General features: G+C 48.6%; 51 protein-coding genes and 2 pseudogenes. 27 read left to right on the top strand and 26 right to left on the bottom strand.

Annotated elements, in window-relative coordinates; genetic code table 11:
* The first annotated feature begins 420 nt into the window (after nucleotides 1–420).
* Nucleotides 421–552, top strand: coding sequence for a hypothetical protein (locus tag K7397_RS21920; protein WP_273545645.1), 132 nt, complete (start codon nucleotides 421–423; stop codon nucleotides 550–552).
* Nucleotides 553–822: 270 nt separating this feature from the next.
* Nucleotides 823–1,098: a hypothetical protein gene (locus K7397_RS17185; RefSeq protein WP_223069191.1), complete on the top strand. Its 276-nt coding sequence runs from the start codon at nucleotides 823–825 to the stop codon at nucleotides 1,096–1,098.
* Nucleotides 1,099–1,259: 161 nt separating this feature from the next.
* Here K7397_RS17185 and K7397_RS17180 read toward each other — a convergent pair whose 3' ends face one another.
* From K7397_RS17180 to K7397_RS17160, 5 genes are all read right to left on the bottom strand, one after another.
* A complete protein-coding gene (locus K7397_RS17180) occupies nucleotides 1,260–2,252 on the bottom strand; it encodes an aldo/keto reductase (RefSeq protein WP_223069189.1) in 993 nt (330 codons plus the stop codon).
* Nucleotides 2,253–2,405: 153 nt separating this feature from the next.
* Nucleotides 2,406–3,236, bottom strand: coding sequence for an energy-coupling factor transporter transmembrane component T family protein (locus K7397_RS17175; protein ID WP_223069186.1), 831 nt, complete (start codon nucleotides 3,234–3,236; stop codon nucleotides 2,406–2,408).
* A complete protein-coding gene (locus K7397_RS17170) occupies nucleotides 3,233–4,939 on the bottom strand; it encodes an ABC transporter ATP-binding protein (RefSeq protein ID WP_223069185.1) in 1,707 nt (568 codons plus the stop codon). The genes K7397_RS17175 and K7397_RS17170 overlap by 4 nt, the downstream gene beginning before the upstream one ends.
* Before the next feature lie 156 nt (nucleotides 4,940–5,095).
* Nucleotides 5,096–5,656 carry an ECF-type riboflavin transporter substrate-binding protein gene (locus K7397_RS17165; RefSeq protein WP_223069184.1) on the bottom strand — a complete coding sequence of 187 codons (561 nt, stop codon included), beginning with the start codon at nucleotides 5,654–5,656 and terminating at the stop codon, nucleotides 5,096–5,098.
* Between the two features lie 172 nt (nucleotides 5,657–5,828).
* Nucleotides 5,829–6,107 carry a hypothetical protein gene (locus K7397_RS17160; RefSeq protein WP_223069183.1) on the bottom strand — a complete coding sequence of 93 codons (279 nt, stop codon included), beginning with the start codon at nucleotides 6,105–6,107 and terminating at the stop codon, nucleotides 5,829–5,831.
* Between the two features lie 168 nt (nucleotides 6,108–6,275).
* Here K7397_RS17160 and K7397_RS17155 point away from each other — a divergent pair, with 168 nt between their 5' ends.
* The 6 genes from K7397_RS17155 to K7397_RS17130 all read left to right on the top strand — a co-directional run bounded on the left by K7397_RS17155 (nucleotide 6,276) and on the right by K7397_RS17130 (nucleotide 12,279).
* On the top strand, nucleotides 6,276–6,977 hold the full coding sequence (locus tag K7397_RS17155; protein ID WP_223069182.1) for a response regulator transcription factor: 702 nt from the start codon (nucleotides 6,276–6,278) through the stop codon (nucleotides 6,975–6,977).
* A complete protein-coding gene (locus K7397_RS17150; RefSeq protein ID WP_223069181.1) occupies nucleotides 6,974–7,945 on the top strand; it encodes a HAMP domain-containing histidine kinase in 972 nt (323 codons plus the stop codon). Before K7397_RS17155 ends, K7397_RS17150 begins: the two co-directional genes overlap by 4 nt.
* A 114-nt stretch (nucleotides 7,946–8,059) precedes the next feature.
* Nucleotides 8,060–8,830 carry an ABC transporter ATP-binding protein gene (locus K7397_RS17145; protein ID WP_223069180.1) on the top strand — a complete coding sequence of 257 codons (771 nt, stop codon included), beginning with the start codon at nucleotides 8,060–8,062 and terminating at the stop codon, nucleotides 8,828–8,830.
* Entirely contained in the window at nucleotides 8,805–10,754 is a 1,950-nt protein-coding gene (locus K7397_RS17140; RefSeq protein WP_223069179.1) for an FtsX-like permease family protein, read from the top strand. The genes K7397_RS17145 and K7397_RS17140 overlap by 26 nt, the downstream gene beginning before the upstream one ends.
* A 41-nt stretch (nucleotides 10,755–10,795) precedes the next feature.
* The gene (locus K7397_RS17135) at nucleotides 10,796–11,416 is read left to right on the top strand and encodes a DedA family protein (protein ID WP_223069178.1); all 621 of its coding nucleotides are present in this window, start codon (nucleotides 10,796–10,798) and stop codon (nucleotides 11,414–11,416) included.
* A 23-nt stretch (nucleotides 11,417–11,439) separates the two neighbouring features.
* Nucleotides 11,440–12,279, top strand: coding sequence for an undecaprenyl-diphosphate phosphatase (locus K7397_RS17130; protein WP_223069176.1), 840 nt, complete (start codon nucleotides 11,440–11,442; stop codon nucleotides 12,277–12,279).
* A 137-nt stretch (nucleotides 12,280–12,416) separates the two neighbouring features.
* Here K7397_RS17130 and hmpA read toward each other — a convergent pair whose 3' ends face one another.
* The 3 genes from hmpA to K7397_RS17115 all read right to left on the bottom strand — a co-directional run bounded on the left by hmpA (nucleotide 12,417) and on the right by K7397_RS17115 (nucleotide 15,951).
* Nucleotides 12,417–13,649 carry an NO-inducible flavohemoprotein gene (gene hmpA, locus K7397_RS17125; RefSeq protein WP_223069198.1) on the bottom strand — a complete coding sequence of 411 codons (1,233 nt, stop codon included), beginning with the start codon at nucleotides 13,647–13,649 and terminating at the stop codon, nucleotides 12,417–12,419.
* A 228-nt stretch (nucleotides 13,650–13,877) separates the two neighbouring features.
* Nucleotides 13,878–14,342 (bottom strand): methyl-accepting chemotaxis protein, encoded by a 465-nt coding sequence (locus K7397_RS17120; protein WP_223069174.1) that lies wholly within the window; start codon nucleotides 14,340–14,342, stop codon nucleotides 13,878–13,880.
* Nucleotides 14,343–14,538: 196 nt separating this feature from the next.
* Complete coding sequence (locus tag K7397_RS17115; protein WP_223069172.1) at nucleotides 14,539–15,951, bottom strand: alanine/glycine:cation symporter family protein; 1,413 nt, start codon at nucleotides 15,949–15,951, stop codon at nucleotides 14,539–14,541.
* A gap of 309 nt (nucleotides 15,952–16,260) precedes the next feature.
* Between K7397_RS17115 and mraY the strand changes: the two genes are divergently transcribed.
* Entirely contained in the window at nucleotides 16,261–17,214 is a 954-nt protein-coding gene (mraY, locus tag K7397_RS17110) for a phospho-N-acetylmuramoyl-pentapeptide-transferase (RefSeq protein WP_223069170.1), read from the top strand.
* Here mraY and K7397_RS17105 read toward each other — a convergent pair.
* The gene (locus tag K7397_RS17105) at nucleotides 17,204–18,049 is read right to left on the bottom strand and encodes a helix-turn-helix transcriptional regulator (RefSeq protein WP_223069168.1); all 846 of its coding nucleotides are present in this window, start codon (nucleotides 18,047–18,049) and stop codon (nucleotides 17,204–17,206) included. The two genes, mraY and K7397_RS17105, sit on opposite strands and share 11 nt — an antisense overlap.
* 169 nt (nucleotides 18,050–18,218) lie before the next feature.
* On the opposite strand from K7397_RS17105, the gene K7397_RS17100 reads away from it, so the two are divergent.
* Entirely contained in the window at nucleotides 18,219–19,034 is an 816-nt protein-coding gene (locus K7397_RS17100; protein ID WP_223069165.1) for an SDR family oxidoreductase, read from the top strand.
* A 94-nt stretch (nucleotides 19,035–19,128) separates the two neighbouring features.
* On the top strand, nucleotides 19,129–20,004 hold the full coding sequence (locus K7397_RS17095) for an SDR family oxidoreductase (RefSeq protein ID WP_223069163.1): 876 nt from the start codon (nucleotides 19,129–19,131) through the stop codon (nucleotides 20,002–20,004).
* Nucleotides 20,005–20,146: 142 nt separating this feature from the next.
* Here the strand turns inward: K7397_RS17095 and K7397_RS17090 are convergent, their stop codons facing one another.
* The 3 genes from K7397_RS17090 to K7397_RS17080 form a co-directional block, all read right to left on the bottom strand.
* The gene (locus K7397_RS17090; RefSeq protein ID WP_223069160.1) at nucleotides 20,147–22,396 is read right to left on the bottom strand and encodes an MMPL family transporter; all 2,250 of its coding nucleotides are present in this window, start codon (nucleotides 22,394–22,396) and stop codon (nucleotides 20,147–20,149) included.
* A 90-nt stretch (nucleotides 22,397–22,486) separates the two neighbouring features.
* A complete protein-coding gene (locus tag K7397_RS17085) occupies nucleotides 22,487–23,071 on the bottom strand; it encodes a TetR/AcrR family transcriptional regulator (protein ID WP_223069159.1) in 585 nt (194 codons plus the stop codon).
* 379 nt (nucleotides 23,072–23,450) lie between these two features.
* Nucleotides 23,451–24,692 carry a GGDEF domain-containing protein gene (locus K7397_RS17080; protein WP_223069158.1) on the bottom strand — a complete coding sequence of 414 codons (1,242 nt, stop codon included), beginning with the start codon at nucleotides 24,690–24,692 and terminating at the stop codon, nucleotides 23,451–23,453.
* A 450-nt stretch (nucleotides 24,693–25,142) separates the two neighbouring features.
* Between K7397_RS17080 and K7397_RS17075 the strand changes: the two are divergent.
* Together K7397_RS17075 and K7397_RS17070 are read left to right on the top strand one after the other, a co-directional pair.
* A pseudogene (locus K7397_RS17075) lies at nucleotides 25,143–25,287 on the top strand (IS1595 family transposase); the annotation flags it as partial.
* Nucleotides 25,288–25,538: 251 nt separating this feature from the next.
* Entirely contained in the window at nucleotides 25,539–26,024 is a 486-nt protein-coding gene (locus tag K7397_RS17070) for a hypothetical protein (RefSeq protein ID WP_223069157.1), read from the top strand.
* Between the two features lie 260 nt (nucleotides 26,025–26,284).
* On the opposite strand, the gene K7397_RS17065 is transcribed toward K7397_RS17070, so the two are convergent.
* Complete coding sequence (locus tag K7397_RS17065) at nucleotides 26,285–26,626, bottom strand: DUF4181 domain-containing protein (RefSeq protein WP_223069156.1); 342 nt, start codon at nucleotides 26,624–26,626, stop codon at nucleotides 26,285–26,287.
* A gap of 858 nt (nucleotides 26,627–27,484) precedes the next feature.
* Here K7397_RS17065 and K7397_RS17060 point away from each other — a divergent pair.
* Together K7397_RS17060 and K7397_RS17055 are read left to right on the top strand one after the other, a co-directional pair.
* Nucleotides 27,485–27,850 (top strand): hypothetical protein, encoded by a 366-nt coding sequence (locus K7397_RS17060; RefSeq protein ID WP_223069155.1) that lies wholly within the window; start codon nucleotides 27,485–27,487, stop codon nucleotides 27,848–27,850.
* A gap of 12 nt (nucleotides 27,851–27,862) precedes the next feature.
* The gene (locus K7397_RS17055) at nucleotides 27,863–28,033 is read left to right on the top strand and encodes a hypothetical protein (protein WP_223069154.1); all 171 of its coding nucleotides are present in this window, start codon (nucleotides 27,863–27,865) and stop codon (nucleotides 28,031–28,033) included.
* Here the strand turns inward: K7397_RS17055 and K7397_RS17050 are convergent.
* Entirely contained in the window at nucleotides 28,023–28,331 is a 309-nt protein-coding gene (locus K7397_RS17050) for a hypothetical protein (protein ID WP_223069151.1), read from the bottom strand. The genes K7397_RS17055 and K7397_RS17050 overlap by 11 nt on opposite strands.
* A 597-nt stretch (nucleotides 28,332–28,928) precedes the next feature.
* Here K7397_RS17050 and K7397_RS17045 point away from each other — a divergent pair.
* The gene (locus tag K7397_RS17045; RefSeq protein WP_223069148.1) at nucleotides 28,929–29,405 is read left to right on the top strand and encodes a DsrE/DsrF/DrsH-like family protein; all 477 of its coding nucleotides are present in this window, start codon (nucleotides 28,929–28,931) and stop codon (nucleotides 29,403–29,405) included.
* 121 nt (nucleotides 29,406–29,526) lie between these two features.
* Nucleotides 29,527–31,029: an aminotransferase class V-fold PLP-dependent enzyme gene (locus K7397_RS17040; protein ID WP_223069146.1), complete on the top strand. Its 1,503-nt coding sequence runs from the start codon at nucleotides 29,527–29,529 to the stop codon at nucleotides 31,027–31,029.
* A gap of 34 nt (nucleotides 31,030–31,063) precedes the next feature.
* Here K7397_RS17040 and K7397_RS17035 read toward each other — a convergent pair whose 3' ends face one another.
* The 9 genes from K7397_RS17035 to K7397_RS16995 form a co-directional block, all read right to left on the bottom strand.
* Complete coding sequence (locus K7397_RS17035; protein ID WP_223069144.1) at nucleotides 31,064–32,263, bottom strand: MFS transporter; 1,200 nt, start codon at nucleotides 32,261–32,263, stop codon at nucleotides 31,064–31,066.
* Between the two features lie 75 nt (nucleotides 32,264–32,338).
* A complete protein-coding gene (locus K7397_RS17030) occupies nucleotides 32,339–32,917 on the bottom strand; it encodes a TetR/AcrR family transcriptional regulator (protein WP_337926751.1) in 579 nt (192 codons plus the stop codon).
* A 64-nt stretch (nucleotides 32,918–32,981) separates the two neighbouring features.
* Complete coding sequence (locus tag K7397_RS17025; RefSeq protein WP_223069143.1) at nucleotides 32,982–33,203, bottom strand: hypothetical protein; 222 nt, start codon at nucleotides 33,201–33,203, stop codon at nucleotides 32,982–32,984.
* A gap of 124 nt (nucleotides 33,204–33,327) precedes the next feature.
* Complete coding sequence (locus tag K7397_RS17020; protein ID WP_223069140.1) at nucleotides 33,328–33,474, bottom strand: hypothetical protein; 147 nt, start codon at nucleotides 33,472–33,474, stop codon at nucleotides 33,328–33,330.
* A gap of 5 nt (nucleotides 33,475–33,479) precedes the next feature.
* Nucleotides 33,480–34,271, bottom strand: a complete 792-nt coding sequence (locus K7397_RS17015; protein WP_223069138.1) for a response regulator transcription factor — start codon at nucleotides 34,269–34,271, stop codon at nucleotides 33,480–33,482.
* On the bottom strand, nucleotides 34,243–35,961 hold the full coding sequence (locus K7397_RS17010) for a sensor histidine kinase (protein WP_223069137.1): 1,719 nt from the start codon (nucleotides 35,959–35,961) through the stop codon (nucleotides 34,243–34,245). Before K7397_RS17010 ends, K7397_RS17015 begins: the two co-directional genes overlap by 29 nt.
* A 202-nt stretch (nucleotides 35,962–36,163) precedes the next feature.
* The gene (locus tag K7397_RS17005) at nucleotides 36,164–37,819 is read right to left on the bottom strand and encodes an ABC transporter permease (RefSeq protein ID WP_223069136.1); all 1,656 of its coding nucleotides are present in this window, start codon (nucleotides 37,817–37,819) and stop codon (nucleotides 36,164–36,166) included.
* Complete coding sequence (locus tag K7397_RS17000) at nucleotides 37,816–38,916, bottom strand: ABC transporter ATP-binding protein (RefSeq protein WP_223069135.1); 1,101 nt, start codon at nucleotides 38,914–38,916, stop codon at nucleotides 37,816–37,818. Before K7397_RS17000 ends, K7397_RS17005 begins: the two co-directional genes overlap by 4 nt.
* 24 nt (nucleotides 38,917–38,940) lie before the next feature.
* Complete coding sequence (locus K7397_RS16995) at nucleotides 38,941–39,972, bottom strand: ABC transporter substrate-binding protein (RefSeq protein ID WP_223069194.1); 1,032 nt, start codon at nucleotides 39,970–39,972, stop codon at nucleotides 38,941–38,943.
* Between the two features lie 390 nt (nucleotides 39,973–40,362).
* Between K7397_RS16995 and K7397_RS16990 the strand changes: the two genes are divergently transcribed.
* The 3 genes from K7397_RS16990 (at nucleotide 40,363) to K7397_RS16980 (ending at nucleotide 44,691) form a co-directional block, all read left to right on the top strand.
* Nucleotides 40,363–41,949: a PTS transporter subunit EIIC gene (locus K7397_RS16990; protein ID WP_223069134.1), complete on the top strand. Its 1,587-nt coding sequence runs from the start codon at nucleotides 40,363–40,365 to the stop codon at nucleotides 41,947–41,949.
* 36 nt (nucleotides 41,950–41,985) lie between these two features.
* The gene (locus tag K7397_RS16985) at nucleotides 41,986–42,837 is read left to right on the top strand and encodes a PRD domain-containing protein (protein WP_223069133.1); all 852 of its coding nucleotides are present in this window, start codon (nucleotides 41,986–41,988) and stop codon (nucleotides 42,835–42,837) included.
* Between the two features lie 399 nt (nucleotides 42,838–43,236).
* A complete protein-coding gene (locus K7397_RS16980; RefSeq protein ID WP_223069132.1) occupies nucleotides 43,237–44,691 on the top strand; it encodes a glycoside hydrolase family 68 protein in 1,455 nt (484 codons plus the stop codon).
* 115 nt (nucleotides 44,692–44,806) lie between these two features.
* On the opposite strand, the gene K7397_RS16975 is transcribed toward K7397_RS16980, so the two are convergent.
* Both K7397_RS16975 and K7397_RS16970 read right to left on the bottom strand, forming a co-directional pair.
* On the bottom strand, nucleotides 44,807–45,481 hold the full coding sequence (locus K7397_RS16975; protein WP_223069131.1) for a YdeI/OmpD-associated family protein: 675 nt from the start codon (nucleotides 45,479–45,481) through the stop codon (nucleotides 44,807–44,809).
* Between the two features lie 25 nt (nucleotides 45,482–45,506).
* Entirely contained in the window at nucleotides 45,507–46,205 is a 699-nt protein-coding gene (locus tag K7397_RS16970) for a histidine phosphatase family protein (protein WP_223069129.1), read from the bottom strand.
* A gap of 593 nt (nucleotides 46,206–46,798) precedes the next feature.
* Here K7397_RS16970 and dcuS point away from each other — a divergent pair.
* The 6 genes from dcuS (at nucleotide 46,799) to K7397_RS16940 (ending at nucleotide 52,942) form a co-directional block, all read left to right on the top strand.
* Nucleotides 46,799–48,421, top strand: coding sequence for a DcuS/MalK family sensor histidine kinase (gene dcuS, locus K7397_RS16965; protein ID WP_223069127.1), 1,623 nt, complete (start codon nucleotides 46,799–46,801; stop codon nucleotides 48,419–48,421).
* Nucleotides 48,418–49,125, top strand: coding sequence for a response regulator (locus K7397_RS16960; protein ID WP_223069125.1), 708 nt, complete (start codon nucleotides 48,418–48,420; stop codon nucleotides 49,123–49,125). Before dcuS ends, K7397_RS16960 begins: the two co-directional genes overlap by 4 nt.
* A 264-nt stretch (nucleotides 49,126–49,389) precedes the next feature.
* Entirely contained in the window at nucleotides 49,390–50,445 is a 1,056-nt protein-coding gene (locus K7397_RS16955) for an AEC family transporter (RefSeq protein WP_223069123.1), read from the top strand.
* A gap of 43 nt (nucleotides 50,446–50,488) precedes the next feature.
* Nucleotides 50,489–51,508, top strand: a complete 1,020-nt coding sequence (locus K7397_RS16950; protein ID WP_223069121.1) for a 2-hydroxyacid dehydrogenase — start codon at nucleotides 50,489–50,491, stop codon at nucleotides 51,506–51,508.
* A gap of 67 nt (nucleotides 51,509–51,575) precedes the next feature.
* Nucleotides 51,576–52,364 carry an SDR family oxidoreductase gene (locus K7397_RS16945; RefSeq protein ID WP_223069118.1) on the top strand — a complete coding sequence of 263 codons (789 nt, stop codon included), beginning with the start codon at nucleotides 51,576–51,578 and terminating at the stop codon, nucleotides 52,362–52,364.
* Nucleotides 52,365–52,579: 215 nt separating this feature from the next.
* On the top strand, nucleotides 52,580–52,942 hold the full coding sequence (locus tag K7397_RS16940; protein ID WP_223069115.1) for a hypothetical protein: 363 nt from the start codon (nucleotides 52,580–52,582) through the stop codon (nucleotides 52,940–52,942).
* 153 nt (nucleotides 52,943–53,095) lie between these two features.
* On the opposite strand, the pseudogene K7397_RS16935 reads toward K7397_RS16940, so the two are convergent.
* A pseudogene (locus K7397_RS16935) lies at nucleotides 53,096–53,410 on the bottom strand (transposase); the annotation flags it as partial.
* Here K7397_RS16935 and K7397_RS16930 point away from each other — a divergent pair.
* Nucleotides 53,394–53,534 (top strand): hypothetical protein, encoded by a 141-nt coding sequence (locus K7397_RS16930; protein WP_223069112.1) that lies wholly within the window; start codon nucleotides 53,394–53,396, stop codon nucleotides 53,532–53,534. The pseudogene K7397_RS16935 and the gene K7397_RS16930 overlap by 17 nt on opposite strands.
* The last annotated feature ends 596 nt before the right edge of the window (nucleotides 53,535–54,130 follow it).

Genomic DNA, 54,130 nt, shown 5'->3' with positions numbered 1-54,130 from the left:
CATCTGTCTTTTGAATTCTGCTGAAAATGTGCGCCTTGCTTGGGCCATTGTCGTTTTGCTCCTTTTGTTTTGTTGTGTTTTTCTAATAGCCCTAATTTTTTCTGTCCAGCTAAGTGTAGCCGATCCAAAGGCAGACGTATCCTCTAGAAGGATGCTGGCGTGCCTTTCTACTTCCGGTGAAATATAAGCTTCCCACACTTTGCTCCCCAGCTCCAGCTCCCTCTGTCCGATCATGTGCCACGTACCGGATAAAGCAGCCAATTGTTCCGCGGTTAGCTGTCCCAGCCCCCGAAACGGTTCAATTCCCGGATAATCTCCGATAGCATTCCTTCTCCTCCTTCGTTTTTAAAAAAACAGCCTTTTTACAGGGTCAATTATCGAACGTCATACATACTTATAAGTAAAAAGGGGGATAACGACTTGGGTACGCTTGCGGAAAAGAATGCAAAGGATCTCTTTACCATCGTCATTACAACCATCCTGTTTTATCTCATCTTTGTCGCACCCTGTCAAACAGACGATGACTCTGGCTATGATGAAGACGACGATTGACAGAAAGCTCCTGGCGGCCAGACGTAGTGTTGATTCCGTTTCCCTTCATTCGCTTCACCGATGAATTAGAAGAATTGAACTTGTATGGACAATAACAAGGAGGAGAACCTTGTGAAAGATACGAACCGAAGCATTGCCCTGATCGTTTTTATTATCATCAGCTTATCCTTTATTTTCGGGTTTGGGAGGGGGGCTGGACCGAGTACGACCACCACCATTATTCGACCTTAAAAGCAAACCCTACAACTAGCTTTCTGCAGGAGGGGGCGTATGACAAACGGAAAGCAAAAAAAACGTAAGGGTACGAGGGGGTCAAACAAAAATGATCCTTCTCTTTTGTCCAAGCTTACCCCTCAGCAAATTGCCGTAATTGCTGGAATATTGACAAATACGCTATCCGTAGACTCCGTCCTGATTGGGAGAGATCAGCGGTTGGAAATACTCCTTGTAGGCTCGCTGCGCAGAAGAACGAGGATTGATGAGCTAATCAACGAGCTAAGCAATGCGAATTTGGCTGATGTGATCGATTCCATTTTGAATCGCTAATTATAAAATACCCTCACTAAGTGAGGCGTTCACTTCGAGACGGATTCGGGCGCTTTGCTTCAGACCCCGTAAACTTAATTATGGCACAGAAATACCCTTCTGCCGCCTTGGCAGAAGGGTATTGTCATCGAAGGCTTGCCGGTCCGGTTGCTGAAGCCTGCCTAAGGTTTTGCCGGCGGAGCCATAAATTCCGGGCCGACCGGATTTTTCACATGTTTGTTTACAATCTCGTCTATGACCTTGAAATCCTCTTGGGTCAAATGCCATCCTTCCACATCTTTGACCGGGTCCAATTGACTTGGTTTGCGGGCTCCCCACAGCGCAATATTGGAACCTGGCTGATCCAGAATCCAGCGCACGGCTAAATGAATAACGCTTTTGCCGTAGGCTTGCTGTACCCAGGCATTTAGTTCGTCAACGGCTGAAAGATACTGGGAGCGGCGGTCCGGCTGGAATTTGGGATCGGCGTTCCGCAGATCATCCCCGCCAAACTGAGTGTCCATAGTCATTCTCCCGCTTAACATGCCCCGGCACAAGCTTCCGTAAAATAAGGAAGTCAACTCCTGTTCCCGCGCATACGGCAGCACGTCTTGCTCAATCTCCCGCTCAAATAAGTTATAGGGGGGCTGTACCGTATGCAGCGGAGCCACCTTTTGAAATTCCTGCATTTGGCTCGGCGAGAAATTGCTGACGCCTATGGCCCGAATTTTTCCGGACTCGTGCAATTTTCTCATGGCTTCTGCCGTTTCTTCCATCGGGACTTTAGGATCCGGCCAATGGATCTGGTAAATATCGATATAATCGGTCTTCAGCCTTGCAAGAGAGTCATTGATTTCTTGTTCAATCCGCTCTTTGGAAGCATCCCGAAAAGGTTGACCATCCTTCCAGTTCAAAGCAACCTTGGTTGCAATAATGACTTGGTCCCGAGTCCCTTTTTCGGCAATAGCTTTGCCTACAATTTCCTCAGACCGTCCAAAGCCGTAAACAGGCGCCGTATCTACTACGTTTATCCCTAAATCCAAAGCTTCATGGATCGTTCTAATCGCCTCTGCTTCATCGGTTCCACCCCACATCCAGCCACCAATGGCCCAGGTTCCAAGCGCTACCTTGGAGGCGGGCTCGATCTTGGAATTTTTAATCGTCGTGTGTTCCATGATTTACCTCCTTGAGATCGTATTGAAGTAAGAGTATGTTCCGATCCTTCATAGTCTATTGTAGTAATGTTAATATGAGATTAAAAGTAGCTATTTATTTTATAGGAAATGAAACGGCGGGGATGTATCCGCGAGGGGCGGAGCTTTCTCCCACTATTGAAAAATATTATAAAAACGCGACCCGTCGGAAAAGGTAAGGCTGAACGACGCCACGACAATCGCCGAAAGGATGGCCAAGGCGGTGTAATCCATGCCGGTGAAAGGACGGGTTTTATACCAAGTTCGCTTCCCTTTGCGGCCAAAGCCGCGCAGCTCCATGGCGGCGCTTATCCTGTCGATCCGGTCTACACTGGTCAAGATCAGGGGGATCAGAATCGAAACCGCGTTCTTCAGCCGTCTTGAAAGCTTCTCTTTGCGGGACATATCGATCCCGCGGGCCTGCGCGGAGAACGAAATATTGTGATAATCCTGCTGGATGTCGGGGAGATAGCGGAGGGCAATCGATACCGAATACGCCAGCTTGTAGCTGGCGCCGACGCGGTTTAAAGAAGCGGCAAATTCGCTGGGATCGGTGGTCAGAAGAAACAGCAGCGCCATCGGGATGACAACGGCATACTTCAAAGCGATATTGAACTGGTAAAATAGCTGCTCCCACGTTAAGGTATATCTTCCGGCAAGATGGACCAAGTCGTGCCTTGTACCGTACAGCTCGGTTCCCTGCATAGGCGAAAACAGGAAGACGGCGATTTCGTTCAGGAGGAAGAAAACGGCGATAAAGCCGAGCACAAAAGCGTATTGCCGAAACGCTACTCTTGAGATTTTTAGAGCAAGCAGCCCAAGGATCAGCATACCGAGCAGACAGCGTGTGTCGTAGGTAATCATAGCCGTTACGGACCAGACAACGAAAAAGATCAGCTTCGTCACTCCGTTCAGACGGTGAATCGGCGAGTCAAGGTTCGTATAGGTCAGCATCTTGGTACTCATCGATTCCGGACCCTCCTGTCATACGCGATGAACCGGCTTATAAATTCGTCCGGCTCCTGAAATCCCGCTTTATCGGCCAATTCATGAAGCGAAGTTTTCTTTAAATTGGCGGCTTTTAAAAGGTCAAGATTACTGAGTACCCTCGACGGAGTGTCATCGGAAATTTTCAATCCGTCCGCAAAAACGATCGTGCGCTGCGCATACTCCATCATCAAATACATATCGTGGGTAATGATGACGATCGTCATGCCCTGACGGTTCAATTCGTTCAGAAACTCCATCATTTCATTGTAATGCCTGAAATCCTGGCCGGCCGTCGGCTCGTCCAGGATCATCAGCTCCGGCCGAAGCACCAGAATCGACGCGATCGTAACACGCTTCTTCTGACCGTAGCTCAGGGCCGATATAGGCCAGCTGCGGAAAGAATAAAGCCCGCATACCTTAAGCGCTTCATGAACGCGTTCCCTGATTTCAGCCTCAGGTAAGCCCCTCGCCCTAAGCCCCAAGGCGACTTCGTCATACAAGAGAGCCTTTGAAATCATATGATTCGGGTTCTGCATGACATAGCCGATTCGCTGGGCCCGTTCCTTGATCGTATCCGCGCGAATATCCCGGCCGTTCATCAGAAGTGTTCCAGCAGAAGGCCTGTAGAATCCGCAAATGAGCTTGGAGACGGTCGATTTCCCGGCCCCGTTTCGGCCTGCGATACAGACCATCTCCCCTTGCCCGATGATCAGTGAAATGCCGCTCAGCGCCGGGCGGTCTGTCACATAGCTGAATGAAACATCCCGAAGCTCCAGCAGCGGGGGCGCAAGGCCCGATTCGGATGGCGCCGGGTTGGCCCGATACCATGCCGCCAGCTTCTCCGCACAGGCATCCAGTCGCAGCTGGCCGATCTGCTGCGGGTTCATATCCGGCGCAATCTCGCAGCCGGCGTATTTGAGCGCCGTCAAATACAGCGGCTCGCGAAGTCCCGTCTCGGCAAGCAGTCCGGAGCACAGCAGCTCGGGAGCCGGCAAATCGGCGGCTATCCGGCCGTCACGGACCACAAGGATGCGGTCCACGTCCCGGTGCAGCATCTCCTCCAGCCGATGCTCGATGATGATCACAGTCTTGGCCGTTTCCCGGTGAATGCGGTCTATCAGTTCAACGGTTGTCCGGCCGGACTCCGGATCAAGGTTCGCGAGCGGCTCATCAAACAGCAGAATGCCGGCATCGCCCACCAGTACGCCTGCCAACGTCGTTTTTTGCTTTTGCCCGCCTGACAGCTCGTGCGGCGAAGCCTCCAGCAATTCGGAGATCCCCGTTGCCGCAGCCGCGATCTCTACCCGGCTCACCATTTCGGCCCGGGGAACCATGTCGTTCTCCAGTTTGAAGGCGATATCCTCGCCTACGGTCAACCCTACGAACTGCCCGTCCGGATCTTGCAGAACGGTTCCCACCAGATCGGACAGCTCCGCCATGCTGAGATCCAGAAGCTCGCGGCCCCCGACCATCACCGATCCGGTCATTTCCCCCTCGTGAAAGAAAGGAATCAGCCCGTTTATACAATGGGCCAGCGTGCTTTTCCCAGAACCCGACGGTCCGACAATAAGCACCTTCTCTCCTTCGTAGACGCTAAATGTTATATGATGCAGCGTAGGCTCCGACTGAGCCTTGTATCGAAAGCTGAAATCACGGAACTCGATAACCGGTCTTCTCATATCTGTACTTCCTCTTGATTGATTGGTTTGAACTTTGGCAAAATCGTCCTTCTTCGGGCGTGAGCTCATTGCTTGCGGGAACTCATCTTTCCTGCCGTTTCAAAAGGCCGGCGAACTCTCACCGGCCATCCTGCTGAACTTGCATATTTTGCATATTTAAGCTTCACGGGTCAAGCTTCCTTGCTTCGTTCTTGTTTTCGAATAGGCGGCCGCCAGCAGCGTTCCGATAACTGCCACCGTCACGATGTTCGCGATCCCCGCTACAAGTCCCTGGGTAAATACTTTGTTTGCCGGTTCGGCATAAATCAGAATATCCAGTACCGGGGCGACGACAAACCAGGCCAGGGCGTTGGCGACAACCTGCGCGACATTGAAACGGATGATCCCCCGGCTGCCGAACTCACCGTCGTGAATACGGATTTTTCCGGCGATAATCCCGAGGACCAAGCCGACGATTCCCGAGGCGATGACCCAACTGAACCAAGGCTGTCCGTAAAAGATAGCATCCTTCAGCGTATGCCCGATCAGGCCGATCAGAAGCCCCGCGTAAGGCCCATAGAGCAGCGCGAACAAGGCCAACAGGGCGTAAGTCGTTTCAATGTTCGTATTCGGAATACCGGACGGAATGGAACCGAACCTTCCAAGAATCGCAAACAAAGCCGAACCAATGCCGATCGCGACTATTGTCTTTACGGAAAGACCTTTTGATTTTGCCATAAGAATCAACCTCTCTTTCAATTTTAAGATTTGGACTTTATGTATGTATTGGTATGTACTGGTATTCCTATTGGATAGATTATACAATCGACTGCAGCGATTTTCTATAGTTTTCAAAAAAAAACAGCCCGCAAAGCTTAAAGCTTCGCGGGACTGCGGGCAGGAACATCATCTAGCGGCCTGAATGTCTCTCATGCGATTTCAGCTTGGCAAGTCTGCTCTTCTCCTCGGCCAGCATGTCCTCTGCGAGCTCCGCGCCCGGGCCGCCAAGCAACTGCTTGGCCTGCCGGACTGCCTGTTCCGTACGCGCCAGCGTACTGCCGGCCTGCTCAACCATCTGCCGGGTCGGATGGCTCATCGCCTGAGATACGGAGTGATGCAGCTTGTTCACTGAATTCTGCGCCTGAGCTACAGTGCTGTCTGCTTGCAGACTGGTATCGTAACGTTTCATAAGTAGATACTCTCCCTTCTGAATGCTCCTGTCATCCTTAGCATGGTTCGAGCGAGGAAATGTTATACGCTAAAGCGGACTCATTCTATCATGAATATGGAGATCATTCGTCCCGGTTTGGTACAATACCAGTGAACTATATTTTCCCTGCCAAAGGAGATTTACCGGATGTTTAAAATATTCATCGTCGAAGATGACAAGAGACTGGTCAGCCTGCTTAAAGAGCATTTGCATAAATTCGGCTATGCTGCGCGGGATGTCGACGATTTTGAATCCGTTCGGAGCGAGTTCGAATCGTATGATCCCCATCTGGTGCTGCTCGACATTAATTTGCCGAAATATGACGGGTTTTACTGGTGCCGGCAAATTCGCAGCCTGTCAACATGTCCGGTTCTGTTCATCTCAGCCCGGGACAGCAAAATGGATCAGGTGATGGCTCTCGAAAACGGTGCCGATGATTATTTGACCAAGCCGTTTGACTATGAAATAGCGGTTGCCAAAATCAACAGCCAGCTTCGGCGCGCTTACGGCTCCTATGCGGCCACCCAGCAGCAGCGGATCGTCACGGTCGCGGGGTTGACCCTGGAGTTAGACCGTCTTTACCTTACTTTAAAGGAACATAAAGTGGAGCTCAGCCATACGGAAGCCAAAATTTTGGATGAGCTGATGGCAAGACCGGAGCAAATCGTCAGCCGGGACCGGCTGCTCGATAAAATTTGGGACGATCAGGCCTTTGTCGATGACAACACCTTGAATGTCTACGTAACCCGTGTCCGCAAAAAATTAATGTCGCTTGGCATCCGCGAAGCCATCCAGACGGTTCGCGGGCAGGGATACCGGCTAATTCCCAATTGGGAGGATGAAGAATGAAATTATTTTTAAGAGATCAGGCTCCGCTTGTTGCCGTCTATGTGCTTCAATTGTTCCTCGTAACCCTGGTTTACCGGCTAGACGGCTACCGCCATACGGCGATTAGCCTGTATGCAGCCCTGTTAAGCGGATGCCTGCTGGTCGGATATCTGATTCTCCGCTATTTGCGAAACCGGATCTTCTACATGCGGCTGTCCACCCCGTCCGCCTCCACGGAAGAACTGCTGAACGATAAGCAGCAAACCCCCTTATCTCAAAACTTGCACCGGCTGATCAAGGAACAGTTTCGCCGTTATCAGACGGAATTGCAGCAGTACAAGCACAAGCTGGATTCCCATATTCAGTTCATCAACCAGTGGGTACACCAAATGAAGACGCCCCTATCCGTCATTCATTTAATGATTCAGCATAAGGATGAACCGGAATTCACAGCGATTGGCGATGAGGTGGACCGGCTCAGAAAAGGCCTGGACATGGTGCTGTATACCGCACGGCTCGACACCTTCGAGAAAGATTTCTATGTGGAGGAGCTTGAACTGGAACGCGTCGTCCGCTCCGTGACCTCCTCCCAGAAACGGCTGTTTATCCGCAGCCATATTTTTCCGCTTGTTCAAATGGAAGATGCTTTAAGGATAGCCTCGGATGAAAAATGGTTGTCATTTGTCCTTACGCAGCTGGTCACGAATGCAGTTCGTTATACAAGGGGAAAACATCATCAGATTATTTTTCATGGATTCAGGAGCGGCCCTCATACGGTTCTGGAAATACGGGACGAAGGGATTGGCATTCCCAAGAGTGACCTGCCCCGGGTCTTTGATCCGTACTTTACCGGCGAGAACGGGCGCTTGTTTCAGGAATCGACGGGTATGGGGCTGTATTTGGTGAAACAGATCTGCGACAAGATGGGCCACCGGGTGGAGCTGGAGTCGGAAGAAGGACGGGGAACAACGGTACGGATCCTGTTCTAGCTTACAAATGTGTAAGCTAGTGTAAGATTGGGCGATGGCAGTCCGTTTCAGCCGTTCACTATAATGAAGAAGAAGTCGGGATAGAGTGACTACAAGGACGAGGAGATTGGGAACTTGAATATTCTGGAGGTTGAACATTTATCCAAAGTGTATGAGGGCCGAGTGCCGCACCGGGCATTGAATCATATTCAATTTACGGTTCGGGCAGGCGAATTCACAGGCATCATGGGTCCTTCAGGGAGCGGGAAGACGACCCTGCTTCAAGTGATTGCCGGCATCGATGAACCTACGGCCGGTGAAATCCGGATTGGCGGGATCAATCCACATCAGTTAGGCAGACAGGAGACGGCATTGTTCCGCAGACGCGAGCTGGGTTTCGTGTTCCAGCACTTTCATCTGCTCGATACCCTGACCGTAGGGGAGAACATTGTGTTGTCCCTGTCCCTGGACGGTGTACCGGTTAAGGAAATGGAACGCAGGCAGCACGAGGTGGCTGCAAAACTCGGAATCAGCGACATTTTGGACAAAAGGACCTATGAAATTTCCGGTGGTCAGATGCAGCGGACGGCGATCGCCCGGGCCATTATTCACCGCCCGTCACTGATTCTGGCGGATGAGCCGACAGGCAACCTGGATTCGAAAGCGTCCAGGGATGTGATGGAGACGCTGGAAGCCATCAACCGGCAGGAGGAGGCCACGATCCTGATGGTCTCCCATGATGCCGTTGCCGCGAGCTTCTGCCATCGGGTTATTTTCATCAAAGACGGCAAATTCTATAACGAAATCTATCAGGGAAGCAACCGCCAGGCCTTTTTCCAAAAAATTATAAACATGCTGTCATTGCTGGGAGGAGATAGCCGTGTCCTTTCTACAGTTCGTCTATAGGAACGTCGCCCGCAACAAGCGGACCTATGCGGCTTATTTTCTCAGCAGCGCTTTTTCCGTGATGATTTTCTTCATCTGTGCGCTCTATATCTTTAATCCTTATATCCGCGAATCGATGGTCTTCAAGATCGTCATTCAAACGATGGTCACTGCGGTATGCATCATGTATCTCTTCTCCTTCTTCTTTGTTCTGTATTCGCTGAGCTCCTTCCTATCCTCGCGTAAGCGCGAGATCGGCATCCTGCTGATGCATGGAATAACGAGGGGCCAGCTGAACCTGATGATTCTCCTGGAAAACATGCTGATCGGCATCGGGTCCATCCTGACCGGCATATTCGCCGGTCTGATTACCGGACAGCTCTTCCTGATGATCGGAGCCCGTTCTTTCGGCATGGACCCCATCCCCTTTTATTTACCATGGCAGGCGCTGGCGCTTACCGCAGGCGCATTTGTCCTGTTGTTCCTGATCATTTCGGTCTGCACATCCGTACGGATCAAGCAGCATTCGGTCATTGAACTGTTCAAATCCGGCCAAAAGCCGAAGTCGCCTCCCAAAGCTTCCGTGGTTCACTCGGCTCTGGCTGCCGTGCTGCTCATCATCGCTTATGCGCTGGCAGCCACAGCAGCAGTGGACACCTTATACGTCCGCATGCTGCCGGTCATCCTCATGACCATTCTTGGAACTTACTTTTTCTACAGCCAGCTTGGAGTTTGGATTGTAGGGCTGCTCCAGAAAAGGCGGCTGTTCTTCTGGAAGAAGACAAATATCGTAACGGTGTCCAATCTGGCTTACCGGCTTAAGGATAACGGGCGCATGCTGTTTATGGTGACCATCATCTCCACCGTTTCGTTCTGCTCGGTCGGCGTGTTTGCCTCCATTAATACGTTGTCCGACCAGCTTCAGGAGGACTATCCGGCCGCAGTAGGCTATTTGGCCAAGGACGGCAGCCCTTTGCAGCAGCAGCATTTGCAGGAGATCGAAACCGAAATGAGGGAAAAAGGACTTGTTCCTTCTATCCATCATATTCCCGTTAAAAATGTCCGTGTCTCCTTGTCAGCGCCTGAGGGCGCACATGAGCTGCTGCCGGTCATTTCCTTCTCCAGCTACAGGCAGGCGGCCGAGCTTGCGGGAAGATCTGTTCAGGAGAAGCCGTTAACGGATGGCGACGCCCTGGTCATGATCAGTTCCCAGAGAGACAAGACTTATACCCGTGTAAGGAAAAAGGAAGTTTATACTCTGGAAGGAAGCGGCCTGCAAATTCGGGAAATCGGCTATACGGAGCAGGTCCCCATCCCGGAACACATCCTGAATACGATGGAATGGAAGCTGGACGGTATCTTCAGCGGTCTCGTCATCAGCGACGAATTGTTCAGGAGGATTACCGCCCCGGCATCGGTGGATCTTTATACCGGATTTTACGTGAAGGATTTCAAGCGGACGCTTGGCATTGCGAAGCGGCTCGCAGAAGATGGCGAGGTCAAATATAACGCGGATCAGCCTTATGCCCTGACCGTAAGCGGCACACTGTACGTCATGCAGATGATGACGTACCGGGCCATGCTGTTCGCTGCGCTGCTCGTAGGGACGGTATTTTTCATCGCGGCAGGCAGCTTCCTCTATTTCCGGCTCTATGCCGATTTGGACTACGACCGGCGGCAGTATGGCACCATGGCCAAGCTCGGCTTAACGGACCGGGAGTTAAACCGGATTGTAACCGGACAGCTCGCCATGCTCTTCTTCGTACCGATTCTGCTGGCGTCCCTGCACAGCATCTTTGCCTTTATGGCGCTCCAAAGCTTCTACTATCTATCCATCGCATCCGAGATGGTGGTTGTGCTGCTCTGTTTTTTCATCGCGCAGGTGACGTATTTCTTCTTTATTCGCTATAACTACTTGAGGAATGTGAGAAAGACGCTTGTTTAACCGGGTATCACCCGTCAGGTCACATGTACTGGAGGTGCTTTATGGACAACTGGATAACCGGATTCGTGGAAGAGTTCGGATATTTAGGGATTGCCTTAATGATTGCGCTTGAAAACCTGTTCCCTCCAATTCCATCGGAGCTGATTTTAACCTTTGGGGGGTTTATGACGACGAGATCGGATCTGACCATCCCGGGCGTCATTCTGGCGTCTACGGTTGGATCCGTGCTCGGCGCTGTTATTCTTTACGGCGTAGGATTGCTGCTGGATGTGGACCGTTTGGAGAAGATCGTAGCCAGATGGGGGCGCATCCTGAGAGTTAAATCATCAGACATCGGCAAAGCGGAAGCGTGGTTTGGCCGCTACGGCTACCGTACCGTGTTGTTCTGCCGGATGATTCCGCTCGTCAGATCCCTGATTTCGATCCCGGCCGGGATGGCCCGCATGAAGTTCAGTTTATTTCTCCTGTTTACAACGGCCGGTACCCTGATCTGGAATACGGTGCTCGTTTATTTGGGATCGGCTTTGGGAGAATCGTGGGAAAGCATTCTGCACTACATGGACGTATACTCCTATATGGCCTACGCTCTCATCGGGCTGGCTGTGCTTATTGTCGTGTATCTGTATCTTCGGCGGGCAAAAAACATGAAAGCCCAGCAGTAATTGAAAGGAGCCTGTGACTACAATTGAATATTATTGAGATTATTAAAGCGGTTGTCCTCGGGATCGTCGAAGGCTTAACGGAATTTGCGCCGGTATCGTCAACCGGACATATGATTATCGTCGATGATATGTGGCTGAAGACGCAGCAATTTTTAACGAAGCCGGCTGCGAACACGTTTAAGGTCGTTATTCAGCTCGGCTCGATCCTGGCCGTTTTGTTCTATTTCAGAAACCGGTTTGTGGAGCTGCTCGGTCTTGGGAACAGGACCAAGGGGCAGAAGGCGGGAAGCGGGCCGAACCAGGGGCGGCTGAAGCTGACGCAGGTGATCGTCGGGCTGATTCCTGCAGGCGTGCTGGGACTGCTGTTTGAAGATTATATCGACGAGCATTTGTTTTCAAGCAGAACCGTGCTCGTTGGACTCGTGATCGGCGCCCTCTTTATGATTGCTGCCGACCTGTGGGGCCCCAAGCATCCGAAGGTCCAAACCGTGGACCAGATCACTTACGGACAGGCTCTGTCCGTTGGATTGTTCCAGTGCTTCTCCCTCTGGCCCGGATTCTCCCGGTCGGGTTCAACCATTTCCGGAGGGGTGTTGCTTGGGATGAGCCACCGGGCGGCAGCTGATTTTACATTTATTATGGCCGTTCCGATGATGCTCGGCGCAAGCGGCATATCGCTGCTTAAAAACTGGCAGTACTTTACAGCAGGTATGCTTCCATTTTTCATCGCCGGCTTCATCAGTTCCTTTATCGTAGCGCTAATCTCCATCCGTTTCTTCCTGCAGCTCATTAACCGGATCAAGCTTGTTCCCTTTGCGGTCTACCGGATCGTGCTGGCCGGAATCATTTATTTCATGCTATAAAATTTACTAAACATTTGGGGAGACATGTATCATACTATAGAAAAAGCGAAATGCCGGAATATTCCAGCCTTCGCTTTTTCTACGTATGATGTCTGTTCGATTGAAAGGACCTGTCTCTTGCAATTGGAGCCTCCGGATCAGCTCACCTCGGCAGCTTCCAAACTGCCGGATGGCCCGAAAAATTCGAAATGAATGTCGTCCTCTGCAACTCCCCATTCCTTCAGGAGACTGTAAACCGTTCTCATAAACGGCACAGGGCCGCAGAAATAAAAGCTCGCGTCTTTCGAAGGAATGATGCTTTGCAGCCAAGGCAGGTCGATATGCCCTTCTTTGTGATAGCTGGCCAGCTCCTTGTCACGGTCCGTCGGATCCGAATAGCACCAATAAGCGTTAACCTGCGGAGAACGTCCCGCAGTCCCAAGCACCAGATTTTTAAGAGCGTGTACATCGCCGTTTTGCGCGGCGTGAATGAAGGTGACGGAACGTTCCGGATGACGATCTGCCAAGGTATTCAGCATGCTGACCATCGGCGTTAATCCAACCCCTCCGCTGATCAGAACCACCGGCCGCGCGTCCTGCAAGTCCAGGGTAAATTCCCCGGCAGGCGCCGAAAGCCAAAGGATATCTCCCTCATTCACCTGCTCGTGCAAATACACCGAAACTTTTCCCGCTGGCTTATCCGGGGCGGCGTCCTCCCGTTTGACGGAAATTCTGTAGTAGTCTTTACCCGGGGCATCGGACAAGCTGTACTGGCGGATTTGCGTGAAGGGTTCGCCCGGCGCCTGAATTTTGACGCTGAGATACTGTCCTGGCTTAAATGAGGCGATAGGCTTTCCGTCCTGCGGCTTCAGGTAAAAAGAGGTGATGACATCGCTCTCTTTATCTTTTCTCTCGACCCGGAAAGCGCGGAATCCTTCCCAACCGCCGGTTTGCTGCTCGGCTTCCCGGTACATTTCGGCCTCTATGCCAATAAAGACATCGGCGATGACGCCATAGGCCTCCGCCCAGGCATTCAGGATGTCATCTGTGGCCGCATCGCCAAGCACATCCTTAATGGCTCCAAGCAAATAGTGGCCAACGATCGGGTACTGCTCCGGCTTAATGCCAAGGCTGCGGTGCTTATGCGCGATATGCTTCACCGCGGGCAAAATCGTTTCAAGCTTATCTATATTTTGGGCCGCTGCATATACCGCGTTAGCCAGAGCAGCCTGCTGTCTGCCCTGCTTCTGATTCGCATGATTAAATATATTCAGCAGCTCGGGATGAGCCGCAAACATCTGTTGATAGAACCGTTTTGTAATATCTGTTCCGTGCTTTTCGAGCACAGGGACCGTCGATTTAATGATCTGGATGGTTTGTTCGCTTAGCATCATGTTCTCCTCACTATCATTGATTTGGAATGAACCCAGTATAAAAGGTGGGCACCGTCCTTGGCGTGACTGCAATCACACCAAATCGCAATGATCTGTGAAAAAGATCACCAAGAATTGCGGTAGTTGTGAATAATTGACGAATTTGCGAAAAAGCCCGCAAAGCTCTATACCTTTACGGGCTGCACATTACCATCGCCATTCGCGGCAATCCGGGCGGCTTGCCTGTCATACTTTTATTTTGCCTAACGTCGCTTTGAGCTCCTCGGCCATGGCCGTTAGCTGCTCGGAGGCAGACGCGATATGTTCCATTTCCTCCGAAATCGTTTCGGCGCTGGCGAGAACTTGTTTCGATCTGCTCAGGGTGCTCTCCATCATGACCGTCACCTTTTCGTTCAATATGATCATTTTTCCGGAGCTCTCGACTTCCTTCTTGGTCAGGTCTGTGATATGAGTAGTATCCTCTACAGTTCCTGCTACAGCATATAAAATATCCTGCAAGGCGTTGCCGGCTTCCCTCGCGGAAAGCGCGCCCTTGCTCACTTCATACCGGTTTTTCTGGTTGGCTGTCACGGCCTGTTCGATGTCACGGGTAATCGCTTTGGCATGGGCGACCTGAATAATGGAAGCCAGCTCCAGAAGTACCCGGGACGACTCTTCCACCGATTTGCTGCCGTTTGCCGCATCATCCATCTGATGTCTAGGCGTGATGGTCTGAACATGATGAAAATTTTAGATTTTAGATTTATCCTCATTTTAAAATTGTTGTCGATCTTTGTCTACGAGAATAGTTTTTTGTAATAACCGAACAGAAACCCGGCTGTTGTTGGACATAAAAATAGCGGGATACCTTTATTCGGCATCCCGCTCCAGAGTATATCACCATATTTTACCTTTCATCAGCGGCCTGCTGATCCCAGCATTCAATCTGCCCCATCCCCTGGAAGTTATCTCTGGAGAAGACGGGGTCTTTCCCTGCCCGTTTCTGCCGTTTGTAGTCCAGCAGAGCCGCAAAGGCGACTTTGGACAGGAGTAGAATGGCGATCAGGTTGACCACCACCATAAGGCCCATAAACAAATCGGCCAAATCCCATACCAACCGAACCTTGGCTACCGCTCCGAAAATAACCATGCCCAGAACACAGAAACGATAGAGGATTAACACCGATTTTCTGGATTTTAGAAATTCAATATTCGTTTCCCCGTAATAATAATTCCCGATTAACGTACTAAAGGCAAACAGGAAAACCATAACGGCCAAGGTACCGGATGCCCACGATCCGATATGCTCGCTTAATGCCATCTGGGTCAGCACGATTCCGTCCAGGCCAGGCTGCTTGTAGGCACCCGACAGCAAAATAATAAATGCGGTGCTTGAACAAATGACGAGTGTATCGGTGAGTACACCAAACGCCTGCATCAGCCCTTGTTTGACGGGATGGCTGGTCGTTGCGGCTGCCGCCGCATTGGGCGCGCTGCCCATGCCCGCTTCATTCGAGAACAATCCGCGCTTTACGCCCTGCATAATCACCGCGCCCAGTGAACCTCCGGCAAACTGCTCGAAGCCAAAGGCATGGTTCACGATAATCGACAGCACCTCCGGCATCTTGGAGATGTTGATCAGCACGATGAACAAGGCAATCCCAATATAGAGCAATGCCATGAAGACGACCATGTATTCGGAAATTTTGGCAACGCGTTTGACACCGCCGAAGATAATCCCTGCAAAGACAATGGCCATAATACAGCCAAGAACGAGACGATTGACGCCGAAGGAATTTTCAAAAGCGACGGTAATCGTGTTCGACTGAACGGCGTTAAAGACGAAGCCGAAGGATAACGTAATCAAGACGGCGAACAAAGTCCCCATCCAGCGCTTGTTCAGCCCTAAAGCCATATAGTACGCAGGACCGCCGCGAAAACCATTCTTGTCCTTGACTTTATACACTTGCGCCAATGTGTTCTCAATAAAGCTGGACGCCGAGCCGATGATCGCCGTTACCCACATCCAAAATACAGCCCCGGGTCCGCCTAAACCAATCGCAATCGCGATTCCCGTAATATTGCCTGTCCCGACGCGGGCGGCCATACTGATGCAAAAGGCTTGGAAAGGAGAAACTCCGCCTTTTGACTTGTTGTTCGATTCTTTCAGCACGACAAACATTTCTTTCAGCATGCCGAACTGCACAAATTTAGAGCGAACCGTAAAATAAAGACCAAAACCTATCAGAAGAACAATCAAGAGCTTCGACCAGAGCAAGTCGTTGGTCCAGCCGATCAAATTCAGTAGTACTTGTTGCAAGAAAATCCACCTCTCTAGTCGATCTGGATGCAATCAATCATATTGCGAACCTCTCTTTTGGCCACAATGATTTGATATTAATAGACGAACTCTATTCGGTCAAGTGCATTTGTTTTCCAACCGAGCAAAAAAACCGCTTCAAGCGAACAAGGTTACGATGAGGGGACTTCATTCTTTTTCATTGCTGATAGTTCCCGGTATGCAGTAATATATTGGGAGATTAGATTTTTGGGGATAGCAGATGGAATATTTGTCCACTTTTCTAAAGTATAATAAACGAAGTGAGATTGTGAAGGAGAACTTAAGATCATGGAAAATTCGTTGTTTAGCGCTTTAGCCATTTCTTTTTCGCTGGTTGCTCTTCTCACGCCCCTATTAATTCGGGGCCTGCGCAGCTTGAAGCTGACTCAGCCTATCCGGGTAGAATTGCCACCGGACCACCAGGCCAAACGCGGCACTCCGCTGATGGCGGGCATGATCCTCCTGATAGGAGTCATTACATCAATGTATTTCCATCCTAAGCCCCTTGTCCTGTTTCTCGGAGCCACGTTTGTTTTATTCAGTCTGGTCGGATTTGCGGACGATTTTAAGAAAGCCGCTTTTCAGGATCCGTCAGGGATCTCCGGGAAAACCAAGCTGATTTTTCAATTCGCGTTTACCTTCATCTTGTTATATGTACTAGTGAATCAATTCCATTTAAGCTCGGATATCACGATTTATAAAGGCTTTAGTCTTCATCTTCCCATATTCGCCTATCTGATCCTGGCGGTGTTGTTTATCGTGGGCTCGGCCAACGCTATCAACTTTACGGACGGGCTGGATGGCCTACTGATCAATGTTGCCATTCCGACTTTCTTCTTCTTTTTTGTCATTTCGGAAAAAATAGAAGTGCAGACGTTCTCCCTGGTGATGATCGGCTGCTTGCTGGGGTTGTTTATTTACAATATCTATCCGGCAAAAGCCTTTATGGGGGACACCGGTTCGCTGGCCATTGGCGGTTCGCTCGCATTTCTCGCGGTGATCGAAAAGGTCGAAATTCTGATTCCTCTCCTGTTCTCGATTTATCTCGCCGAGCAGCTGTCGGTCATTCTGCAGGTTTGGTATTACAAGAAAACCAAATTGAGAATATTTCGAATGGCTCCTATTCACTATCACTTTAGCTTGAAATACGGCTGGAACGAGAACAAAATTGTGATGGTTTTCGGCTTCATTTCTTGGGTTTCAGCCTTTATCTCCTGGAGCCTTTGGAAATTCATTTTATAATGTCAAGCTGCTCCAGCTTTTCCAGCGTACCGGACTGCGGCTTCGGCGTAAACACCGTCAGAATCATCCGCTGATCCTCCGCAAGCATAAAACTGCTGTAGTCCATGTCCAGCACGCCCAGTTCGGGATGATACAGCTCTTTGCTGCCTTCCGGAGTATTCAGCACTTCATGCTGCGGCCACCATGTTCGAAATTCCTGGCTGGATTCCGACAAAAGCTCCACCAAATCGGTGAACCAGGGGTCATCCGCGAACTTTCCATAAAAGTTTCTGAACTGGGCCAGCATTCCCTTCGCAATGTATTCCCAGTGCCGAAACAGCTGCCTGTACTCCTCTTTAATGAACATGCGCCAAACTACATTTCGCTCCAAATCGGTCATATCGTCGTCATATCCGAAAATTTCCCCGGCGATACCGTTCCAGGCCACAATATCCCATCGGCTCCCCATAATATAGGCGGGAAACCGGTGCAGCTCCTGGAGAATCAGCCTAAGCGAGGGGGAGATGGCGTCATCGTTTCCATGATGCTCCTTGGATTCCGAGTTTACCCGCAGACCCGCTAAAGCGAACAAATAGCTTTTCTCGTCACGGTCCAGCTTGAGCGTTCGGGAGAGGCTCTCCAATACCTGCTCGGAAACCCGAATCGGCCGTCCTTGCTCCAGACTCGTATACCAGGTTAAAGAAATGCCGGATAAGGCCGCAACCTCTTCTCTGCGCAATCCGGGCGTACGTCTGCGCGTTAAATCGCTTTTCAACCCCGCCTCCTGCGGAGACAACCGTTTGCGTCTCGTCTGCAGAAAATCCGCAAGCTCCCTATGTTTGAATGAATCCCTCATGACATCCCCTCCCGGTTTCTAAGCCGCCGCTGTTTATCCTATTACAAAAACTGTTACTACTGCGAATGATATGAGAAATGCCCTCCTTCCTAGTATACCTTAAGTCCAATAGGATGAAATTATGCAAGTCCGAAAAAATGACAGATGAAGAGGAGGTATCCCATCAGCTATGAGCAATTTGGAACATAAAACCGTTCTGATCACAGGCTCTACAGACGGCATTGGCAAACAAACCGCCATCCAGTTCGCAGAGACGGGCGCTGCGGTTCTCCTGCATGGCCGAACCCGTGAAAAGGGCGAGAGGGTCCGGGAAGAAATCATGAAGCGCACGGGCAATCAGAAGCTGCGCTTGTATGTGGCCGATTACTCATCCCTTGACGAGGTGCGGCGCTTCGCGGAGGAGCTCTCCGCCCGGGAGCAGCGTCTGGATGTGCTTATTAATAATGCCGGCATCGGCTCGGGAAAGCTGTCGGACAAAAGAAGGCCGCTAAGCTCCGACGGCTACGAGCTTCGGTTTGCCGTTAACTATTTGGCTCCCTATCTGCTAACTCGAATGCTGATTCCTTTGCTGAAGGCTTCGGCGCCCGCCCGGATCGTAAACGTCGCCTCCGTCGGCCAAAAGCCGCTCGATTGGTCCAATATCATGCTGGAGCATGACTATGACCCGTTCGATGCCTATAAACAAAGCAAGCTTGCCCTCATTATGTTTACTTTTGAGCTTGCCGAGCTGCTGAAGCCGGACCACATAACGGCAAACTGTATACACCCCTGCTCCCTGTTAAATACGAAAATGGTGCGTGAAAGCATTCCTTTTGGATTCGGCAGCGCCAAATCGGGCGCGGATGTAATCTTCCATCTCGCCACTTCACCGGAGCGTGACTCGGTAACCGGCCAATATTTCGACAAGAAGCAGGTGTCCCGGCCGATCCCCAGGCGTATGATTCCAGGTTTCGCAAAAAGCTGTGGGCCTACAGCGAGGACTTGACCTTCCCGCGGTAACGGTTGGCTTACCTGGAACTTCCTCGTTTCACCTGGCGATTTGTCTTTTTCATTCCCATTTATTAAGGAGCGTGAATCTGTTGGCAGAAAGAAACACTCAAGGAAAACCTTCCGTGTTCATAACCGGCGCTACCGGAGGAATCGGTTCGGACTGCGTCAAGCAGTTGGTTCAAGCGGGGTACCGCGTATTCGCCGGTGTCCGGGACGTGCAACGCGGAGAGCAGCTTAAGAGATCCGTGTCGTCTGACGTGATTCCCATACGGATCGATATTACCGATGCCGATTCCGTTCAGTCCGCCTGTCAGGAAGTGGAGAGTCACCTTGACGGCAAGGGACTGTTCGGATTGATCAATAACGCCGGCTGCATTGTGCAGGGGCCGCTCGAGCTGCTCACGATGGAGCAGATCAGGCAGCAGTTTGAGCTCAATGTCTTCGGACAGATCGCAGTCACCCAAGCCTTTCTCCCCCTGTTAAGAACAAATGGCAGCGCAAGAGTTATTAACATCGGAGCAGTGACAGGAAAGACCGCGCTTCCTTTTCTCGGCGCGCTTTCCGCCTCCAAACATGCTATGGAAGCCATTACGGACGCGCTGCGGATTGAACTGGGGCCTTGGAACATTCACGTAACGATGATTGAGCCGGGAGCGATTGAAACGGCGATTCACGGAAAAGCGCAAGCTTCGTCCGACCTGTCGCTGAAACAGGTTCCCGAGGGCCGGCTTTCTCTGTACCGCAATGCTATGCTGAGCATGCAGTCTGTAATCGCTAACCAGCATCTTTCCCCAACCGGAGTTGTGGTGAACGCTGTCCTGGATGCGTTAAAATCATCCAAACCCCGAACCCGTTACGCGGTGGGCAAAGGGGCCCGCATGATCGTCACGCTCAGCCATTTTCCGGACCGGCTTCGCGACAGGCTCCTGATCGGCAATCTGGGGCTCGGCAAAACGCACCGCTAAAACCTGCAAGCCTTGGTTTACTTGTTTGCGATGGTTAAAGCAAACGGGCAATCCCGCAGTCCTGAATGGACCTGCAGGGATTGCCCGTTTTGCCGCAATCGCAATCGCGAGCGTTGCTCCGGGGTATCTCTTGCCCGCGCAGCTAGCTTTCCGAAATGCCGAACCGTTCGTAAAGGCGGCGCAGCACGGGCGGAGCCCACCAGTTTGCCCGTCCCGCCAGCTTCATGAAGGCTGGCACCAGCACAGACCGGATCAGCGTCGCGTCAACCAGCACGGCCAGCATCATTCCGATCCCGAGCATTTTCAGAAATACAACTTCCCCTGTCGCATATGCGGCAAATGAAAAAGCCAGAATTGCAGCGGCCGTTGTGACGAGCGAACCGCTCTTCTGAATCCCGACCGCAACGGATTCCACGAGATCGCCGGAACGGTCATACTCCTCCTTGATCCGCGACAGGATAAAGACCTCGTAATCCATGGACAATCCGTAGGCAATACAGAACATCAGAATCGGAATGCTGGGCTCAATCGACCCGGCAGGCGTAAAATGAAGCAACCCGGATAAATGCCCCTCCTGAAACACCCAGACGAGGGCGCCGAACATAATGGAGAGACTCAAGAAATTGAGCACCGTCGCCTTCAGGGGGAGCAGGATACTCCCGGTCATCAGAAACAATACGATAAAAGTAATCACCAAAACTAAAGCCAGGGCAAAGGGAATCCGTTCAAGCAGGGTTTCCCGGAAGTCGGTCAGATCCGCGGGATAGCCTCCTACCCTCACGTCAAACGGAGCATTCGCCGTCCTTACGGCATTTACAATTCTCGAAGAATCCGTATCAATGCTGTCTCCGTAAGGAATGACAGTCAGGAATGTACCGCCATCCGCCCCTTTAAAACGGGCGTGAATTTCATTCGGCGGCGTAATTTGCCGCCCTTCCGCGTAAGAGCCGGCAAGGGAATCCACCTGAACAATGCCGGGAATCAGCGACAGTTCTGCGGCATAGCCCGCAATGGCTTCCACTTTGGAACCGGGGTCCTGAACCGACGGCGCAACAACCTGAATCGAGTCTGTCGCTTCAGCCGGAAACCCGGCCCGCTTCTGGTCTTCCACCAGCCGGCTGCTCGTACCCTCGGGCAGCACGCGATGGTCAGGCAGCCCAAACTTCAAGCTCAGAATCGGAGAGCCCAGCAGCATCAGAACGATGATCGCCGCTCCGCCCCAAAGGACTGGCCGGCGCATCATGTTTTTGGCGCTTCTGTACCACCATCCGCCGTGGATGCCAGCCCCTGCCGGATCCGCAGTTGACGCTCTTCTTGTGGTCCGGCGCGCCATTCGATGGCCCAGCAGCGCAAAAAATACCGGCAAGATCACCACCGATCCGATTATGCCGGATAGGACGACCAGAATTCCCGTATAAGCGAACGACTGAAGGAACGGAAACGGGAACACAAACAGAACCGCGCAGGACGCCGCAACCGTCATCCCGCTGAAAATCACCGTGCGTCCTGCCGTCTCCACCGTGCGAACGGCCGCTTCCTGCGGGCTTTTGCCCGCAAGAAGCTCTTCCCGGAACCGGGCGATCATAAACAGGCAATAATCGATGCCGAGTCCAAGTCCCATCACGAGCGTCAAGTTGAGGGCGAAGGTTGAAACTTCCGTGAATCTTACAATGACGTTCAGTCCGGCAAGCGTGCCCACCATGGCAAACAGCCCAATGCCGATCGTTAACGCCGTTGCCCACAGCCGGCGATAGACCAGCAGAAGAAGCAGAAACACGCCGGGCAGGATAATCATCTCCGCACGCAAAAAATCTTGACGGGCAAGCTGTGCCGCCTGTCTGAAAATTTCATCCTGACCGCCGACCTCTACCTTGAATAAGCTGTTGTCTCGGGTGAAACGGGGAGACAATTCGCCAAGCGCCGTCCTTGCTTCCGTTACCGTTCCTTTCAAATGAGCCAATATAAGCGACTGGGTACCGTTTTTGCTGCGAAGCGCCTGTGTGTTACCCTGCGTCCAATAAGAGAAAGCTTCCTGCACCGCTTTGTCCGACGCCAGTTCACGGGTTAACGCTATTCCTGCTTCCTGTACATCCGGGCTGTCGATCGTGCCTTTCTTCACCGTCACGAGCAGCGCCAGATTGGGGCTTCCGGACCCGAATGTCTGCTCAAGCGCTCTTCCAGCCTGATAGGACTCGGAACCGGGAACTTCCCATCTGCTGAGGGAGAGCTTGCCAACCGTCGCAGCTCCCGCGAGCGCCGAGGCAAGAAAAGCCAGCACCCCCAAGATGATAACCAGCCATCTGAATCTTACGACAATACTCAAGGCAGATCGGAGAAACGTCCTGCCTTCCCGCTTTCTCCTTAGCTTTTGTGATTGAATGACTTGATTCATGTCTTCTCCTCCTCATCTTGTAGTTCATTTCATTATATTTGTTTGATCAATCAAACAAATATAATGAAAAAAGAAAGGCGGTCCGCCAGGCTATGACTTTATCGCTTTCAGATAAGAGTCAATCATGACCGCCAGTGTATCGTAGGCTTCGTCGTACGGGAACTCGTCATCGCACATCCGCTGCAAAGCCAGGCCGTCGAAAGCGGCCAAAAGAATCGGAGCGAGCCTTCGCGAATGCTCCTCCGGCAGATTGCTGACTGCTTCGATCAAGCTTGTGAGATGAGCGCGTTTGCTGGCCAGCGTCTCTTTGATGCTGCCGGAAACGGCTTGATTTCGGAGTCCCAAAGCAAACAATTCATATCGCAGCTTGACTAAAGCCGGATGATCCGCCGTTTTTGATTTCGGTACCTTCAGGATCGACTTAATCCCGTCTAAAGTTAACTGCTGTTCGCCATAGCTTTTGATATAGGCTAGCGACTCGCAATATTTCTCTGATTCACGGCGGAAAACCTCGGCAAACAACAAATCCTTGCTCGAGAAATAATAGCCGATCAACCCCTGTGCAACTCCAGCTGTACGTGCAATCTCTTTGGTAGAGGCTTCATCGTACCCTCGTTCAGCCAGTACCTGGTATGCGGCTTCAATAATCTTCTCCCGTTTATCTTTCTCTGTCATGATGGCCTCCAGAAATGCATATCCGCTGTTAAGTAAAATTTTGATTGTTCGTTCAAACAAATCTTAGCATGAATATTTTCCGCTGGCAATATCTGTCCAAATCCGGCCGTAGAGCCTGCTTCTAACAATAGCGGGTCTGATCCCGATCTGTTCCAGATAAAACCAAAGGACTTGCGGGGAAGCAAGTCCTTTGAAATACCCCCCGATTAGTTCCCCATGCAAATCTGGTTCTTTCCATTCTGTTTGGCTCTGTAAAGCCCCACATCGGCTAAATAAAACAATTCATTAAAGGAGAGCAAAGTCCCACCCAAATTATCCGTAACACCAATGCTGGTTTTGATTCGCAGCTGTTTACCGTCCTTGCTGAGGGTCAAGCTTGTTAGCGTCTTTTGATTTGCTCCGCTTTCTTCTTCCCGCTTGCCAGTGTTCCCCCTTTCAGCACAACTACAAATTCATCGCCGCCATAACGGCCGATCAGCTCGTTCTCGGCCATTAGGCTTGAGGAAGCTTTGCCTACCTGCTTGATGACCTCATCGCCAAAAAGATGCCCGTATCTATCATTAATTGTTTTAAAATTATCGATGTCAAAGGTGATGCATACAATACTCTCATTTCTTTCGGATGCCTGTTTCAGCCATTCATTTGTCGTTTTCTCCAGGTAGTCGCGATTATATAGTCCTGTCAAATAATCCGTATTGGCCTTGTTTTCAAGCACGGTCACATTATGTTTCACATTAAGCTTCAGAGCGGTTAACCCCAATTGCTGCTTGTTTATTTCATGAAGCAGTGATATGTATTCTTTTTGCACATGATATCCTAAAGGAATGTCATTCATTTGCTCGCACAGTCCGCATCTTTCTTCTTGAATCGTTTTTAATAAATATATATCGTTATAGCTTTCTACTAACTCTTTGGCATAAGTCAAGGCTTCGAAAGCTTCCCTGTACATGTGCTGCTTGGCATACCAGTTTCCTTGCACCAGATAGCATTGGGACTTTTCCCTTACAAATGAATCCAGAACAGGATGATTGATCATATCGTCGATTAAGGATTGGGACGTATCAAAATTTCCGAGCTCAATGTAAGCCAGCGCCATGTTCAATTGAACTCTGATCTTGATGATGGGGCTTTCGGTTTCGGGTGTATGCAGGTTCGCTTGTTCCAGTGCCAATTTGGCCATCTCCAATGCGTCATCATATTTCCCCTCTGCCAAGCACAGGTGGCTGTAATTGCTGTATGCATTGCTGACAATTTTGTGTTGTTTCAGCTGTTCCCCTAATTTAATGCTTTGTTCAAGCGTTTCTCTTGCCTTGCTAAAATCCTGATTATACTCATAAAGCACAAATAAAATATTGTACAGACTTAAATGATCGGTGTCGTCTCCGTATTTGCTGCAAACCTGATCATAAGCATCGATACTGTGAAAAGCCACCTCCATATCGCCAATACAATAGTAGGAAGCTGCAATATTTAAATGTGCGGTTAAAATCGATTTAGGATCATCGCATTCCGTTCCGCACTTAAGAAGATAATAGCCTGCTTCGATGGTTTCCTTGTATTTCCCTTCGGCCCTAAGCAGTGCCACCTGCTGCTGTAATGACTTCAGATCTTCTTTCTCCATAATTCCGCTCCTATCCCATGTAATAGACGAAGGAATATATTACACAAAATATTTTAGCTTAAACTGGACTTAGATAGAGCTTCGCCTTGGATAAAATTCATGAAATTCGCAACTCCTGACCGGAATGCTGCTCAAATCTCCGTTTTAGCCTTACTTATAGTACGGTATATCGGGCGATCTGTAACGGAAATTTTTTGACAAAATAAAACATTGTAGGTCATTCATACTAGGTCTTGTGAACGCTACCCATTTCCTTTTATGGTTCCTTTGGAATAATAATAGTATGTCTGTAATACGATGTACATCGAATTTCGAAGATTTATTTGGAGGAAAGTTGCTTATATGTCGACTCGGATGTTTCCGGATCGGAAAGATTTTAAATAACATTCCAAGGCATCGTCGAAATGGACGAGACATTTTTTTCTCTAAAAAGGTTAGAAGGAACATCTCCGAACGCACGCGATTGTGAAAGGCCTCGTCCATTACCGATTCAAGTCCGATGAGAAACAACCTGTCAAGGGCGTGTACCATATCCAAAACTTCAACAGTTACCACAGTCGTCTGGTGATGGATTGGCTGTTTTAATGGTGCCGCTCACCCCGTACTTGTTCGCAGTAATTCCAGTATGTGAAACACTAATCTGAGAAGGAGACCTTGTTTGATGACTTAATATATGGGGAATAATAACAAAATAATATTGCGTATCGTAACGCTATATGATACTGTATAAACAGTTAAAGGAACTGTTTGACAACAGTAAGCTGCGGGATACAGTCTACTGTGATCTTATCCCATCAGTTCAGTTAACTAAATTAGTAAATATTAATTATCATTGGAGGTATAATTATGGCAGAATGGATTGAATACACTGGTACACTTAGTTTGACATTGAGCGAAATGGGTAAGGCAGTTGATGTACAAATCGGTCTTCTTGATGCTGCAAAAAAAAGGTATAGTGAGAGTGCTCTTGCAGAATATCTCGATAGCCTCGGTTTGGACTATTCTTTTCTTCTCCAGTTGTTTGCTAAAACAAGTTGGGGGAAATACGCTGGTCCTGCTGGTATTGCATATACCACTTTCAAAGTTGTTGATGCTATTGTCTCCGATTATACCCTTGATAAAGTACTTGAAGCAGGTCTTACTGATTTGAATGCAAACCTTACTTGGTTTTCTCAACACTCTTCAACATATCAACGTATTGAATTTGAAGTCGCCTTTCTCGAATATACCGTTAATACTCCTGAGGGGCTTAGTACAATTCGGTATATTCAACAAGCAACTACACCCCAGCGGCTTCAATATCATGATGGTAGTTGGGTTAGCTCATCCTAATTAGTTTCTCAACTTAAAAAAAGTTGCCCTAAGGTCACTTGTGACTTTAGGGGCAACTTTTTTGCACAAGACTAAAGTGAAGTTCGACACATACACGAAATACGCGATGACTAATCTAAATTCTGAGATGGAATTTTTAAGCTGCGGATGTGCGATTCTTTTGTATAGATAACGCAGAGACAAGTAGCACAATGACATTTGGTAGTGTTACGTCTTCACCTTACTGAATGCCCCAGACATGCATATCGTCTGCTATAGAATCAGCGGAGAATAAAGAAAGCAAATGTAAAAATGAGTGAAACAGTAACCAAAACTAATGAAACTAAGTGACTTTTTGTTTCTCTAATGTATCTCCATTCCATATAAGCGCGAAAACCGAATGACAAGGCTATGAGGATGCCGAATAAAGGTTGTAATTGACTCATATCAAGCGAGAATGTAGTAATAACTACGGCAGCTGCAAAAATCCACATACCCCATAAATATAATTTGTTCCCCTGTGTATCGGACATTTTTCTCTCATCTGCAAAGAAAATTTTATCTACAATAAATTGAGCCAAAAATAAGACAAGCATAAAATAATGATATGAGTTGTTGATCATTAAAACCTCCTAAAATTTTTTTACATCAACTCTTAATTTCCCAAAAAGGGGAAATTAAACCACTAACTTTATTATAACAAAAAAGGAGCTTTTCCATAAAGACGTTATGTGTAAATTAAACTGGTAAAGTTGAGTTATAGGAGATATAAGAATTAACTGCTAACCTTCAAGTATCTGTAGTATATGCCGAGCAGTCATAAATGTGAGATTTTAAAATTTTAACTGACAATCATGCAATTTGAACTCAATATGAAGAAAATCTTCATTTTTCTAACCACTTATTACTTCTTCTCAGGCTTCTAGGAGACCCGATTTATCATTCTAGAATGGTTTTGACCAATTAGTTCATGGTCTTGTCTAGTTGCCCTAGACGTTTCTACAGACCATTCATTTGTTTATTGAATTTGGAGGATTAGTGAGAGGGCGATTGGAAAGCCAACATTACCAACTAACTGTACGATTGCTTCAAAATCCACAGTAATCCTCTCCTTTCAGTTTATTAATATCATTATTATATAAGGTATCGTAATGTTACGTTATATTTCTTTAAAAATACCTAATTTATGTTAAAATAACAACAAAAATGTAATTTTTAGGAGGGGCGCATATGTCTTCAATCGAGAAATCATCGGCCCAAATTTCCAATGATACCGGACTGTCACAATCTCAGCTTGTCGTAATAGCAACACACAGGCTATTGCCCAATTAAAAAGAAACAGGGATGAACATTTTTTCAGGAAATGTTGGTACAAATTCAAATTTTAAATGAAACCTACATATCCATATAATAAGGAATATATATTGTGACACGTAACGAGTCACTATATAATAACGAAAGATGATGAGGGAGGGTGTTCGATGAATTATTCTATTAACTTATTCGGCTATAATGTGGATTGTAAATTAATTGTGAGGAATAACCAATTAAATTTAGAAATTCACGAAGATGAACAAAATGCACTCAAACAATATCTCATTCGTGTATTACCTAGATATGGAAGGTCCACTTCCAGCGATTCATCCCTGCACACCTTGCTAGAGTTAGCGATAGAGGCAGAGAAGACGCTGGAAAGCCGAATATCGGAACCCAAATTAAAATTGCCTTATGAGTTTCAGCCAGAGATTAAGGAAAAGCTTATCGAAGCGGCAGCCTTACAAGATATGTCTGCGACACAGTTGCTAATTCGTATAATTGAAAAAAAATACCAAGAAGTTATGGGATAGGGGGAATCGGAATTGGTATACCGAAACAAAGTTAAATTTCATTATGATGTACCAGTCTATATTAAACAACAATTGGCTGAAGCAGCTAAAAAGTTGAACATGACTGCTACCGAGTTGTTATCAAAGGCGATTGAAGAAGAATACGAAAGAGTAAAAATCGAACCGAAGTCGCCTAAAGATTAGGTAATTGAGTTATAAATCGCCCATATGATTTGATCTGCTCAAGAGGAAGACTTAGGTAAAGATAAGTGTCATCAATTTGGTTACACGAAAAGAAATGCCCGATCTCATATGATTCAGATTGATTCTGTTCTAATAGATAGATGTGAATATTCGGGAACTGCTTTTCAATTTTACAGAAAAAACGGGATGTTGGGCCAGCAGTCATAATCTCTATTATATGTTTTCGCATATTTACTGGTACAAGTTGTTCTAGGGATTCCAGCGTAATTTCTAATTGTTTCTCTTCATATATTTTCATTAGTTGTATCCCCCTTTTTGCCGAACAAGGCAATTAACTTAGCTTATTAATTATACCAAACACATGTTCGTATGTTAAGAATAAATTCCTAATTAGTATATAATTTACGAATCAAACTATCAGGATGTTTCGGTTTTTTTCTATATCGTAACAATTATGACATACTTTTAATAATTCCCTTTATTTGTACACTAAAGATATTACATTGCGCTATGATACGAAATATAAAATTAATCTTTTGATTAAAAAGTGAGCTGGTAATAGAGACTTATACAAATCAGGGTAGTGATTTTAATCAAGAAATTAAAATATTTGTCCCACTGTTTGTTGTTTGTGCTTATTTTATCAGGGTGTTCAACCGAAAAGTTTGAGGGAAAAAGCAATTACTGGGATGTAGTCGTCTTCTATGACCCTTCAGCCAAAGTTTTAGACTATACCATTAAAATGAAATGGAACAATCATGCAGAGACCATAAATTTAAAATAAGCTGCAAATCGGATCAGCGAACCCCAAATTATGATCGTTCTGTGAACCGGGTATACTCCTTATCTTTGGAACCATACTAACACCATCTCTCTATCTTGGAGGCGGATGGACTTGGACAAAAGGATGAACCTGCTCATGTTCAGCGGGGATTACGATAAAGCGATGGCGGGGCTCATATTGGCGAATACAGCGCGGGAAATGGACGTGGAGGTGACCATGTTCTTTGCGTTCTGGGGGCTATTTTTGGTACGCGACCCGGGCAAAATGACGCTCGAAGACAAGACGATTTACGAAAAAATTATGGACTTCCTGACGCCCAAAGGCCCGGAACAGCTGCCGTTATCCAAAATGAATTTCAGCGGCCTCGGCAAGCTGATGCTGACGGAAATGATTGAAGACAACGAAGCCCCGAAACTGATTCATTTTCTGAAGGGAGCCCGAAAGAAGAATGTCAAATTCTACGGCTGCAAGCTATCGGTGGAAATTATGGGCTTCAAGCCTGAAGAGTTTATTCCCGAACTGGAGATCATTGATGCGAAAACATATCTGAGCGACGCGCTCGAATCCGACATCCAACTGTTTATATAAGCTCTGACCCACGCCTAAGGCATTTATTTTGACAAAATCATGACACCCGCCGATTTCTTTTAACCCCTATAGGCATTCGTACATAACCTAATGCGACAGAAACTAAAGGGGAGACAGCCATATGCTGCAGGCCAGAATCGGAAACAACGCTTATGTATTTCACACTTCAAGCAAGGATGATTTCAAACCGTACCGGGAAAGGACAATCGGGTACAATCAAACCTTTGAAACACCGTATGGCAGGAAAAAAATAGTCTATGCGGATTGGGCAGCCAGCGGCCGTTTGTACGGTCCGATTGAATCCAAACTGGCCACTGACTTTGGCCCGTTTATGGCAAATACCCATTCGGAATCCAATGTGACCGGCACAACGATGACCAAAGCTTACGAAGAGGCCAAGCAAATCATTAAAAACCATGTTCATGCAGGCAAGCAGGATATCCTCCTCTTTGCCGGATCCGGCATGACGGGCGCGGTGAATAAGCTGCAGCGCTTATTAGGATTGAAAATTCATGAGAAGCTGCGCTCCGCCTTCCCTATTCCCGAGGAGGATCGGCCGGTTATATTCATCACGCATATGGAGCACCACTCCAATCACATTTCCTGGGCGGAAACGATCGGGGACGTCGTCTGCATTCCACCGGGACCGGGCGGAAATGTCGATCCGGGAAACCTGGAACTGCTGCTGAGAGCGTATCGCCACCGCCGCCTGAAAATCGGCGCCTTTACGGCCTGCTCCAATGTTACGGGGTTCGAAACGCCATATCACGCATTGTCCCGAAAAATGCATGAATACGGCGGTCTCTGTTTTGTTGATTTTTCCGCAAGCGCTCCTTACGTAGACATCAACATGCACCCGGGGCAGCCGCTTGAGAAACTGGATGGCATTATATTTTCCCCGCATAAATTTCTCGGCGGTCCCGGAACAAGCGGCGTCCTCATCATGGATTCGAGATTGTGCACAGGCCTTGCACCGGATCAGCCCGGCGGCGGTACTGTATCCTGGACCAACCCTTGGGGAGAGTACGGATACCTGGCTGATGTCGAAGCCCGGGAGGATGGGGGTACGCCGGGTATTTTGCAGGCCATCCGGACGGCGTTATGCATTCAATTGAAAGAACACTGGGGAACAGATAAAATTTTGGAGCGCGAAAAGGAACTGACGTCATTATTGCTGATGGAACTAAGGAATATCCCCCGCCTCCACATTTTAGGGGGCAGCAGCCGAAACCGCCTCGGCATCGTTTCTTTCAATGTCGACCACATTCACTACAATCTGATGGTCAAATTATTGAACGATCGCTTCGGGATTCAGGCGCGGGGCGGCTGTTCCTGTGCAGGCCCCTATGGGCACCATCTGCTCGGCATTGACCGGAATACCTCCAGGCAAATTGCAGATAAGATTAATGCCAGAGACCTGTCGATGAAACCCGGCTGGGTCCGTCTGTCCCTTCACCCCACGATGACAAACAGCGAAATCTCCTATATCGGCGCTTCCATTCGGGCAGTCTCAGATCACATTTCAGAGTGGATACAGGATTACACCTACAACCCTGATTCCAACGAATGGCGGCACGTTCGGGGCGAGAAGCGGCTGAATGTCAGGGAGTGGTTTGCATTTTGATTCATCCGTAGTCCCTCTGGCGTGACCTTCCCTTTCACTTTTTCTCCGTTGCAAAATAAACAATCGCGATAGCCGGCAAAGCTATTCCAATCCACAAAGCCGCATTCCAGCCGCCCGAGGCGTATGCCCAGCCTCCTAAAGCGGAGCCTGCAGCGCCGCCGACAAAAAAAGTGGCCATGTATAATCCATTTAGCCGGCTGCGAAACTCTGCTCCCAATGCGAAAATGGCGCGCTGTCCAAGGACCAAATTGGCGGAAGCCCCCATGTCCAAAAGAATGGCTGCCACAACCAGGACCGTCAATGCTCCGGTCGAACCGGGTCTAATCACGAGCGGCAGCAATAAAGAAACGATCACCGTAGCCAAAGCAAGCGCTGTGGCCTGCCTGATCCAGCCTCTATCCGCTAAGCGGCCTGCCACGGGCGCAGCCGCCGCCCCGGATACGCCAACCAGTGCAAAGAGCGCGATTTCCTGTTGGGAGAAATGAAAAGCGGGGCTTATCAAGAGCAAAGGAACCGTTGTCCAGAACAAGCTGAAAGTCCCGAAGACACAAGCGTGATAGATCGCCCTGCGACGCAGGATGGGAGTCGTCCTGAGCAAATGCCACATCGATCCAAGAAGTGCCGGATAGGAGGTATTGAGCATCGGCTGTCTTGCCGGCAGCATTTTGGCGAGCAAAAGAGCCAGCACAAAAATCATTGCAGCAGACACGAAGAATATGGCATGCCAGCCGAATAGATCCGCGACCGTGCTCGAAACGGGCCGGGCAAGCATAATCCCGAGCAGCAGGCCGCTCATGACGTTGCCCACATTGCGTCCGCGCGAGGCTTCCGGCGACAGATGAGCCGCGTAAGGAACCAGCACCTGAGCGGCGACCGATCCCATTCCCATAAATAGCGAAGCCATCAGAAACAGCGAAGCGCTCCTCGCCAATGCTTGGGCAGTCAAAGCAACTGCCGTGAAGAGCAGGGATGCTACGACCAGCCTTCGGTTCTCAACAATATCTCCCAATGGCACAATAAACAGCAAACCGACGCCGTAACCGATCTGGGCCAGCGTAACGACAAGCCCTGCAGCCTCAGAGGTTAACCCGATTGCGGAGCTGATGGATCCCACCAGCGGCTGTGCATAATAGAGATTTGCGACAATGATCCCGCATGATAACGCCAGCAGAAAGATGATCCAGGACGATATTTGCTGCTGTTTCTCGGCTTTTTGGCCTGCGATTAAATTCATAGTACAACTCCTTTTCGATTTGGATGGAAGCCATGAATTATTGGAATGAACGTTCCGAAAAGACGAAAAAATAATTCATAACATCTCAACTACGGCATCGACCATATCGGAAATCACCTTTTTGTCCCGCTTCACTTTGGACACCACATTGATACTGTGGTTCAGGTGAAGCAGCAGGTGTGCCAAAACTTTGATATCCTTCTTGGGATCAATTTCCCCGGTCTGCTGCCCTCTACTTAACAGTTCATAAAAGGACTGCTCCAATTCCTCGAAACTGTCCTGCACTAATTGATGGATTTGCGGATCAGACGAATCCGGAAAAATAGCCGCATTCGTAACCAAACACCCATTTGGCAAAGCTTCATCGAATGCGGAGGCAATATGCTGAGCAAAAAATTGCCTGATTCCCGTTTTCACGGACAGCGGATTGGCTAGTAGGCTTCGTTTTTTCCGCCCGGCTTGCTTGTAATGTTGAATTGTCTCCCTATAAAGCGTTTGTTTATCGCCAAAAGTCTCGTACAAGCTGGACCGGCTTAATCCCATCGATTCAAGCAGATCCGGTATGCTTGCCGCATCGTAACCTTTTTCCCAAAATACCAACATGGCCTTATGAAGTACGAGTTCTTTGTCAAACTCTTTGGAACGTCCGATCACCGTCTCCCCCTTTCAGTCAAGAGTATATATTTTCGGGAACGATTAGTCCAGTTTGTGAGCTATTTTATTCTCGGTTTGCAGCATTGACGGCACGGGGACGGTGGATTTGAATAGCATGCCAGCTGTCTTCAATAATCAAGTGTTTCGTATTCCGGGATAGATTCAGAAGCCTCTTTTGTCCTGCCAGCCATTCATCGCTTTGTCTCCCTGCAGTCAACACAGGCGACAGGCAGATCGGCACGCAAGGGCTGCGCCTTCTTAAGCTGGACGGCACTTTCCCCGGCACACCTCTCTCCCTGATCGTCTTCAATCCCATGATAAAGGCAGAGATTCTTTGTAAAAAAGAGAATTTTCACACGCTCTGGTTCCTATTTTTCGGTTTGGACAACATTTATCAGGACAGCTACGGATTAAAAATCCAGTAAATCCAGCAGCTTATTCACTCCCACCGCTTGAATCAAAATGGGGATGCGGGGACCTTCATTGCGATTCAGGACCAATTTATAGATCAAACTGAACAAACTAAGTCTTGAAATGTACCGGTCTGCAGTCGGCAAGTTGACTACTCCTCCACACGAAATCCAAAGCGTTCCTGATACTGTCCAGGCGTACAGTTCGCGTATTTTTTGAAGATGGCGATAAAATATTTGTAGTCCTTGAATCCGACATCGGTAGCAATCGTATATATTTTTTCTTCACCGTCCCTCAGCTTGTCCATCGCCTGCTGAATCCGGTACCGGTTCAAAAAATCGTTAAACGTATAGGTGGTCTCGCTCTTGAATTTCCGGTTCAGATAAGTGGCGCTGATCCCGAGCCGGTTAACCAGATCGTTGATGCTGATCTTGTCTGGATAGTGCTCCTGAACGTATTCGATCATCTTCGAAACGTAATAGGAAGATTTGCTTGGAAGCTTCATCAAAGAGGCGTAAATCTCCTCATCCCCTACGGAAGTTGCGCTTAAGATCGCCTCATATTTCTTCTTCATCTCTACCTGCTGTTTGGCCCGCTCCAAGGCGCCGAACAGCTGCTCCTGCTCAACCGGCTTCAGCAAATATTCCGTTACTCCAAGCCGGATGGCCTGTTTGGCAAGACCGAATTCGTCATAACCCGATAGAATGATATAGCTGCAGACGCCCCCCTGCATACTTCGCTCGATCATCGTAATCCCATCCATAAGAGGCATATTCACATCAACGATGATAATATCGGGCTTAAGCGTTCTGATCCGATCTAGCCCTTCCTCGCCGTTCTCGGCTTCTCCGATCACGATGCAGCCGGCTTGCAGCCAGTCGAATGTATGACGCAAGCCTTTGCGGATCATTTCTTCATCTTCCACCAGCAGTACCTTGAACATAAGCGTCCTCCTTCCTGTAAGGAATGATGATCCGAACAAGGGTCCCCTCTCCATGTGAGCTTTCGATGCGAATGCCATACTCTTCCCCATACATCAGGACCAGTCGCCGGTGCAAATTGTGAAGACCGATATGCGGCGTTCGATTGTCGGGATCCAGCATAATCTCACGAACCTGCTGGAGCCGCTCTTCGCTCATCCCGCCGCCGTCATCCTTCACCTCGATGATCAGATTCGGGCCGGTCACGCATCCGTTAACAGAAATATTCAGGCTTTCTTTCTGCTTGTACCCGTATTTGATGGAGTTCTCGATGACCACCTGCAGCATCAGCCTCGGCACGAGCGCGCCCATCGCTTCTTCACTGACGTTCGTGGTATAGCACAGCCTGTCCTTGAAACGCATTTGCTGCAGCTTCAAGTAATCCGCGACATAATTCAGATCGTCCTTGAGCATCACCGTATTTCCTTCCGTACTGATGCTGTAACGAAGAAGCCGGGACAGGATGAGAACGATATCCTGCGCCAGCTTACTGTCTACGACAATCGCATATCGCAAGGTTTCCAGCACATTAAAAATAAAATGCGGATGAAACTGGGATTGAAGATGCTTCACCTCAGTCACCCTCCTTAAATCGGAGAGTTCTTCGTTTTTGGCCAGCAGCTCATTCAGACGCCCCAGCATAATATTATATTGATTGGCTAAAGTTTCGAATTCATCGCCGGAGTTGATGCGCACATAAGACTGAATGTTCCCGGCTTGCAGCTCCCTGACGGCGTAGAGCAGCTTGTCAATGGCCCGGGTATGACGGGAGGAGATCGTCCTGGCGAGAGCCTGGATCAGAAACCAGAGCAGCACGCTGGCCACGGTAAAGAAAACAGCAAGCGATAGATACGTATAGTTCTTCAACTGGATCGCGCTTAGTGTGTATATTCGCCATTGTGCGAACGGAATCGAGGTTTCACTGCAGTAATATTTTCCTTTATTGAGCAGCACATAACCTTTATTGTCTTTTTCCAGCGTTAACTTGTTCAGAAGCCCTCTCACAATGTTGTTGGTAGTGGCAATAATCGTATGATGCTGATCCGTCACGACGGCAATTTCATTGTTTTGCACAAAAATAAGCTTCTGAATGTCCTCCTCATACAGCTGGTACACGAGGTAGCCAATGGTCTGTCCTGATTTCCTGATTTCCTTGGCGAACGTATAAACCGTATATCGATCGTGGGAGAAGCGAAGATGGTTGGTTTCGGCGATGGTATCCGTCTGCCCTCTTGACATCCTTAGCACGATAGCTTTCAGCGCATTGTCTGTCGAATCCGAGCTATAGTTGGCAGATGAGGCAAGTATATTCCCTTTTTGATCCAAAATATGCATGATGCTTTTGACCCGCTGCCGGTTGTTGAAATCGTAGAATGCTTCGAATACCAACGGGCTGCCGAGACGTGTATCGGTAAAATCAATGACTTCCTCAAGCCCGGCCATCCGATTCACTTCCCTGTAATAGGATTGATAGACCTCCTCAAGCGATGACCGGATGGATTTGCCGGCATCCTTCGTCTGATGGATGAGCATCAAGCGGGCATTGATCACGGTGAAGATCAGAAATAGCACGAATAAAAGGGAGATCGGTACAAAAGCATGCAGTAAAAACATGTGGCGGATCGAGTCCTTAAAGTTGCGTTTTTTGGCCATGGTCTCCCCCTTTTCACGAATTTTGTCGAATAATCTCCCATTATGGTAGCCGATCCACCCGATTCAGGGCAACCCAAATAGAAACGGCAAAGCCGTCCTTTAAAAGACGGCATCCGTTTCTGCGAGAACTATAAAAAGTATAGGGCTCGCTTATACTTTCTTATAGTTTGAAAAAAGCCGGTCCGCCAAAGCGGAACCGGACCTACATGGTAACTTCTTTTTTGCCTGACAGCTTGAAAAAGAGCAGCAGCGAGATGACGGTGATCACAGTAAGCAGCGTCGAAAGCGCCGCGGCCACCCCATAATTCCCCCGGACAACCTCTGTATATACAGCAACGGTCATGGTCCTGGTCTTTCCCGTATACAAAATAATCGAGGTGCTCAGCTCCGTAATGATGCTGATCCAGCTTAATATGGCGCCGGCTATCACACCCGAGAGCATCATAGGCACCGTTATCCGGAAGAAGGTTTTCATCGTTGATGCGCCAAGACTGATGGCGGCCTCTTCTATGCTATCGTTCACCTGGTGCAGTACGGCAGCGCTGGAGCGAATCGTGTAAGGCAGCCGCCGAATGACGAATGCCGCAATCAGGATAGCCGCCGTTCCGCTTAGGATAATCGGCTGCTTATTGAACGTGACCAGCAGCGCAATCCCCAAAATTGAACCGGGAACAATATACGGGAGCATGGTAAAGGTATCCAGAAGGTTAGCAGCAGCGCTCTTTCGCTTGACTGTAGCATAAGCGATTAGAATAGCCGTGAAGATAATTATAAGAATCGTCAGGCCCGCGAGAAAAAAGGTGTTGTAGATCGCATCGCCGACTTTGGAAAAGGCGGCGCGATAGCTGTCCAGAGAATATCCTTTCACAAAAATTTTGCCGGAGGTCTTCTGAAACGAAGTATAGGCTACATACACCTGGGGCATCATCGCGATAGCCGTAAAGAGATACACGTAAGCGTGGGCGGCGATGTTGGAGAGCCCCTTCTTTCGTTTCGGCTCAATGGGATTGAGCGCACTCATGCTGTAAGACTTGCGGTTTGCGATATATTTTTGCAGCAGAAAGATCACGGTTGTGAACAGGATGACTATCACGCTGATGGCAGCTGCGAATCCGTCGTCACCGCCAACCTCGCTAATAAATTCGTTAAAGATCAGAACGGGCACCGTTCTATAGCCCTCCCCGATCAGCATGGGGGTACCGAAATCGGCGAATGCCCGCATGAATACAAGCAGACCTCCTGCGAGCAGTGTAGGGGTAATGAGCGGGACGAGCACCTTCCACATTCTGCGGATGCCGGTGCAATTCATGCTTTCCGCCGCTTCCATCAGGGAGTGATCGACATTCTTCAGCGCTCCCGAGACATACATGAAGATAAGCGGGGAAAGCTGCAGGGTCAATACCAGCAGGATGCCGGCAAAACCGTAAATATCGGGCATCCGGACTCCAAGAACCTGATAAACGAATTTCGTAATGACCCCGCTGCGGCCCAGCAGCAGAATCCATGCGTAGGCTCCGATAAAAGGCGCGGACATGGAAGAGATCAGAATCAGAATACGGATGGTGCCGCTGCCTTTGATCCTGATTGTCGACATAATGTACGCAAGCGGACCGGCTACAATAATCGATAGCAAGGTCACGCATACTGTTACCTTGACGCTGTTCCAAACGGCATTCATGTAATACGCTTTGCTAAAAAATTTGTGGAAATAGGCAAGCGAGAACTCGCCTGTAGTCCCGTCGAAGAAGCTCTTAATCAATATCATGAACAAAGGCACTATCAGGAAAACAATATAACCCACAAAGATGACGGCAGTAATAAACGACCAGATATCCATTCGCTTCATTCGGCCGCTCATATGCTTGCTCCTCTAGTGAGGTTGATTTCCCCGGCAGCATCATAGACGTTGATTTTATGCGGGTTGACCTTTAGGCGGACCGTCTCCCCCGGCTCCATGACACCACTCGCGGCCGACTGCTCGATAATCTCCACATGCTGTCCGCTTTCCAGTTCTACAATCAGATGGGTGTTAAGTCCAAGGAAGACGCTGCTGACGATCTTCCCGGCCAGTCCGTGAGCATCATCCGACAGGACGAACTCTTCGGGACGAACGGACAGCTTCACGTCTTGCGATCCACGCCATTCGTCCATCTTCAGGCCGGGCATCGGCTGCGAGTATTCGCCAATATGCAGCTCAGCTCTGCCGTCTTCCGACGTAGATATGACCGCATCCATAATATTGGTGCGCCCGATAAAGGTTGCCACAAACAAGTTGGCCGGCCGCTGATAAATTTCACGAGGCGTTCCTATATGCTGAATGACGCCCGATTTCATCACCGCAATCCGGTCCGAGACCGCCATCGCTTCCTCCTGATCATGCGTTACATATACAGTCGTAATGCCGACTTCCCTCTGAATTTCCTTGATCGCGTTACGCATATCCACCCGAAGCTGGGCATCCAGATTCGAAAGCGGCTCGTCCATCAGCAGAACATCCGGACGGATTACGATCGCTCTGGCCAGCGCTACGCGCTGCTGTTGTCCCCCGGACAAATTTTTGGGCATCCGGTCCTTGTAGGGTTCAATCTGTACAACTTTCAGAATCTCTTTCACTCTTTGAATTCTGTCTGGCTTCCCGATCTTTCTGTTCTCTAGCCCAAACTCCACATTCTGAGTTACATTCAGATGGGGGAATATCGCATAATTCTGAAACACCATGCCGATATTCCGCTTGCCCGGGGCTACCTGGTTCATGACCCGGTCATTGAACTCCAGAGTCCCTCCTTCGATGCTATTAAACCCGGCGATCATTCGCAGCAAGGTTGTTTTGCCGCAGCCCGAAGGACCCAGAAGGGTGAAGAACTCACCCTCCCGGATATTCAGAGAAAGCTCAGGAATGACTGTCGTGTCACCATACTTCTTTACAATATTACGAAATGAGATCGCAACGCTCATATAAAAACACCCGCTTTACTCGTATTACTTCGAAAAACTTGTGAATACATCAGTATATTTCTCAATAATCTCTTTCTTATGGTCACTTACATAATTCACGTCTTCCTGGATCACTTTAATTTGATCGATAGGCGTCATGTAGCTGCCTAGCTGCGCGTCTGTCCGAAGAGGACGGTTTGTTGTCTCTGTTCCCAGGGCATTCTGCGCTTCCTTCGAAATCAGGAAATCGATAAATTTCTTGGCATTCTCTTCATGCTTGGAGCCTTTGACAATTCCTGCTACCGCGTCCAGAAAAACAGTGCCTTCCGAAGGATATACGACTTTTACCGGAGCTCCGTCTCTTACATAACTTGCCGCAGGATCTTCATATGTCAAAGCTACAATGTACTCTCCGTCGGCTACGCTCTTGTGAGCCTTGCTGGAACCGGCGGCGATTTTTCCGTCCAGGTTCTTGACCAGTTCGCCGACATAGTTCCATCCGGCGTCGGAGGTGTAATCTCCGCCTTTTGCTTTCAGCATATTGGTAAGCTGATGGAATGCCGAGCTGGAGTTAGCCGGGTCAGCTATAGCGATTTTACCTTTCAGTTTGGGATTCAGCAGATCCTCGTAGCTGTTAATTGGAATATCGCCAGCCAAATTGGTGTTGACGAGCAATACGCTTCCGTCGGAGACATAAGAAGTCATGAAGCCGGTCGTATTACGGTGACCTTCCAGCAAATATTGATCATTTGGAGAAACATACTTCTCAAACAGATCGGCATTGGCATTAAACAGCTCAAACGCCCCGCCAAACATAACATCGGCGTACGGACTCTCCTTCTCCGACTGGATTCGCTTGATCAGTTCCCCGCTTCCCGCCGACACCAGCTCAACCGTAATGCCGGTTTGCTTCTCGAACATCGGAATCAGCGCGTTTATCATTGTTTCACTGTTTGGCGTATAAACAACCAGCTTGTTCGAACCGCCTGCCTCGTCGCCTTCCGATTTGGAACCTCCGCAAGCAGCTAAAACTCCGGCCAATAACGTAAGAATAACTGACATTTTCAACCACTTCATCATCTCTGTTCCCCCCGCTTTTTGGATTACAAGTTCATTCTACCAGTCCTGCATCCGTTTAAAATCCTAAAATTCGACAACTTCGTCCAAAATACGCAACTAACATATCATATTATGTCATGTATATTAACCTCAAAATGTGCCGGGATTCAATCATCTTTAAGGCAAGCCAGCTCCATGCTGGACCGTTCCGAACTAAGGCGGAATACCTGCTTCTCTAAAGCTAAGGTGGTAATTCCTGACCATTGATTTTAGAATTGATCGTTGTCACAATAGGGTTACTGTCAGATATTAGGGATTCGTACTTTTTGGGGGGATGTTCCCCCGGCCTGAATAAGACCGGGACGGACCCGAAGTCTTTACCTGCAAAATAGGCTAGGAGGATCTGCAATGCCGCAAGGGATTATTCGCTCGGAACAGGCTGGACAGGCCGCGAAGGAGATTCGTGGCTCGGCGAGGGAATTGGCCTTGCGTCTGATCGAGCTGTCCGGAGGAACGGACAATGTGTCCGAAATCGCTCACTGTACGACTCGGGTCCGTCTCAGGGTGCGTAACCACGCCCTGGTCGATGCAGCCGGCCTTTCCGGCATGGAAGAGGTTCAGGGGGTGTTTATGCGGGCCGGACACCTGCAAGTCATAGTGGGATCGGCCATGGTCTTTAAAGTACACCGTCAAATGGTCCGCATTCTTCAAGAAGGCGAGCCATCTTTGAAACGGGAAGAGGAACATGCCGAGAGGCCGTACGAACAGGCAAGTCCGGTCGGCGATGCCGGGCCGACCGGCCGGACGCTGTTTCCTCCGCCGGAGGTACGGAAACAAAGGATGCCGGAGACCGGAGCTGCTTTTTCACGGCCGAAAGCGAAAAGCCTGGGGGCGCCGGGCGTGCTAAGACGGGTGATGGACGCCATCGTCTTTTTCTCCGATATTGTCGTGCCTATGATTCCGCTCTTTGTGGGGGTCGGCCTGCTGCTCGGCCTGCTCGGCATGCTGGAGGTCTTCGGCTGGGCGCAGCCGGAAAGTACCTTGTTTCGAACCTTATCATTACTGACCGGTTCGGCCTTTCAGGTGATGGCTGTCATGTTCGGGTATCATACGGCCAAGCGATTTGGGGGTACCCCGGCCCTCGGCGCCGCCATCGGCATTGTCATGACCCGTCCCGATCTTGCACGAATCGCAGGTTTTGGCGGAGAACCGCTGAAGCCCCAGGATTTAATGATCGCTCCGCAGTTCGGTTATCAAGGAACCGTAATTCCGACTATTCTTGCGGCATTACTGCTGACTCTAATCGAGAAGGGGCTGCAGCGAATCATTCCGTCATTGGGGGCTCGTATGCTAATCCCCTTTCTAAGCTTTGCCGTAGGCGGCAGCATTGCCGCTCTCGTTATTGGACCTCTCGCCACTGAGCTGGGCGGCTTTCTTAGCAGCTTGCTGGAACAGGTGTTCCAATACGGAAGTACGGTGTTTGGGCTGCTGCTTGGCGGAATGTACAATTCGATCGTCGTGACCGGGCTGCATCACGGCATTCAGGCTGTGGAGATCGGGCTCATTTCCAATCCGAATATTGGCGTCAATTTTCTGCTCCCGATCTGGTCCATGGCGAATGTCGCACAGGGCGGTGCAGGACTTGCAGTTTATGCCAGAACCCGGGACAAGTCGCTTAAGAAAATAGCGCTGCCTGCCTCGATCACCGCCTTTCTTGGCATCACCGAACCGGTCACTTTCGGCGTCAACCTTAAGCTCGGCTGTCCCTTTCTGGGCGCTGCGGCGGGTGGCGCTGCAGGAGGGGCTTATGTAGCCTTTCATCAGGTGGTGGCGGATTCGTTCGGCCTCACCGGAATTCCGATGATCGCCTTTATCGTACAGCTTGGACTGATGAATTTTGTTCATTACATGATCGGTTTTCTGCTTGCTGCGTCAACGGCCTTTGCGGTTACCTGGATCCTTGGCGTTGACAAAGCGGCTCCTACGAAACCATGATCTAAACTACTTAGCGTAAAAGCATAGGAGAATAGCATGAAAATCAAAAAAATTCTTAACAATAACGCAGTTGTCGTTAACGACCTCGGTGAAGAAAAGATTGTCATGGGTTCCGGTATTGCTTTTCAGAAAAGGAAAAACGACATTGTCGATCCGTCCCTCATCGAGAAAGTATTCGTGATGGATGATCCGGATCAATACGGCCACCTGCAGGAAATGCTGCGTACACTGCCCGAGGAGGAGATTGCGGTATCCGAGGAAATTATTTCGCTAGCAGAGCGCGAACTTAAGGTCACCTTTAATGAGCATATTCATATCGCGCTGACGGACCACCTCTCCTTCGCCCTGGAGAGGATCGGCAAAGGAATGGCCATCCGGAACACGCTGCTCAACGAAATTCGCATTTTATATCCGAGGGAGTTCCAAATCGGGCTGCGTGCGAAACATATGATTCACGAGAAATTGCAGGTTGAAATTCCCGAGGATGAGGTGGGATATATCGCCATGCACATACATACCGCCTGGAAAAACGCCGGGGCCTGCGGGACGGACGCGGATATGACCGCCATGATTCGGGATATTGCCGAAGGGATAGAACGAGCAGCCGGAGTTACGCTCAGCCGGAGCTCTGCCAACTACGAGCGGCTGGTAACCCAGCTTGAGAATATCCTGCAAACCGATGAAACGGGCAAGCTCTATAGCGAGTTGAATCCGGAAATTGTGCGGATCGCCAAGGAACGCTATGCCCTTGCCAATGCACAGGCCCTGGAAATCGCCGATCAGGTGGAAGAGGATTACGGATATTCGTTCACCGACAGCCAGCGGGTGCTGGTCGCGATGGAGATTAACCGGGTATGCACCCGGTTTAAGGATATACAGATGATGTAATTGATGTCTTTTCGCAAAAGCCGTTTATCCCCCTCCTCCTCAGCTGCTGTACCTGCCCGCTCTGTGATTTTCCAATACTTTATCCCTTTAAACCAATAGACCTAGTTCATATTGAATAACTATTGATAATTTAGGAGTTTTTGAGGATAAAGCAGCAAACAATAGGCTTTCTTTAGCCTCAATCAAAACAGGAGTTTCAGTCTATAGCCATGACTCGCCATAAAATTATAGAATAAGCGCAGGCAACCAAATATGCCGGGATTGTTACTGTTAAGCAGGCAAGACCTAAAAATCCTTTTGGAGATTGACATTTATGACATGTCTCCATCGGAATTTTTAGGTCTTTTTTTTCTTGTTTAAGAGGAACAACCAAATTTGAAACGGAAAGGGAGACAGAGGATGAACATCAAAAAGTTTGTGAGAAAAGCAACAGCGGTAACATTTGCAACAGCTTTATTGGCAGGTGGCGGGGCTTCAGCTTTTGCGGAACAAGACAGCACAGATTATAAAGAAAGCTATGGCTTCTCCCACATTACGCGTTTTGACATGCTGAAAATACCTGGACAACAGAATAACGAGCAATTTAAAGTGCCGCAATTCGATGCTTCCACAATTAAAAACATTGCTTCTGCAAAAGGCTTTGATCAGTGGGGCAACCAAATCGATCTTGATGTTTGGGACAGCTGGCCGCTTCAAAACGCAGACGGAACAGTAGCAAACTATAACGGCTACCAAATCGCTTTTGCTCTGGCAGGAGACCCTAAAAGAGGATGGGACACGTTCATTTACTTGTTCTATAAAAAAGTAGGCGACAACTCCATCGATAGCTGGAAAAATGCCGGCCGAGTATTTAAAGATAGCGATAAATTTGCAACAAACGATCAAATTCTGAGAGACCAGGCTGAAGAATGGTCCGGTTCTGCTACCTTAACCCCTGAAGGAAAAGTTCGCTTGTTCTATACCAATCGCCAAGGCTGGGATCCGGCACATGGTTTCTTTGGTAAACAAACCTTGACAACGGCGCAAGTCAACTTGTCGGAGCCGGATTCCGATACGCTGAAAGTGGATGGCGTGGAAGATTTCAAATCGATCTTTGACGGGGATGGAAAAATATACCAAAATGTAATCCAATCATTCGGTGGAGGCGACTATTCCGATAACCATACGCTGAGAGATCCTCACTATGTGGAAGACAACGGCCGTAAATACCTTGTTTTCGAATCGAATACCGGTACGGAAACGGGCTACCAAGGTGAAGAATCGCTTTACAATAGAGCTTACTATGAAGGAAGCCACGTCTTCTTTGAAGCTGAGAAGACTAAATTATTGTTCAGCCCTAAGAAGTCTCTCGCGACACTGGCGAACGGATCGCTTGGCATTATTGAATTGAATGATGATTACACGCTGAAAACCGTGATGAAGCCGCTCATTGCCTCCAATACGGTTACCGATGAAATCGAACGCGCTAACGTCTTTAAACTGAATGGCAAATGGTATCTGTTCACGGATTCCCGTGGTGCTAAAATGACCATTGACGGAATCGGCGACAAAGATGTTTACATGCTGGGTTATGTAGCGGACTCTCTGACAGGGCCTTACAAACCGCTCAACGGCAGCGGGCTTGTACTCAACATGGATCTCGATCCTAACGATCTTACCTGGACTTACTCTCATTTTGCGATCCCGCAAGCTGAGGGCAACAATGTTGTCATCACAAGCTACATGACAAACAGAGGTTTCTTTGCGGATCATAAATCTACTTTTGCACCAAGCTTCTTGCTGAACATTGAAGGATCCAAAACATCTGTTGTGAAAGACAGCATCCTTGAGCAAGGTCAATTGACGATTGACTAACCCCTAGACTCTCCAATCATCAAAGAAAGAAAATGCCGATTTTCAAAGGCATTTTCTTTCTTTTTTTATAAGCGAAGTACCCCTATGAACAAAAATAGGCATGCACGTGAACCGTTTACTTGTGATCCCTGCGGTACAAATCCCGGCTTTTGTAGCCCGCCCCAAGAATCATTTTCATTTCCTCGCGCCGTTTTGCTTTTGTCGCCTCTTGACTGGCGCTGTACACATAACGGGCCCAGTCTTTCCGGTAACCCGGGGTGAGCGATTGGTAGAAAGCAAGCAAATCCGGAGTGTCCTGCAAATCTTGTTCCACGCGCGGAATCATCTCGATATAATCATCTACACGTTGACTTGCCTTCGTTGAGGCGCGGTTTTTGTTTCGTGCATCCTCTTTCAGACCGACAACGGTAAACACATCATCCAAGCCTACCATGCGCGCAAATTTAATGCCGCTTGTTCCTATGTACCCATTTTCATCTGCACCCAGCCCCTTGAGTAAATCGTCACGATGAATGAACGTCGGATATACTTTGTTTCCTTTTTTCGGATAAGCCAAATAGAGATAGCCGTCTTTGTTTAAAAAGTGCCCCTGAATAACCTGATTCACAAGTCCTTTTAGCGATTCCATATCCAACACAAAAGCAAAAATAAGATCATAAGCCTGACCTTGGACGAGCTCCGTATCATAACCGGCCAGCTCCTCCAAAGCATTCACACCATCCGGCATATGCAGTACAGCCGCTTTTTTATAATTGTGCAAGTTTAGTTTTTCTACTATGGTTTTGGCCATTGTTATCCACCTGCTCATCATTTTTCTATTGCTTATTATTGTAAAAGCTCCCGTTGTCGCCTTGCAACAAGTTGCCTTGTTGACGTGATAACGTGCTGGAGGGTAATCCCGAGAACTCGTCTAAAGAAATTCGATCTACCACCTCGTAACCACGTCCCTGCCCTCCCGGTTTCACAACAACAGTCCCCATGTTCGGCATTTCGCCCAAGCCGATCCCTTTCGGGAAACTGTGCGCAACGATCACCTGGTTCGTCCCGGCAGGCGGCTTGTTCTCGAGCACAGATGTTAGAGCTGCTAAGGTCCTTTCCTGCTCTGCTGCCGTGATGTCACCGCTTAATTGATATATAGTAACCCAGAAGGGATCGACCTTCACATGTTGTTCTCCAAAAGCAAGTGCTGCCGTTTCCCGGGTTCGGCAAAAGGGACTGGCCAGAACCGGATATTGAACGGGAATCTGCAATCTGCGAATCGCCTCTCCAAAAGCTGCGGCTTGCCTTCTTCCCTCCTCGGAAAGATTTCTTTGCGTCTGGCAATTGCTGAAGATCAGGTTCGGTTGATCGTCGCCTTCTGTTGCTTCCCCATGCCTGACATACAGAATATATCCACCCTCACGAAGCGAATTCAGCAGGGTGGGATAAACCGGCGCTGCTTGAACTCTGGCTTCCGCAGCCCCCGCCATTTGCGGCAGCAGCATAAGGAATAACAGGATCGTGCCTATGCGCATCTATCTTCTCATCGCTCTTCTCTCCTCCTGCCTGGAATGAACTCCGGCGTTTCGTTTTCCTAACCGTATTGTGCTCATGGAGGCTAAAAATTAACAAAAGAGAATGAAGCGCTTCAATCGTAGAAGCAATAGAAAGGCTTGCAAGGGCGGTCTGGCTAAGCTCCCGGAAGGGAGGTGATGCCTGTGGAGGTTTATCAAGCGTTGTCACTGCTGTCTTACCTCAAAAAGAAATAGACCGCCCTGGTCAAAGGATGCGGTCCATTTCATGAGGCCTACCTGTTAAGCCGCCGCCCTTAAGAGCGGCTATTGCTCAGGGAGTCGTGTTACCAGCACGGCTCTCTTTGCATTTTACGCTTGTTTTGCCTTTATTATAACATGATCCTCTCTCTCAGGAAAAATCACCCCAGATTCACGAGGTGCTTCCGATAGGCGATGCTGATTCGGTCGTATCCTGAAACATGATTAATTTCCCGTAAACTTCGCGCTTATTCTATTCAGAGCGACTAAATTCGACATCTTGTGACCTTTTCTTTATTAAGGTATATTGAGGTGGAGTTCATTTTTATAAATATGCGTTAGGTGTGATGAATCAGATGAACTGGAAATCAAAACCCCTGAGAAGAAAAGCCGGATGGTCGCTTCAAACCAAAATGATCATCCTAGTCTTGGTGGTTGTCATTGTCGTTCTGCTGGTCACCAATCTGTTAATCGGCAGAAACATCTCTAAATATACGCAGCAAAACTTATCTTTAAAAGTAACGGATATCGCCAGAATGGTGGCGCATTCGGATATTGTCATAGATGGAATGACGGGTAAACGACCTGAACGGGATATTCAAACGTATGCCTCTCAAACCATGGAGTTAACCGGCGTCGGTTATGTGGTTGTTCTGGATATGAACTTGATTCGGAAGTCCCACCCCGATCCTAAAGCCATCGGACATTCCTTTTTAGATCGGAAAGATGCGGCCAGATCGTTGCTCGGAGAAGAATACGTATCGATTGCTAAAGGCGTTCTCGGTAAATCCCAACGCGCTTTCACCCCTGTAAGAGATGCGGATGGCAAACAGGTCGGAGTTGTAGTTGTCGGCATCTATCTCGATAAGATCATGCAGGAAGTAAGAAGCAGCCAATTCATGGTCACGGCAGGTATAATTATAGGTTTAACCGCCGGATTGATCGGGGCTTTCTTATTGGCACGGCATATCAAAAAAATCCTGTTCGGCATGGAGCCTTCTCAGATTGCGCAGCTTCTGGAAGAAAGAGGAGCGATGCTGCATTCGGTAGATGAGGGTGTTTTTGCGGTCAATCGAAGCGGAGCGCTCACGCTTGTCAACTCCAAGGCGATGGACTTGCTTGGAGAGAAAGCCGAATTTTTACTCGGGAAGAAAATCGATTCGTATTCGACTCAGACGATTTTTGAGCAAGTGCTGGAAGACGGGAATCCGGAATTGAACGTTGAGCAAAATATTAAAGGGGTAACGGTTTTGGCGAACTATGTTCCTGTACGGGTAAACGGTGAAGTCGTCGGGGCGCTCGCCACTTTTAAAGATTTGACAGAGGTCAAGAAATTAGCGGAACAGCTGACCGGCGTACAGCATTATTCGGATGCGCTTCGCGCCCAATCCCACGAATTTATGAACAAGCTGCAGGTCATCTCGGGAATGGTTCATATGGGCAGCTATAAAGAGCTGGATCAATATATTCAACAGACCACCGGTCAACATCAGAGCGAGGTCGGCTTTATTGTAAGACGAATCAAAGATCCCGTATTTGCCGGCTTTCTATTAGGGAAATTTAGCAGTGCAAGGGAAGACGGCGTAGAATTTCTCGTCAGTGAAGAAAGCTATTTGCCGGAGCCGAAAGATCCGGATATTCTTCACGATTTGATTAAAATTACGGGGAATTTGATTAATAATGCCATAGAGGCGTTGCAGGAATGCGATAAGAAACAAGTCATAGTTACGCTCCAATATGATTGCGGATGGTTGCTGATCGAAGTGAAAGATTCGGGAAAAGGAATTCCGAGAGAGATCAGAGAGAACATTTTTACCAAAGGCTTTTCCACCAAGGGAGAAAACAGAGGCTTGGGTCTGTTTTTCGTACAACAAACGGTAATGGAGCTGCAAGGCAACATCGAACTTCGTACGGTTGTCGGAAGAGGTACCAGCATTCAAGTAAAAATACCATACGAGGCGAAAGGTGACGAAGTGTGATTGATGTATTGATTGTGGAAGATGACCCCATGGTTGCGGAATATAACAGACGTTATTTAACTCAAATCGAGGGATTCCGCTTTGTGGCTATTGCCTCATCCGTGAGTCAAGCGATTTCGGTTCTGGAAAAAACAGATGTCGATTTAATCCTGCTCGACGTCTATATGCCGGGCCGAAACGGTTTTGAATTGTTAACCTACATTCGGAATAAGGGAAAGAACATCGATGTCATTTTAATTACGGCCGCCCAGGATATGGGCAGTGTAAAGAAGGCCATGCAGTACGGCGCGGTGGATTATTTAATCAAGCCTTTTGAATTCGAAAGGTTTCAAGAGGCGCTCCTGGCGTACCGCAAGAAAGTGAATTTTATGGATACCCAGCAGACGGTTAGCCAAAAGGAATTGGACCAGTTGCTTCTGACGAAGGATAAACCTGACGAAACGGTTGAATTGCCAAAGGGACTTACGAAACATACGCTTAAGTTGGTCTGTGAATCGATCTTGTCCATGGACGGACAAGACTTCTCAACGGAAGAAATCGCCGCTATCGTGGGGCTATCCAGGGTCTCCGTTCGCAAGTATCTGCATTTCCTGGAGGATACAGGTTTGCTCGAGGTAAAGATTGAGTACGGTCTGGTAGGAAGACCGGTTACTAAGCATCATTTTACTGGAGAAATCAGCGAAGTGCTTAAACCATACTTATAGCTGCCTTTCTCGGGTTGGCAAGAATAGAACGCAGGGCCGTCGCTTGAACTCCTCAAGCAACGGCCCTTTTTTTGCTTTGTTACAAATTTCACTTACTATACTTTCATTATCACTTTCAAAAGTTTCATAACGTATTCACCGAAATGAAATGGATTTATGATGAACTCGTAAACAAAAACACATTAAGAAGTGAAATAAATCACAATAAGTTCACCATTTTTTTCGGAAGTTAACGTGCATTATTTCACAAACGGAGGGTTTGAAGTGAACATCGTAGAGATCATCGGGAACATTGCAACAGACATGAAGTTTCTAAGTGCTATTACCTCAACCATCTCTATCATTTTCTTGGGATTTTTCCTACGCAAGAAAAAGATATTGAATGACCAGACGGGCAAAGTGCTGAGTAAGGTAGTTCTATCCGCAGCGCTTCCTGCTTTGGCCTTTACCTCATTCATGCAGGATATCGATACAGAGTCGTTAAAGCAGGGGACGAGCCTTTTGATCTGGGGACTTCTCATTTACATCATTCTGATATTCGTATCCAAGCCGTTTTTCCTGAAATACAAGGGTGAAAGACAAGACGTTCTTCGGGTTTTGACCATCTTCGGCTCCACTACCTTTTTCGGAATTCCGATTATCGGCGGGATTTACGGAGCAAAAGGCGTCATGTACGCATCCATCTTCAATATTGGTTACAGGGTTTTCCTTTATTCTTACGGATACATCAAAATGTCCGGACTGAAAATGGAGAAGAAAAATATTAAAACGATGTTTTTGAATCCGATTGTGATTGCAACCTTTGTAGGTCTGCTAATCTGGGTGGTTCAAAAGTATCTGCCGCAAATGTCCGTTACAGTAGACGGCAAGGTTTCGGAATATGCGTTCTTGCGGATTGATCAGACCGCTCTCTGGCTGTACAAGCCGATGGATTATCTGGCTAAATTATGTTCTCCACTGGCCTGGCTTGCCATCGGCACAACCTTGGCCGAGATTTCTCTGAAAGACGCACTCAAAACCAAAGATGCCTGGTATTACAGCTTTGCCAAAGTCGTTATCGTGCCGGTCATCAACATCGTATTGTTGTTCCTTTTAAACGTAACAGGCATTCTTCCTATCTCTCAAACGGCTTTGGCTACCGTTATCATCATGATGGCTACGCCTACCGCGACTGTGGCTGCAGCGTATTCGATCAGTTTTGATAAAGAGGCGGTTCTGACCTCAAACTGTTCTCTACTTTCGACAGTAGGGTGTATCGTCGTCCTTCCGTTATGGATTGTCATCCTGGAAGTCGTTAAACAGATGCAAGTCTTTTCCTGAGTATTACCCTTTCATATAAATAAAAATTTTGGAGGAATATGCTATGAAAATCAATTTGGTATGCTATGGTGTTCGTGATGTTGAAGTTGAGTTCTTTAATAAATTGAATAAATATGATTATAACCTGACTTTAGTTCCAGATATGATGAACGATGACAACGTAAATGAAGCCAACAATGCGGATGCCGTCATGATCCGGGGCAATTGCAAGGCAACCCGGCAGAACATCGAGAAATTGGCCGGATTCGGCGTGAAATACCTGCTGACGAGAACGGTAGGGTTCAACCACATCGACCTGGAAGCCGTAAGAGATTTCGGTCTTAAAGTGGCCCGCGTTCCCGCTTATTCCCCTAATGCGATTGCGGAACTTGCCGTAACCTTGAGTATGATGCTGTTGCGGCATACGGCGTACACCACAAACCGGACAAGAGAAAAGAACTTCGTGATCGATGAGGCGATGTTCAGCAAAGAAATCCGCAACTGTACGGTGGGCGTACTCGGTGCAGGCCGCATCGGCCTGACGGCTGCAAAACTGTTCAAGGGCCTCGGTGCCAGAGTTGTCGCTTACGACGTTTTCCAAAGCGATGCGGCCAAAGAGGTCGTGGAATTCTTGCCTATGGATGAGCTGCTCGCCGTTTCCGATATCGTGTCGGTGCATGTTCCTTTCATCAAAGGGGAAAATCATAAGATGATCAATGATGATTTCCTTGGAAAAATGAAGCAGGATGCCATCCTCGTCAACACTTCGAGAGGCGAACTGCAGGATGACGAAGCCATTCTGCGCGCCATCGAAGAGAATCGCATTGGCGGATTCGGAACGGATGTATTCGAAGGGGAAAGTTCGTTCTTCTTCAAGAACCTGAACGGTCAAGCTATTCCTAACAAAACCATTGATAAGCTGGTGAGCCATTTCCCACGGGTGATCATCACTCCTCATGTCGGTTCTTATACGGATGAAGCGTTGACCAACATGGTGGAAATTTCTTACGATAATCTGCATGAGTTCCTGACCGAAGGCAAAGCGAAAGGCGAGCTGGATACCAAGGTATTGGTACACGCATAAAATAACCCCACAAGGTGAGGCATTTACTTTGAGGCGGATTCAGGTACTTTTCGGGGAGTGAAGAAGAGTGGAATTAGGTTTGAAGGGCAAGGTAGCATTTGTCGCCGGTTCCAGCAAAGGGCTGGGTAAAGCGTGCGCGCTGGAGCTGGCGAAGGAAGGCGTTCGGGTTATGCTTTCCGGCCGGAACGAAGAACAGCTCAGCCTGGCCAAAGCGGAGATTGCGGCGGTTGCTCCCGGTATGGTGGATTATGCAGTATGCGATGTTACCCAGCCTGAGCAAATCACCGCTGCCATCAACAAGACGGTCAACGCGTTCGGAACGATCGACATTCTGATTACGAATGCAGGCGGTCCACCGTCCGGGGATTTCGCCAAATTTACGGACAAAGACTGGATGAGCGCATTCGAGCTGAACCTGCTCAGTACCGTAAGATTGATTCGCGAAACGCTTCCTTATATGAAGGAACAGAAAAGCGGACGTATTATCAATCTGGTCTCTTCCTCCATTAAGCAGCCGATTCCCGGACTCCTGCTATCTAATACATTCCGATTAGGTGTAGTGGGGCTGTCCAAGACGCTGTCGGTAGAGCTTGCGCCGTATCATATTCTTGTTCATGCGGTCGCTCCCGGGCGGATCGCAACGGACCGGGTACGCACCCTCGACGAAATCAAAGCGAAGGCGACGGGCAAGTCGGTTGAACAGGTGGAGATTGATTCGAAAGCGAACATCCCGCTTGGCCGTTACGGGAATCCTGAAGAATTCGGCAAAGTCGTTGCTTTTCTGGCTTCCGATGCCGCTTCATATATGACCGGAAGCTCGATCTTGGTCGACGGCGGAATGATCAAGTCCATTTAAGCTCATTTATAAGGTGAAAAAAACGGGTTACGGCGACAAAGTCGTCGGGCCCGTTTTTTTTGTGCATGATTTGATCGATTTTCACTTGAAGCTTTCGGCTTCTGTGCCGGCCGGCATCTGCTGGCGGAAATCATTGGGCGTGAAGCCGGTATCTGATGAGTCGCGATGAGATGTAAGGGTGCCATGCAATGCCCGGGGATTTGGAGGAAACGGAATTGAATATCACACTTAGAAGATATAAATTGCTTTCTGATTTTGAGCGTATCAATGAATTTATTCGTCAAAACTTTCAGAGATACCAACTGGGCGGCAATATCCCGCAACCATTCTGGGAATATGCTCATACACATCCTTATTTTAATCATCGCTTGACACACCGATCTGGCATATGGGAGGACAACGGGGAGATCGTTGCTGTTGCCTGTTATGAATTGGATCTAGGGGAGTGTTACTTTCTAACCAAAACCGGATGCGAGTATATGAAGCCGGGCATGATCGATTATGCCGAACAAGAGCTGTTCAAAGCGGCCAATCATCAAAAAAGCCTTGATATTTATGTATTTGACTATGAAGCCTGAATCCGTGAAATGCCCAAGGACCACATAGATTCGCTGTCATGTGCTTGAAGCAACCACAATAGACTTAAATCCTCGTCAAATAGGTCGGTGTAGGCATAAAGAAACAGAGCTTGCCCTAAAACAAGCCCAGTTCGAATGTATGTTCGTTGTTTGTTAACCGGACAACGTCATGTATATCCGTCGAAACGTTGGAAACCAAGGACTGTGCCGCCCAAAGCGAAGTTTGGTCTGCCTGGCATGCTCCACGAGGCGTGAGGCCAGCCAAATTAAATTCTCAATGACCGTTTTCACCCGTCTGCGATGAACCTTTGTGCGTACCGGAGCATCGGATTCTTGCAGCGAGATTTGCCCAATCACTCGCAGCAGGTTGTATGCAACCAAGCCTGCGCACAGGACCAAATCGTTCGTCGCAAATTTACCCGAGGGCAAGCGCTCCAGGTTCAGGTCGGTCTTGAGTTCGCTGTTGTATGGAGAAAATAAAGTAATAGACTGGCTAGCGCGAGTTGCAGCTTCGCCGGTTGCTGTCCGGGACTCGCCGCAGCGTGCCGATCGCGCAGCGCCGGTGCGTCCGGAAGAGCGTACAGGAGCGTGAGCTGTAGCTTCGCTGTGACTTGGCCGGGCTGCGTAGCAGCGTGCCTGACGTGCCGCGCCGCGTCCGGCAGAACGTCCAGAAAAGCGGACCTGTAGCTTCGCTGTGCAATAGGCCGGACGTCGCCACCACGACGTGCCAGTCGTAGTCATGCAGTTCCAGTTCCGATGGCATGCCAATCAGAGCCGGGTCTATTACTCAATTTGCTCAGTCTACAACTTTATTTTCCGAGTCTAACACTTTATTTTTGGTTTTACTTCTTAACGTTCCGCGTTTTGTTGGAAAAGGCTTGCTTGCATAATAGCTTCCAGCAACTCATATTAAAATGATCATTTTTTAGTTTTTCTCTTTATATATAGTCCTATCCACAGACCCAAACTAGGTATGATTGCAAAAGTATAAGATAATGCTAGAAAAATTTTATCCGAATTTATTTTTGTGAGTAATACAAACATTGAAGCATTTGATAATAGAGCATTTTGCATAATTCCGTGATTGAGAATTAGACAGCAGAATCTAAGGAGTAGTTGGTGGTGTATTTTCGTCTCAGGTGACTTCGGACATAAAAAAGGGCAGACCTGCAGAATTTCTGTTCGTTC

It is taken from the genome of Paenibacillus caui (genome assembly GCF_019904135.1).
Classification (GTDB): Bacteria; Bacillota; Bacilli; order Paenibacillales; family Paenibacillaceae; genus Fontibacillus; species Fontibacillus caui.
This window is presented reverse-complemented; position numbering and strand designations above follow the sequence as displayed.

Coding starts and splice junctions, on each gene's coding strand:
- K7397_RS17185 (WP_223069191.1), top strand. CDS start 823: ATGACAAACGGAAAGCAAAAAAAACGTAAGGGTACGAGGGGGTCAAAC.
- K7397_RS17180 (WP_223069189.1), bottom strand. CDS start 2,252: ATGGAACACACGACGATTAAAAATTCCAAGATCGAGCCCGCCTCCAAG.
- K7397_RS17175 (WP_223069186.1), bottom strand. CDS start 3,236: ATGAGTACCAAGATGCTGACCTATACGAACCTTGACTCGCCGATTCAC.
- K7397_RS17170 (WP_223069185.1), bottom strand. CDS start 4,939: ATGAGAAGACCGGTTATCGAGTTCCGTGATTTCAGCTTTCGATACAAG.
- K7397_RS17165 (WP_223069184.1), bottom strand. CDS start 5,656: ATGGCAAAATCAAAAGGTCTTTCCGTAAAGACAATAGTCGCGATCGGC.
- K7397_RS17160 (WP_223069183.1), bottom strand. CDS start 6,107: ATGAAACGTTACGATACCAGTCTGCAAGCAGACAGCACTGTAGCTCAG.
- K7397_RS17155 (WP_223069182.1), top strand. CDS start 6,276: ATGTTTAAAATATTCATCGTCGAAGATGACAAGAGACTGGTCAGCCTG.
- K7397_RS17150 (WP_223069181.1), top strand. CDS start 6,974: ATGAAATTATTTTTAAGAGATCAGGCTCCGCTTGTTGCCGTCTATGTG.
- K7397_RS17135 (WP_223069178.1), top strand. CDS start 10,796: ATGGACAACTGGATAACCGGATTCGTGGAAGAGTTCGGATATTTAGGG.
- hmpA (WP_223069198.1), bottom strand. CDS start 13,649: ATGCTAAGCGAACAAACCATCCAGATCATTAAATCGACGGTCCCTGTG.
- K7397_RS17120 (WP_223069174.1), bottom strand. CDS start 14,342: ATGGATGATGCGGCAAACGGCAGCAAATCGGTGGAAGAGTCGTCCCGG.
- mraY (WP_223069170.1), top strand. CDS start 16,261: ATGGAAAATTCGTTGTTTAGCGCTTTAGCCATTTCTTTTTCGCTGGTT.
- K7397_RS17105 (WP_223069168.1), bottom strand. CDS start 18,049: ATGAGGGATTCATTCAAACATAGGGAGCTTGCGGATTTTCTGCAGACG.
- K7397_RS17100 (WP_223069165.1), top strand. CDS start 18,219: ATGAGCAATTTGGAACATAAAACCGTTCTGATCACAGGCTCTACAGAC.
- K7397_RS17090 (WP_223069160.1), bottom strand. CDS start 22,396: ATGAATCAAGTCATTCAATCACAAAAGCTAAGGAGAAAGCGGGAAGGC.
- K7397_RS17085 (WP_223069159.1), bottom strand. CDS start 23,071: ATGACAGAGAAAGATAAACGGGAGAAGATTATTGAAGCCGCATACCAG.
- K7397_RS17080 (WP_223069158.1), bottom strand. CDS start 24,692: ATGGAGAAAGAAGATCTGAAGTCATTACAGCAGCAGGTGGCACTGCTT.
- K7397_RS17070 (WP_223069157.1), top strand. CDS start 25,539: ATGGCAGAATGGATTGAATACACTGGTACACTTAGTTTGACATTGAGC.
- K7397_RS17065 (WP_223069156.1), bottom strand. CDS start 26,626: ATGATCAACAACTCATATCATTATTTTATGCTTGTCTTATTTTTGGCT.
- K7397_RS17060 (WP_223069155.1), top strand. CDS start 27,485: ATGAATTATTCTATTAACTTATTCGGCTATAATGTGGATTGTAAATTA.
- K7397_RS17050 (WP_223069151.1), bottom strand. CDS start 28,331: ATGAAAATATATGAAGAGAAACAATTAGAAATTACGCTGGAATCCCTA.
- K7397_RS17040 (WP_223069146.1), top strand. CDS start 29,527: ATGCTGCAGGCCAGAATCGGAAACAACGCTTATGTATTTCACACTTCA.
- K7397_RS17035 (WP_223069144.1), bottom strand. CDS start 32,263: ATGAATTTAATCGCAGGCCAAAAAGCCGAGAAACAGCAGCAAATATCG.
- K7397_RS17015 (WP_223069138.1), bottom strand. CDS start 34,271: ATGTTCAAGGTACTGCTGGTGGAAGATGAAGAAATGATCCGCAAAGGC.
- K7397_RS17010 (WP_223069137.1), bottom strand. CDS start 35,961: ATGGCCAAAAAACGCAACTTTAAGGACTCGATCCGCCACATGTTTTTA.
- K7397_RS17005 (WP_223069136.1), bottom strand. CDS start 37,819: ATGAGCGGCCGAATGAAGCGAATGGATATCTGGTCGTTTATTACTGCC.
- K7397_RS17000 (WP_223069135.1), bottom strand. CDS start 38,916: ATGAGCGTTGCGATCTCATTTCGTAATATTGTAAAGAAGTATGGTGAC.
- K7397_RS16995 (WP_223069194.1), bottom strand. CDS start 39,972: ATGAAGTGGTTGAAAATGTCAGTTATTCTTACGTTATTGGCCGGAGTT.
- K7397_RS16990 (WP_223069134.1), top strand. CDS start 40,363: ATGCCGCAAGGGATTATTCGCTCGGAACAGGCTGGACAGGCCGCGAAG.
- K7397_RS16985 (WP_223069133.1), top strand. CDS start 41,986: ATGAAAATCAAAAAAATTCTTAACAATAACGCAGTTGTCGTTAACGAC.
- K7397_RS16980 (WP_223069132.1), top strand. CDS start 43,237: ATGAACATCAAAAAGTTTGTGAGAAAAGCAACAGCGGTAACATTTGCA.
- K7397_RS16975 (WP_223069131.1), bottom strand. CDS start 45,481: ATGGCCAAAACCATAGTAGAAAAACTAAACTTGCACAATTATAAAAAA.
- K7397_RS16970 (WP_223069129.1), bottom strand. CDS start 46,205: ATGCGCATAGGCACGATCCTGTTATTCCTTATGCTGCTGCCGCAAATG.
- dcuS (WP_223069127.1), top strand. CDS start 46,799: ATGAACTGGAAATCAAAACCCCTGAGAAGAAAAGCCGGATGGTCGCTT.
- K7397_RS16950 (WP_223069121.1), top strand. CDS start 50,489: ATGAAAATCAATTTGGTATGCTATGGTGTTCGTGATGTTGAAGTTGAG.